General features: G+C 58.0%; 47 protein-coding genes (1 of these 47 running past the window's edge). 28 read left to right on the top strand and 19 right to left on the bottom strand.

The window, feature by feature from the left end:
• The 17 genes from QRN38_RS07545 to QRN38_RS07465 all read left to right on the top strand — a co-directional run.
• Positions 1-712, top strand: partial view of an ABC transporter ATP-binding protein gene (locus QRN38_RS07545; RefSeq protein ID WP_057418075.1) — the 3' portion only. Its footprint begins 5 nt before the window's first position; the window shows 712 of its 717 coding nt (coding positions 6-717); the start codon falls outside the window, past its left edge; its stop codon occupies positions 710-712.
• Positions 713-943: 231 nt separating this feature from the next.
• Positions 944-1,453 (top strand): sigma-70 family RNA polymerase sigma factor, encoded by a 510-nt coding sequence (locus QRN38_RS07540; RefSeq protein WP_005771531.1) that lies wholly within the window; start codon positions 944-946, stop codon positions 1,451-1,453.
• The gene (locus tag QRN38_RS07535; protein ID WP_057418076.1) at positions 1,450-2,415 is read left to right on the top strand and encodes a FecR domain-containing protein; all 966 of its coding nucleotides are present in this window, start codon (positions 1,450-1,452) and stop codon (positions 2,413-2,415) included. Before QRN38_RS07540 ends, QRN38_RS07535 begins: the two co-directional genes overlap by 4 nt.
• Before the next feature lie 69 nt (positions 2,416-2,484).
• Positions 2,485-4,887, top strand: coding sequence for a TonB-dependent receptor (locus tag QRN38_RS07530; RefSeq protein WP_057418077.1), 2,403 nt, complete (start codon positions 2,485-2,487; stop codon positions 4,885-4,887).
• Between the two features lie 325 nt (positions 4,888-5,212).
• Positions 5,213-6,589, top strand: coding sequence for a diaminobutyrate--2-oxoglutarate transaminase (locus QRN38_RS07525; RefSeq protein WP_057418078.1), 1,377 nt, complete (start codon positions 5,213-5,215; stop codon positions 6,587-6,589).
• A gap of 190 nt (positions 6,590-6,779) precedes the next feature.
• A complete protein-coding gene (locus QRN38_RS07520; RefSeq protein ID WP_005771539.1) occupies positions 6,780-8,564 on the top strand; it encodes an IucA/IucC family protein in 1,785 nt (594 codons plus the stop codon).
• Positions 8,557-9,765 carry a type III PLP-dependent enzyme gene (locus QRN38_RS07515; protein ID WP_057418079.1) on the top strand — a complete coding sequence of 403 codons (1,209 nt, stop codon included), beginning with the start codon at positions 8,557-8,559 and terminating at the stop codon, positions 9,763-9,765. Before QRN38_RS07520 ends, QRN38_RS07515 begins: the two co-directional genes overlap by 8 nt.
• Positions 9,762-11,168 carry a DHA2 family efflux MFS transporter permease subunit gene (locus QRN38_RS07510; RefSeq protein ID WP_057418080.1) on the top strand — a complete coding sequence of 469 codons (1,407 nt, stop codon included), beginning with the start codon at positions 9,762-9,764 and terminating at the stop codon, positions 11,166-11,168. The genes QRN38_RS07515 and QRN38_RS07510 overlap by 4 nt, the downstream gene beginning before the upstream one ends.
• 21 nt (positions 11,169-11,189) lie before the next feature.
• The gene (locus QRN38_RS07505) at positions 11,190-13,043 is read left to right on the top strand and encodes an IucA/IucC family protein (RefSeq protein ID WP_057418081.1); all 1,854 of its coding nucleotides are present in this window, start codon (positions 11,190-11,192) and stop codon (positions 13,041-13,043) included.
• Positions 13,043-13,816: an HpcH/HpaI aldolase family protein gene (locus QRN38_RS07500; protein ID WP_024667874.1), complete on the top strand. Its 774-nt coding sequence runs from the start codon at positions 13,043-13,045 to the stop codon at positions 13,814-13,816. The genes QRN38_RS07505 and QRN38_RS07500 overlap by 1 nt, the downstream gene beginning before the upstream one ends.
• Before the next feature lie 4 nt (positions 13,817-13,820).
• Positions 13,821-15,704, top strand: a complete 1,884-nt coding sequence (locus QRN38_RS07495) for an IucA/IucC family protein (RefSeq protein ID WP_057418082.1) — start codon at positions 13,821-13,823, stop codon at positions 15,702-15,704.
• Positions 15,694-16,614, top strand: coding sequence for an ABC transporter substrate-binding protein (locus tag QRN38_RS07490; protein WP_057418083.1), 921 nt, complete (start codon positions 15,694-15,696; stop codon positions 16,612-16,614). The genes QRN38_RS07495 and QRN38_RS07490 overlap by 11 nt, the downstream gene beginning before the upstream one ends.
• Positions 16,611-17,600, top strand: a complete 990-nt coding sequence (locus tag QRN38_RS07485) for a FecCD family ABC transporter permease (protein WP_024667877.1) — start codon at positions 16,611-16,613, stop codon at positions 17,598-17,600. Before QRN38_RS07490 ends, QRN38_RS07485 begins: the two co-directional genes overlap by 4 nt.
• The gene (locus QRN38_RS07480) at positions 17,593-18,624 is read left to right on the top strand and encodes a FecCD family ABC transporter permease (protein WP_005771552.1); all 1,032 of its coding nucleotides are present in this window, start codon (positions 17,593-17,595) and stop codon (positions 18,622-18,624) included. Before QRN38_RS07485 ends, QRN38_RS07480 begins: the two co-directional genes overlap by 8 nt.
• 10 nt (positions 18,625-18,634) lie before the next feature.
• A complete protein-coding gene (locus tag QRN38_RS07475) occupies positions 18,635-19,426 on the top strand; it encodes an ABC transporter ATP-binding protein (RefSeq protein WP_005771553.1) in 792 nt (263 codons plus the stop codon).
• Positions 19,423-20,202 (top strand): IucA/IucC family C-terminal-domain containing protein, encoded by a 780-nt coding sequence (locus QRN38_RS07470; protein ID WP_057418084.1) that lies wholly within the window; start codon positions 19,423-19,425, stop codon positions 20,200-20,202. The genes QRN38_RS07475 and QRN38_RS07470 overlap by 4 nt, the downstream gene beginning before the upstream one ends.
• A complete protein-coding gene (locus QRN38_RS07465; RefSeq protein WP_081025369.1) occupies positions 20,199-20,819 on the top strand; it encodes an RraA family protein in 621 nt (206 codons plus the stop codon). Before QRN38_RS07470 ends, QRN38_RS07465 begins: the two co-directional genes overlap by 4 nt.
• A 79-nt stretch (positions 20,820-20,898) precedes the next feature.
• Here the strand turns inward: QRN38_RS07465 and QRN38_RS07460 are convergent, their stop codons facing one another.
• Positions 20,899-21,309: a hypothetical protein gene (locus tag QRN38_RS07460; protein ID WP_057418086.1), complete on the bottom strand. Its 411-nt coding sequence runs from the start codon at positions 21,307-21,309 to the stop codon at positions 20,899-20,901.
• 219 nt (positions 21,310-21,528) lie between these two features.
• Here QRN38_RS07460 and QRN38_RS07455 point away from each other — a divergent pair, with 219 nt between their 5' ends.
• Positions 21,529-22,968, top strand: coding sequence for a hypothetical protein (locus tag QRN38_RS07455; RefSeq protein WP_057418087.1), 1,440 nt, complete (start codon positions 21,529-21,531; stop codon positions 22,966-22,968).
• A gap of 216 nt (positions 22,969-23,184) precedes the next feature.
• Positions 23,185-24,186, top strand: coding sequence for a hypothetical protein (locus tag QRN38_RS07450; RefSeq protein WP_057418096.1), 1,002 nt, complete (start codon positions 23,185-23,187; stop codon positions 24,184-24,186).
• 110 nt (positions 24,187-24,296) lie between these two features.
• Here the strand turns inward: QRN38_RS07450 and QRN38_RS07445 are convergent, their stop codons facing one another.
• Entirely contained in the window at positions 24,297-24,743 is a 447-nt protein-coding gene (locus tag QRN38_RS07445; RefSeq protein ID WP_057418088.1) for an NUDIX hydrolase, read from the bottom strand.
• Between the two features lie 242 nt (positions 24,744-24,985).
• Here QRN38_RS07445 and QRN38_RS07440 point away from each other — a divergent pair, with 242 nt between their 5' ends.
• Together QRN38_RS07440 and QRN38_RS07435 are read left to right on the top strand one after the other, a co-directional pair.
• Positions 24,986-26,347 (top strand): methyl-accepting chemotaxis protein, encoded by a 1,362-nt coding sequence (locus QRN38_RS07440; RefSeq protein WP_007243910.1) that lies wholly within the window; start codon positions 24,986-24,988, stop codon positions 26,345-26,347.
• Between the two features lie 430 nt (positions 26,348-26,777).
• Positions 26,778-28,283: a putative bifunctional diguanylate cyclase/phosphodiesterase gene (locus tag QRN38_RS07435; RefSeq protein WP_057418089.1), complete on the top strand. Its 1,506-nt coding sequence runs from the start codon at positions 26,778-26,780 to the stop codon at positions 28,281-28,283.
• A 250-nt stretch (positions 28,284-28,533) separates the two neighbouring features.
• On the opposite strand, the gene QRN38_RS07430 is transcribed toward QRN38_RS07435, so the two are convergent.
• Genes QRN38_RS07430 through QRN38_RS07380 form a run of 11 tightly spaced genes read right to left on the bottom strand, consistent with a single transcriptional unit; the run spans position 28,534 to position 44,821 of the window.
• The gene (locus QRN38_RS07430) at positions 28,534-29,805 is read right to left on the bottom strand and encodes a vWA domain-containing protein (protein ID WP_057418090.1); all 1,272 of its coding nucleotides are present in this window, start codon (positions 29,803-29,805) and stop codon (positions 28,534-28,536) included.
• A 55-nt stretch (positions 29,806-29,860) separates the two neighbouring features.
• Positions 29,861-30,361: a hypothetical protein gene (locus QRN38_RS07425; RefSeq protein WP_007243907.1), complete on the bottom strand. Its 501-nt coding sequence runs from the start codon at positions 30,359-30,361 to the stop codon at positions 29,861-29,863.
• 7 nt (positions 30,362-30,368) lie between these two features.
• Positions 30,369-31,109, bottom strand: a complete 741-nt coding sequence (locus QRN38_RS07420; RefSeq protein ID WP_005771467.1) for a lipoprotein — start codon at positions 31,107-31,109, stop codon at positions 30,369-30,371.
• A gap of 32 nt (positions 31,110-31,141) precedes the next feature.
• Positions 31,142-32,650, bottom strand: coding sequence for an SUMF1/EgtB/PvdO family nonheme iron enzyme (locus tag QRN38_RS07415; protein ID WP_005771465.1), 1,509 nt, complete (start codon positions 32,648-32,650; stop codon positions 31,142-31,144).
• 28 nt (positions 32,651-32,678) lie between these two features.
• Positions 32,679-33,902, bottom strand: coding sequence for an FtsX-like permease family protein (locus QRN38_RS07410; RefSeq protein WP_057418091.1), 1,224 nt, complete (start codon positions 33,900-33,902; stop codon positions 32,679-32,681).
• Positions 33,886-34,578 carry an ABC transporter ATP-binding protein gene (locus QRN38_RS07405; protein WP_057418092.1) on the bottom strand — a complete coding sequence of 231 codons (693 nt, stop codon included), beginning with the start codon at positions 34,576-34,578 and terminating at the stop codon, positions 33,886-33,888. Before QRN38_RS07405 ends, QRN38_RS07410 begins: the two co-directional genes overlap by 17 nt.
• Before the next feature lies 1 nt (position 34,579).
• Entirely contained in the window at positions 34,580-36,541 is a 1,962-nt protein-coding gene (locus QRN38_RS07400) for a vWA domain-containing protein (protein WP_057418097.1), read from the bottom strand.
• A gap of 26 nt (positions 36,542-36,567) precedes the next feature.
• Positions 36,568-37,605: a hypothetical protein gene (locus QRN38_RS07395; protein WP_057418093.1), complete on the bottom strand. Its 1,038-nt coding sequence runs from the start codon at positions 37,603-37,605 to the stop codon at positions 36,568-36,570.
• Positions 37,606-37,608: 3 nt separating this feature from the next.
• Entirely contained in the window at positions 37,609-40,308 is a 2,700-nt protein-coding gene (locus tag QRN38_RS07390) for a putative virulence factor (RefSeq protein ID WP_057418094.1), read from the bottom strand.
• Entirely contained in the window at positions 40,305-43,439 is a 3,135-nt protein-coding gene (locus tag QRN38_RS07385; RefSeq protein ID WP_057418095.1) for a virulence factor SrfB, read from the bottom strand. Before QRN38_RS07385 ends, QRN38_RS07390 begins: the two co-directional genes overlap by 4 nt.
• A gap of 11 nt (positions 43,440-43,450) precedes the next feature.
• Positions 43,451-44,821 carry an SrfA family protein gene (locus tag QRN38_RS07380; protein ID WP_285362390.1) on the bottom strand — a complete coding sequence of 457 codons (1,371 nt, stop codon included), beginning with the start codon at positions 44,819-44,821 and terminating at the stop codon, positions 43,451-43,453.
• A 289-nt stretch (positions 44,822-45,110) separates the two neighbouring features.
• On the opposite strand from QRN38_RS07380, the gene QRN38_RS07375 reads away from it, so the two are divergent.
• The 3 genes from QRN38_RS07375 to QRN38_RS07365 all read left to right on the top strand — a co-directional run bounded on the left by QRN38_RS07375 (position 45,111) and on the right by QRN38_RS07365 (position 48,585).
• Positions 45,111-45,983: a TIGR02391 family protein gene (locus QRN38_RS07375; RefSeq protein WP_057418721.1), complete on the top strand. Its 873-nt coding sequence runs from the start codon at positions 45,111-45,113 to the stop codon at positions 45,981-45,983.
• Positions 45,984-46,099: 116 nt separating this feature from the next.
• Entirely contained in the window at positions 46,100-47,251 is a 1,152-nt protein-coding gene (locus QRN38_RS07370; protein WP_080395385.1) for an AAA family ATPase, read from the top strand.
• Between the two features lie 155 nt (positions 47,252-47,406).
• Positions 47,407-48,585, top strand: coding sequence for a DUF2252 domain-containing protein (locus tag QRN38_RS07365; protein ID WP_024667891.1), 1,179 nt, complete (start codon positions 47,407-47,409; stop codon positions 48,583-48,585).
• 17 nt (positions 48,586-48,602) lie between these two features.
• On the opposite strand, the gene tspO is transcribed toward QRN38_RS07365, so the two are convergent.
• Positions 48,603-49,043, bottom strand: coding sequence for a tryptophan-rich sensory protein TspO (gene tspO, locus QRN38_RS07360; protein WP_005740210.1), 441 nt, complete (start codon positions 49,041-49,043; stop codon positions 48,603-48,605).
• A gap of 345 nt (positions 49,044-49,388) precedes the next feature.
• Between tspO and QRN38_RS07355 the strand changes: the two genes are divergently transcribed.
• Positions 49,389-49,880, top strand: a complete 492-nt coding sequence (locus tag QRN38_RS07355) for a (R)-mandelonitrile lyase (RefSeq protein ID WP_024667893.1) — start codon at positions 49,389-49,391, stop codon at positions 49,878-49,880.
• Entirely contained in the window at positions 49,877-50,665 is a 789-nt protein-coding gene (locus QRN38_RS07350) for a carboxymuconolactone decarboxylase family protein (RefSeq protein ID WP_007243896.1), read from the top strand. The genes QRN38_RS07355 and QRN38_RS07350 overlap by 4 nt, the downstream gene beginning before the upstream one ends.
• Positions 50,666-50,670: 5 nt before the next feature.
• Here the strand turns inward: QRN38_RS07350 and QRN38_RS07345 are convergent, their stop codons facing one another.
• From QRN38_RS07345 to paoA, 4 genes are read right to left on the bottom strand one after another with little or no spacing between them, the layout of a single operon-like run.
• Positions 50,671-51,585 carry a LysR family transcriptional regulator gene (locus QRN38_RS07345; RefSeq protein WP_057416488.1) on the bottom strand — a complete coding sequence of 305 codons (915 nt, stop codon included), beginning with the start codon at positions 51,583-51,585 and terminating at the stop codon, positions 50,671-50,673.
• Positions 51,586-51,624: 39 nt separating this feature from the next.
• Positions 51,625-53,835 (bottom strand): aldehyde oxidoreductase molybdenum-binding subunit PaoC, encoded by a 2,211-nt coding sequence (gene paoC, locus QRN38_RS07340; protein WP_057418723.1) that lies wholly within the window; start codon positions 53,833-53,835, stop codon positions 51,625-51,627.
• Positions 53,836-53,840: 5 nt separating this feature from the next.
• Positions 53,841-54,836, bottom strand: a complete 996-nt coding sequence (locus tag QRN38_RS07335) for an FAD binding domain-containing protein (protein ID WP_010218671.1) — start codon at positions 54,834-54,836, stop codon at positions 53,841-53,843.
• Positions 54,833-55,501: an aldehyde dehydrogenase iron-sulfur subunit PaoA gene (gene paoA, locus QRN38_RS07330; RefSeq protein ID WP_054090797.1), complete on the bottom strand. Its 669-nt coding sequence runs from the start codon at positions 55,499-55,501 to the stop codon at positions 54,833-54,835. Before paoA ends, QRN38_RS07335 begins: the two co-directional genes overlap by 4 nt.
• Before the next feature lie 374 nt (positions 55,502-55,875).
• On the opposite strand from paoA, the gene QRN38_RS07325 reads away from it, so the two are divergent.
• Together QRN38_RS07325 and QRN38_RS07320 are read left to right on the top strand one after the other, a co-directional pair.
• On the top strand, positions 55,876-56,265 hold the full coding sequence (locus QRN38_RS07325) for a putative quinol monooxygenase (RefSeq protein WP_057418724.1): 390 nt from the start codon (positions 55,876-55,878) through the stop codon (positions 56,263-56,265).
• Positions 56,266-56,338: 73 nt separating this feature from the next.
• The gene (locus tag QRN38_RS07320; protein ID WP_007243891.1) at positions 56,339-56,734 is read left to right on the top strand and encodes a DUF1330 domain-containing protein; all 396 of its coding nucleotides are present in this window, start codon (positions 56,339-56,341) and stop codon (positions 56,732-56,734) included.
• A 215-nt stretch (positions 56,735-56,949) separates the two neighbouring features.
• Here the strand turns inward: QRN38_RS07320 and QRN38_RS07315 are convergent, their stop codons facing one another.
• Positions 56,950-57,441, bottom strand: coding sequence for a hypothetical protein (locus QRN38_RS07315; RefSeq protein WP_225982943.1), 492 nt, complete (start codon positions 57,439-57,441; stop codon positions 56,950-56,952).
• Positions 57,442-57,671 lie beyond the last annotated feature (230 nt).

Genomic DNA, 57,671 nt, shown 5'->3' with positions numbered 1-57,671 from the left:
CGCGGTGGATATCAACCGTTTGACGGTCACGTTCAAACGCGGGCTCAGCCATTTCAATGCGCTGGAAATGGACGGATTGCAGATCAAGGCTGGCGAGTGCTTCGGCCTGATAGGCGGTTCTGGCTCGGGTAAATCAACCCTGTTGCGGGTGCTCGCCGGGCTCCAGCGTGACTGGCAGGGGGAGGTGCAGGTGTTGGGCCAGCCGCTCAACGCGCAGAAAGCGTTCACCGGGGCGTTGCGCCAGCAGGTGCAAATGGTGTTCCAGGACCCTTATGCTTCATTGCATCCACTGCACCGGATTCGTCGCAGCTTGCGTGAGCCGCGGCAAATCAACGGCCTGCCTTTCGACGAAGCCAGCCTGATGGCTTCTGTAGAGCAGGTGGGCTTGCCGAGCAGCATTCTTGACCGCTACCCGCATCAGTTGTCTGGCGGCCAGCGCCAGCGGGTCGCCATTGTCCGTGCGCTGCAATTGAATCCCAAATTGCTCCTGCTGGATGAACCCACTTCGGCGCTGGACATGACCGTTCAAGCGGAAATACTCAACCTTCTGCAAGTACTGCGCCGCGATACCGGAATGACCATGATTCTGGTCAGCCATGACATGAACACGGTTGCCCATCTGTGCGACAGGGCGCTGTTGATCAATCAGGGCAGGGTGGAACGGCATCTGGATCGTGCAGCGCTGAGCGCATTGGCTGGCGTGAACCACTGATCGACCGCCAAGGGAAATTCACGTCAGAAGTGGTACAAAAAGCAGACATACGGCGTTCATTTGTATTCCGGGTGAATCACCCGGATACAGCGCAGATCAACGCATTGCGGGCGTACGACCCCGATTTCACGCAGCGGCGTCGGGCTTTTTAAAAAAAAGAGCATGGACTCGGGATATAACACTAATTAGAATCAGTCTCATTTGGCGCACCCATCGCTCAAGGCTCTTGTCATGATTGACGCAGCGACGCTACCTCAGCAAACCCTACATGCTCTCTACCGTGACCATCACGGCTGGCTCGAAAGCTGGCTGCGTAGGCGCATGGGCAATGCCTGGGATGCTGCGGATCTGAGCCAGGATACGTTTCTGCGAGTACTGTCCAGCTCGCAGCAGATTGCCGATATGCAGGAGCCGCGCGCGTATTTGCTGACGGTGGGCAAGCGCCTGCTCAGCAACTTCTACACCCGCCGCAGTCTTGAACAGGCGTACCTTGAAGCGCTGGCGCAGTTGCCAGAAGACAGTGTGCCGTCGCCCGAACAGCGCTGGCTGCTGCTCGAAACCCTTCAGGCGCTGGACGAGTTGCTTGACGGCCTGTCGCCAGCAGTACGCCGCGCATTTCTCTGGAGTCAGCTCGAAGGGCTGGGGTATCGCGAAATCGCCGAGCGCCTGGAAGTGTCCGAACGCACCGTCAAACGCTACATGGCGCAAGCCTACGAGCATTGCCTGCTGGTGGACTGGTGATTCGCTCGGCACCTTCGAGCGAAGAACGTGAGGTCGTACGCCGGGCAGCGCAATGGCTGGCTCTGCTGGAATCCGGCGGTGCCAGCGAAGAAGATCACGCCATGCTCCAGCACTGGCGCGACAGCTGCGCCAGCAACGAGCGCGCCTGGCAAAAGGCGCAGCAACTGCAGCAGCGCTTCTTCGGCCTGCCCATTCATCTGGCCATGGCTACCCTGGACCGCCCCGACAAGGCGCGGCGCACGGCGATCAAACGTGCCTTGGGTGCGGTGACGCTGGTGCCGGCGGTCTGGTTGCTGGGGCGGCAGTTGCCGCTGGATGTCTGGCGTGCCGACCTGCATACCGCGATTGGCGAGCACACGCGTGTTTCGCTGGCCGACGGCAGCACCCTGCAGTTGAACACCGACACTGCCGTGAATGTCGACCTCGGCGCCCGGCTGATCACGCTGGTGCGCGGGGAAATTTCACTCAAGGTGCCGGGCAGGGCGCCCTTGACCATCGACGGGCCGTATGGCCGCATCCTCGTCAGTGAAAGCGAAGTCTGCGTGCGCCTCAACGAAACCGAATGCCGGGTTTCAGTGGTCAGCGGTGCGGTGCGGATTCAGCCCTCGCAAGGGCCTGAACTGACCCTCAAAGCGCTCCAGCAAATCAGCCTGCAGCAAAGCGGAGCAGGGCCTGTCAGGGCCTTCGACGCGCTATTGCCCGGTTGGCGCGACGGCGTGTTGACTGCGCAGAACCAGCCACTGGGCGACTTTCTGCGTGAACTTGGCCGCTACCGCCCGGGCCTGCTGCGCTGGGAGCCAGCGCTGGAAACCTTGCGGGTGACCGGCAGTTTCCAGATCGACAACACCGACCGAGTACTCTCGCTGCTGGCTGCCAGCCTGCCGGTCGAGTTGCAGATGCGTACCCGCTACTGGGTCACGCTGACTCCTCGAAAAAACAGCTCTGTAAAAAATAACGCGTGAAGCCTGTCCCTTTTTTTTGTCTCGCTTGTCATTTCAGGTAAGTGAACAAAATACGAGAGCTTCCTTACCATGCCCGCAGTGTCTCCCTACCGTTTGCGTCCGCTGTTGCATTTCAGCCTGTTGCTGACATTGAGTTCCAGCCCGTTTTTTGTTTCGACCAGTTGGGCCGAAACCTCGGGCAAACGTGCCTACGAAGTGCCAGCCGGTAGCTTGAGCGGCGCGCTGACCCGTTTTGCAGGTCAGGCCGGCGTCAACCTGTCGGTAGACCCCGCGTTGGTGAACGGTCGCAACAGTGCCGGCCTGACCGGCGATTTTGCGGTTGAAGAAGGCTTTGCGCGCCTGCTGCAAGGGTCCGGCCTGCAACTGGTGCCCGTCGGGGAGCAGGCCTACACACTGGTCCCGGCCCCGCAAGGCGCCGGCCTGCAACTTGCGCCCACCTCCATTGTGGGTGACAGCGGTTCAACTGATGGCCAGGAGTATGCCGGCGGTCAGGTGGCACGCAAGGGTTCGCAGGGCATGCTGGGCTCGCGGGACTTCATGGAAACGCCGTTCAGCATGACCACCTACACCAAGGACGCGGTGAAGAACCAGCAGGCCCGCACCTTGGGTGACCTGATTGCCAGCGACCCGTCCGTGCGGGCCACCAACCCGGCAGGCGGGCGGTACGAGCAGTTCACCATTCGCGGTTTCAGCCTGTTCAACAGTGACGTTTCCTACAACGGCCTGTATGGCATCCTGCCTACCTACACGATCGACATGGAAATGGCCGAACGGGTCGACATCCTCAAAGGGCCGAGCCAGTTGATCAACGGCATTTCGCCACGCGGCAGTGTCGGCGGAGGCATCAACGTGGTGCCCAAGCGCGCAACCGACAAACCCATTACCGAACTCACCACCAGCTATGCCTCCAAGGGGCAGGCGGGTGCCGCCGTTGATATCGGCCGGCGCTTCGGTGAAGACGACAAGTTCGGCATTCGTTTCAACGGCGTGAAGCAGTCTGGCGACACCGAATGGGATCACCAGAGCGTAGATCGTGACATGGCTGTGCTGGGTCTGGATTTCCGTGGTGAGCGCTTGCGTCTGTCTACCGACATCGGTCACACCGAACGCGACACTGACGCCCCGCAGGAGCGCGTGCAGATTGGTGCAAACGCGATAGTGCCCAACGCCAACAAGGTGCGCGACAACTACGCGCAGTCGTGGAGCGAAGCCCGCACCCGAGACACCTTCGGCGCGGTCAACGCCGAGTACGACGTCAGCGACTCGGTGATGCTGTACGGCGGCGTCGGCGTGCGCAAAAGTAACCACGAGTTTCTGCGCCATGCGGTATCAGTGACCAACAATGCAGGGGACTTCAGCGTCCTGCCGCGTGACTTCACCCGTGACGAAAATGTCCGCACGGCCACCTTCGGGGTGCGCAACTGGTTCAATACCGGGCCGGTAAGCCACGAAGTCAATCTGGCCGCCAGCTCGTTCTACATGGACTTCGAGAACGGCGGCGCACGTTATGCGGCAGCGCCGAGCAACCTGTTCAACCCGGTCGATACGCCGACACCCAGCAACCCGACTCGTCAGGACGCCAAGGTCTACACCGAGAACCGCTTCACCGGCCTGGCGCTGTCTGACACCCTGGGATTCTTCGATGACCGCCTGCTGCTGACCCTCGGCGCACGCTGGCAGCGGGTAAAGGTCGATGACTGGACCGATGATGTCAAAGGCGACACCGCTTACGACGAGGAAAAGATCTCGCCATCCGGGGGCATTTTGTACAAGGTGACCGACGATTTCTCGGTGTATGCCAACTACATGGAAGGCCTGAGCCAGGGCAAGATCGCTCCGTCGACCTCGATTAACGAAGACCAGATATTCCCGCCGTTCGTCAGCCGTCAGGTCGAGGTCGGTGCCAAGTATGACCTGGGGTCGTTCGCCTTCACCGCTGCGGTGTTCCGTATCAAGCAGCCTGCTTACGAGACCAATACCGCATCGCGGGTCTTTGGCCCGAATGGCAAGCGCCGCAACGACGGTGTCGAGCTCACCATGTTCGGCGAACCTGTTCAGGGCTTCCGGCTGCTGGGCGGGGTTATGTACATCGACAGCGAGCTGACCAACACCGTCAACGGTACGTTCGATGGCAACCGTGCACCGGCCACTCCCGAGTACAACGTCAACCTGGGCGCTGAATGGGACGTGCCAGGCGTCAACGGCCTGACCCTGACCGGGCGGGGCATCTACACCAGTTCGCAGTACCTGGACCAGGCCAACAGCAAAAGCATCGATTCCTCCGAACGGTTCGACCTGGGCGCGCGCTATGCGTTCAAGGTCGATCAAAAGGACATTACGCTGCGGGCCAACGTCGAAAACGTGATGAACAAGTACTACTGGAGTTCGGCCGGAGCCTCAGATGACAGCGAGCCAGGTCTGACCCTGTCAACGCCGAGAACCTACCTGCTTTCGGCAACCATCGGTTTCTGAGTCAAACCAGCGGCCCAGGGAAGGGCCTGTATTGATGAGCGATAATCAAATTGCGTTATAAGCTGATCAATTAACTCACTGTTGCAAAGCGGCCAGTTATTCCAATGGCTTCTTTCAATAGTTTGAATATTTATAAAAGGCATCCACGCCGATGCTGTCAAGTTAAACAATACCGACCTGAGCATCGGCATATTCGCGTGCCTGGTTATTTATAAAAAAGGAGGGCATTACTTTCATTTAAATTTCATCTTTTTTTCGAAACAACGGGTTGCACTTTTCAGGAAATGATAATAATTTGCATCCAGAATTTAGCGAGGGTTAACAGATGTTGAATGATGGCTTATTGCACTCTACTACGTCCCACAAAACCAATGCCAATTATCTGGACAGGCAAAGCAAGTTTGAATCCAATGTAAGAAGTTACCCGCGCAAGTTGCCATTGGCTATTGCCAAGGCACACGGCGTATGGGTGACCGATGTAGAAGGCACCACCTACCTCGATTGCCTGGCCGGGGCGGGAACATTGGCACTGGGGCACAACCATGAAGCGATCATGGCCAGCCTCGACAGCTTCCTGACCTCGGGAATGCCGATGCATACGCTGGACCTGACCACCGCGGTCAAGGACGCCTTCAGTGAAACCCTGCTCGGCCTGTTGCCAGGGCAAGGGCGTGATTACTGCCTGCAGTTCTGCGGCCCGTCCGGTGCCGATGCGGTCGAAGCCGCAATCAAGCTGGCCAAGACTGCCACCGGTCGCCATAACATCATCAGCTTTTCTGGCGCGTACCACGGCATGACCCACGGAGCCCTGGCGCTGACCGGCAACACCGCGCCTAAAAATGCCGTCGCCAACCTGATGCCTGGCGTGCAGTTCCTGCCGTATCCGCATGAATACCGTTGCCCACTGGGCATTGGCGGCGAGGCAGGGGCCGAGGCGCTGAGTTACTACTTTACGCAGTTCATCGAAGACGTCGAAAGCGGCGTGTCGCTGCCAGCAGCGGTTATCCTTGAGGCCGTGCAGGGCGAGGGCGGTGTCAATCCTGCGCCGGCTGCGTGGTTGCAGCAGATTCGCGAAGTGACCCGCAAGCACGGCATCCTGCTGATTCTCGATGAAGTGCAGGCCGGTTTTGGCCGCACCGGCAAGATGTTTGCCTTCGAGCACGCCGGCATCGAACCCGACGTCATTGTGATGTCCAAGGCGGTCGGTGGTGGCCTGCCGCTGGCGGTGCTCGGCTTCAAACGCGAGTTCGACGCCTGGTCGCCGGGCAATCATGCGGGCACCTTCCGTGGCAATCAGATGGCGATGGCAACAGGTCTTGCCACCCTTGAAGTGCTGCAACGCCAGAACCTGCCCGCCCAGGCTGCCAAGCGCGGGCAATGGCTCAGGGAACAGCTCGGTCTCTTGCAGCAGCGTTACCCGGCCATGGGCCAGGTACGTGGGCGCGGGTTGATGCTGGGCATAGAGATTGTCGATGAGCGCCAACCGGCGGACCGTCTTGGCAGCTTCCCGATGGACCCGGAACTGGCGGTGGCCATTCAACAGCACTGTTTCAAACAGGGCCTGTTGCTTGAGCGCGGCGGCCGAAATGGCAATGTGATCCGACTGTTGCCGCCGCTGATCATTACCGAAGAACAATGCCAACTGGTTATTCAACGCTTTGAAGAAGCGCTCAAGGGTGCGCTGTCTCAAGTGCGTAAATAACACTGCGCATTCATCGCGCTTATTCAATTGACCGTCAACGGCATCTTGCCGATGTGTAAGCCCGTACCGGCAGTCGCGTTATCGTGCGGCAATCGAGGCCTCATCCGTTGTTGCAGCGTCACCCAAGTTGCGATGCCCTTCAAGTACGGCGTCACTTAAACAGTCAGCATAAAGCGACTGTGGAGCAGACATGACTAATACCGACCGCACCGTTTTATCAAACATGGTGAGCGAGCTGGCAACCACTCGTGCGTTACTCAACTGCCTGATCAAAGAGTTCGCACTGCCCGAGAACTGCCTGCATTACACCTGGCCCGAAGGCATGCAGGGTATTGCCCCTGGCAGTTTCGTGGACGGCGGCCAATGGAAGGGCATCCCGCTGACCATCAGCCTGCCCAACCAGCAGCAGTTTTTCGTGCTGGTGGACCGCCGCGACCGCCTGGGCAGCCATCGCTACCTGTCCGATGTCTACGCACGCAACGGCAACAGCACTTGGCGCTGCCTGGCTTTTCCGGAGTTTGCCCAGCAGTTGCTGACGGCGTGTGAGCACATGACCCGCGCCAGCAATGACGAACTGCTGGATCAGGTTCTGCAAAGCCAGCACCTGACCGCTGCCATCGTGGCGCACAACATGACCGGCCAGCACCCGGCACCGCTGAGCGGCTATCTGGCCAGCGAACAGGGTTTGTGGTTCGGCCACCCCAATCATCCGGCCCCCAAGGCGCGTCTGTGGCCTGCGCATCTGGCTCAGGAAACCTATGCGCCGGAGTTTCAGGCGCAGACCGCGCTGCACCTGTTTGAAGTGCCGCTGGACGGGCTGCGCATCACCGCCAATGGCTTGAGCGAAGCGCAGGTCATGGCGGGCTTCGCCGACCAGTCACGGGCTCGCCCGGACCATGCGTTGATCTGCATGCACCCGGTGCAGGCGCAACTCTTCATGCAGGATCGTCGCGTGCAGCGGCTGATCGAACTGGGCGAGATCGCAGACCTGGGCACCAGTGGCCCGCTGGCCAGCCCGACAGCCTCGATGCGCACCTGGTACATCGAGGGCCACGACTATTTCATCAAGGGCTCGCTGAATGTGCGCATCACCAACTGCGTCAGGAAAAACGCCTGGTACGAGCTGGAGAGCACGTTGATCATCGACGAGTTGTTTCAACGCTTGCAGCAGACACGGCCACAAACCCTGGGCGGGCTGTCCACCGTGGCCGAACCCGGCTCCATGAGCTGGGCACCCAAAGGCGTCAGCGAGAGCGACGGCCACTGGTTCCGCGAGCAGACCGGCGCCATTCTGCGCGAGAACTTCTGCCGTCGTTCCGGCGCGGATTCCAGTGTGATGGCAGGCACGCTGTTTGCGCGCGATTTGCGTTCACGGCCGCTGGTGCATGACTTCCTCGAGCGCTTCAACGGCGGCGAGCTTGAAGACGAGCACCTGCTGAGCTGGTTCGATGCGTATCAGGCCCTGCTGCTGCGTCCGGTCATGGCATTGTTCTTCAATCATGGCGTGGTGATGGAGCCACACCTGCAGAACGCCGTGCTGATTCACGATAACGGCCAGCCGCAGCAGTTGCTGTTGCGTGACTTCGAAGGTGTCAAGCTGACCGAAGAACTGGGCATCAAGGCGATTCAGGTCGGCCTGCACCCGCGCATTCGCCAGTCGTTGCTCTACACCCGCGAGCAAGGCTGGAACCGCATCACCTATTGCCTGCTGATCAACAACCTGTCCGAAGCCGTGCTGGCCCTGAGCTGGGAGCGGCCGCATCTGGCACCGTTGATGTGGCAAAAGGTCGAGCAGCAGTTGCAGCGTATCCGCGACGAACTGGTGCTGCCTGCGCCGGAGCTGGACGCATTGATTGCCGGCCAGTCGATTGCCTGCAAGACCAACCTCAAGGTGCGTCTGGCCGCCAAGGCCGACCGTGAGGCCAATTATGTACGCCTGGCGTCACCGTGGAGCACGGAGGCTCGTTATGCATAAGCTGCCTGAAACCGTACTGGGCGCCATCCACGAGGCCCGCGCGCTCGAAAGCGACCCGCTGGCAGCGTTCATCTACGACCTGGACGCACTGCAGCAGCATGTCAGCGAAGTCATGGCGGCGCTGCCGGCTGGCGTGGAGCTGTATTACGCAATCAAGGCCAACAGCGAAGCGCTGATGCTGGAAACCCTGGCGCCACTGGTCAGCGGTTTCGAGATTTCCTCAGGTGGCGAGATCGAGCGGGTCATGGCCTGCCAGACGCGCAAGCCCTACGTGTTTTCCGGCCCCGGCAAACTCGACTCGGACCTGCGCTCGGCGCTGCTCAACAAGGTCGAAGCCGTTCACCTGGAAAGCCTCAACGAGATCCAGCGTCTGCAGCATCTGGCTGAACAAACAGGGCGTGTGCAGCCGGTGTTCATCCGCATCAATCCACAGCTACCGGCAGCACAATCGAGCAAGCTGGCGATGGCCGGGACCGCGACCCCGTTCGGCATCGACGAAGCGGATCTGGCCGAAGCCGTGCGCCTGGTGGACAGCGCCACGCACCTGACGCTCAAAGGGTTCCATGTACACGCCATGTCACACCAGATGTCGGTGGAGCGCCACGAGCAACTGCTGGATTTCTACCTGCAACGCTGGCAGGCATGGAAAGCCCTGGCCTGTCACCCCGAGCAACTGACCCATTTCAACGTCGGTGGCGGCATTGGCGTCGATTACCTGAACAGCCAACAATTCGACTGGCAGCGCCTGTTTCGCTATCTGGAAAAACGCTTGGGCGAGCAGCCTGACGCGCCGATCCTGCGTTTCGAGCCGGGACGCTTCATCAGTGCGTATTGCGGCTATTACGTGATCGAGGTGCTGGACCGCAAAACCAGTCACGGTGAGCATTTTCTGGTCTGCCGGGGCGGTACGCACCAGTTCCGCCTGCCGGTTGCGCAGAGCCATGATCATCCGGTTATCCACTTGCCGAGCGTGCCACCGACTGCTGCGTCGCCTGAACAGGCGTACACCGTTGTCGGCCAGTTGTGTACACCCAAAGATGTGCTGAGCCGCCGTCAGCCCTTCAAAGACGTGAACATTGGCGACCTTCTGGTCCTGCCGATGGCAGGTGCTTATGGTTACAACATCTCGCACGCCGACTTTCTGTGCCATCCCAGACCGCCACAGCACTTTGTGCGCAACGGCGAACGGGTCAGCCAATGAGTGTGAACGTTCCACGCAGTTGGGTGGTGATCAACGTGCTGCTCGGCACGCTGACGGTCAGCCTGAGCAACAGTTCGCTCAACCCGGCGCTGCCGACGTTCATGGACGCGTTCCAGATCGGCCCGTTGCTGGCCACCTGGATCGTGGCCGGCTTCATGACCAGCATGGGCATGACCATGCCGCTGACCAGCTTTCTCAGTCAGCGGATCGGCCGCAAACGTCTGTACCTGTGGGGGGTGGCGCTGTTCGTCGGCGGCTCGTTGCTGGGCGCGATGGCCAATTCCATCGCTCTGGTCATCACTGCGCGGGTGGTACAGGGTGTGGCCAGCGGGCTGATGATTCCGCTGTCGCTGGCGATCATCTTCTCGGTCTACGAAAAGCACGAACGGGGCAGGGTGACCGGGTTGTGGAGCGCAGCGGTAATGCTCGCTCCGGCGCTGGGCCCGCTGTGTGGCAGCCTGTTGCTGGAATGGTTCAGCTGGCGCTCGCTGTTCCTCATGAACGTGCCCATCGGCTTGCTGGCCTTGCTGCTGGGCATCGGCGTACTGCCGGACTCGGAGCCTGCCGAGCGCAAGCCGTTCGACCTGATCGGCTACCTGCTGATTGCGTCGGGCATTGGCCTGTTGATGATCGCTATCAGCCGCATGCATCACGCTCAAGCGCTACTCGATCCGTTCAATCAGGGCATGGTGCTGGTCGCCGTGGCCTGCCTGATCGCTTTTGTGCGGGTGGAACTGCGTCGTGAAGCACCGCTGCTCAATCTGCGCTTGTTCAATCTGCGCGGTTACCGGTTGAGTGTAATCATTGCCGTGGTGCAATCGGTGGGCATGTTCGAGTGCCTGGTGCTGCTGCCGCTGCTGGTTCAGACCGTGCTCGGTTACAACCCTGTCTGGACTGGCCTGGCACTGCTGTGCACCGCCGCGTTCGCCAGCCTGTTCGGGCAGTGGGGCGGCAAGGCGCTGGACCGTCACGGCCCACGCGCCGTGGTCGCCATCGGTCTGTTGCTGACCGGTTTTTCGACCCTGGCACTGGGCATGCTCAGCGCCAATGCGTCGATTGGCGTGGTGTTCGTGCTGATGATGGTGCGTGGCGCGGGCCTTGGGCTTTCCTACATGCCGGTCACCACCGCGGGGCTCAATGCCTTGCCCGAACCGATGGTCACGCAGGGCGCCGCGATGAACAACATCTCCCGCCGTCTGGTCGCGTCGCTGGCCATTGTCATCGCCTCACTCTGGCTGGAATTTCGCCTCAATAGCGCAGGGCCGCTCGCCACGCCGTCGGCCATCAGCGAAGTCTTTATCGTCACCGGCGTGCTGATCCTGCTGGCGCTGCCCTGTGCGTGGCGCTTCCCCCTTAACGACGAGCGCGCCGAGGCCCAGCCCGACGCGGTCCAATCCCGATAATTTTTCGTTCGAGGTATGAACATGGCGACCCCTTTACCGCTGCACCGTCACGCTGCTTCACCCACAACAGCCACCGGTGACTGGCTGGCTGATATCGACACCACAGGTTACGAAAAAGTACAGCGCCGGGTGATCGGACAGTTGCTGCAAACCCTGCTGTACGAAGCTGCGCTGCCTTACCGTTGTGAGCCGCTGGGCGAGCATCAGCACCGTTTCAGCGTGCCGCTGGGTGATGGCGTGGAGTACCGCTGCAACGGCCTGCTCAGCACCAGTTTCGAGCTGATTCGCCTGGACCACGCCAGCCTTGAGCGCTTTGACAGCGAGGGCCAGCGCTCGACGCCGGACCTGCACCTGGCGCTGACCGAACTGCTCGCGCCGTTCAAGGACAGCCCGCATCTGGCGCGCTTCATTCAGGAAATCGAACAGACCCAGCTCAAGGACCTGCAAGCGCGCAATCAGGGTTATCAAGCTGGCAAACCCGCACACCAACTGGACGTGGATGCGCTGGAGCAGCATTTCATGGACGCCCACAGCTACCACCCGTGCTACAAGTCGCGAATCGGCTTTTCTCTGGCCGACAACCGCCATTACGGGCCGGAGTTTGCCACGCCTTTCGCGGTTGTATGGCTGGCGGTCGCCAAATCGAGTGCTTCGGTGGGGCATTCGCGCAGCATGGATGTGCAGGCGTTCATTCGCGAGGAACTGGGGGCACAGCGCTGGCAGGAGTTCGCCGGCACCCTGGCCGCACGAGGCAAATCCATCGACGACTATCAGTTGATGCCGGTGCACCCATGGCAGTGGGACAACGTCACGGTGTCGACCTTCTACCCGGAACTGGCCAGCGGCGAGCTGGTGTATCTGGGCACCTCGGCCGATCAGTACAAGGCTCAGCAATCGATCCGCACGCTGGCCAACGCCAGCCAGCCAAAGCGTCCTTACGTCAAGCTGGCGATGAGCATGACCAACACCTCCAGCACGCGGATTCTGGCGCGGCATACGGTGCTCAACGGCCCGATCATCACTGACTGGTTGCACCAGTTGATCGCCACCGACAGCACGGCGCGGGCACTCGACTTCGTGATTCTCGGCGAAGTGGCGGGGGTCAGTTACGATTACCGCCACCTGCCCGAATCCCGTTCGGCACAGACCTACGGCACGCTGGGCGCGATCTGGCGTGAAAGCCTGCATCAGTACCTCAAGGACGATGAGCAAGCGGTGCCGTTCAATGGCCTGAGCCATGTGGAAAACCGCTACGGCGAAGGCGAGCAGGCACCGTTCATAGACGCCTGGATCAGCCAGTACGGCCTCAAGGAGTGGACCCGTCAGCTATTGCGCGTCACCGTGCCGCCGATCATTCACATGCTCTACGCCGAAGGCATCGGCATGGAGTCCCACGGCCAGAACATCGTGCTGATCGTCAAACAGGGCTGGCCGCAGCGCATCGCCCTCAAGGACTTCCATGACGGCGTGCGTTATTCGCCCGCGCACCTTGGGCGTCCCGAGCTGTGTCCGGCGCTGGTGCCGTTGCCTGAAAGCCACGCGAAACTCAACCGCAACTCGTTCATCATCACCGATGACGTGAACGCAGTGCGTGATTTCTCCTGCGATTGTTTCTTCTTCATCTGCCTGGCCGAAATGGCAATTTTCCTGCGTCAGCAGTACCAACTGGACGAAGCACTGTTCTGGCAGATGACCGCTGAGGTGATCCTCGACTACCAGCAGGCCCATCCGCAGCACCGCGACCGTTTCGGGCTGTTCGACGTGTTCGCGCCAACGTACGAAGTGGAAGAGCTGACCAAACGCCGCCTGCTCGGTGACGGCGAGCGGCGCTTCCGTTCGGTGCCCAACCCGCTGCATGCCTACAGGCCGCAATGATGCTGAGGACAAATACGCTCAAGGGCAAACTCGGCAGCGGCCAGCCGGTGTACGGGCTGATCAGCTCAATTCCGGCCCCGGCCGCCATCGAACTGATCGCCGAGGCCGGGTTCGATTTTGTGATCATCGACATGGAACATGTGCTGATCAACCCGGAAACGGTGGAAAACATGATCCGCGTGGCGGAGAGCTATGGCCTGACGCCGCTGGTGCGGGTCGCCGATCTCAACCCGAAAACCCTGCTGCGCCTGCTTGATGGCGGCGCTCAGGGCATCGTTTTGCCGATGATCGAGCGCCCCGAACAGCTGGCAGACGCCATTGCCGCCTGCAAGTACCACCCGCTGGGCCGTCGCAGCCTGAATGCCGGTCGTCCCGGCTCGTTCGGCAAACACAGCCTGGCGCAGTACGTCGAGGCTGCCAATCAGCAAATCATGGTCGTGGCAATGATCGAAAGCGCCGAAGGCGTGCGCCGCGCCGCCGAGATTGCGGCGGTAGCGGGGCTGGACATGATCCTTGAAGGTGCGGCCGATCTGTCGCAGTCGCTGGGCATGCCCTGGCAGATCGATCAGCCCGAAGTGCAACAAGCCTTATACGACACCTGGCAGGCCGCACAGGCCGCAGGCGTTGCTTATTGCACCATTCCCCGGCAACCCGGCGATGCTGCCCGTTGGCAGGCTCGCGGGGTCAACGCCTTTGTTCTGGGGGATGAGCGCGGAATCGCTTTTCGTGCGCTACAGGCCCGTTTGAACCACATTTCAGCAGAAGGAAAATAACCCGATGAACTTCACTTCACTCGCCGCTGACCTGGTCATGCAGGATCTGGTCGATTGCCTGCTGGCTGAAGACTTTTTTGGCCGCGAGCCATTGAGCCTGCAGGACACCGCTCACTGGCAATCGCGCCACCCGCTGGCGCCACAACTGGCGGAGCAAAGCCCCGCGCAGCAGGTCTGGGAATGGTGCTGCGATGCCTCTGAGCAGCGTTTCATCAGCATCGCGTTGCGCCCCGGCATCACCCAGCAATGGGAGAAGGTTCCCGGCAGCCCGGTGCTGGGCCGTCAGGACGAGCGCTGGACGCAGTTATCCCCGGAAGACTTCATGAAATGGGTGTTTGCCGGCAAGGCAACCCAGCTTCAGGACAGCGAGCGCCAGGAAAACGAAAAAGGTATCGCGCTGTTTCTCGAGGTCCTGCGCATCAGTGTCTGGCAGACCGCGCTGTCGCTGGACCACAGGGTTGACCATCAACACCTGATGGCCCAGGACGGTGCAACGTTCTTCCGCACCATGGAACAGTGGGCGTCGCTGCGTGATCGACCTTATCATCCGTTGGCCAAGGCCAAGCAGGGTCTGAACGAGCAGGAATATTTGCAGTATCAGGCCGAGTTTGCCCAGCCGGTGGCGCTGAACTGGGTCGCCGTCGACAAGACCCTGCTGCAATGCGGAGGCGGCGTAGGGGATGTGAATGCGTCTTTCCCGGCGCGTTACCTGCTGCCGCACACCCTGCAAGCCGAGCTCGATCAGGAGCTGCAACAGCGCGGCATTGCCGACAGCCACGTGGCGCTGCCGGTCCATCCCTGGCAGTTCGAGCACGTGCTGGACGTGCAGCTGGGTGACGTTTTCGCCAAAGGCGAGTGCCAGCGCCTGACGTTCAGCGCAGCCACGGTGTATGCCACCTCGTCGTTGCGTTCGATGACGCCGTGCTTCAACAGCGCCGACTACCTCAAGCTGCCAATGGCGATCCATTCCCTCGGTGCATCCCGTTACCTGCCTGCGGTCAAGATGATCAACGGCGAGCTGAGCGAGAAACTGCTGCGCGAGGTAGTAAGCAAAGACCCAACCCTGAGCTGTTCGCTGCACCTGTGCGACGAGGGCAAATGGTGGGCGTTCATGCCGCCGCAAGCCACGCTGTTTGACGAAGCGCCACGGCACCTGTCGGCGATGGTACGCCAGTACCCCTCGGCCTTGCTGGATGACCCGGACTGCCGTCTGCTGCCGATGGCCGCACTGGGCACGCCGTTGCCGGGCAGCAATCGGCATTTCTTCGATGAATGGATGGCGTACCGCGACCTGCCGCGCAATCAGGCTTCGGTGCTGACCCTGTTCCGTGAGCTGAGCCACAGTTTCTTCGACATCAACCTGCGTATGTTCCGCCTGGGCATGCTAGGCGAGGTACACGGTCAGAATGCGGTCATGGTCTGGAAAGCCGGTCAGGCGCAAGGGCTGCTGCTGCGTGACCACGACTCGCTGCGTATCTTCGTTCCGTGGCTGGAACGCAATGGCATGAGCGATCCGGAATATCGAATCAAGAAAGGTCATGCCAATACCCTTTATCATGACCGCCCCGAGGACCTGCTGTTCTGGCTGCAGACCCTGGGGATTCAGGTCAACGTGCGGGCAATCATGGATACGCTGGCCCAGGTTTACGAGGTACCGGTCACAGCGTTGTGGACTGTGCTGCGCGATGTTCTGGATAATCTCATCACTACCATCGAATTCGACGACGAGGCACGTGCCATGATCAGGCATCAATTGTTCGACGCACCGAACTGGCCACAAAAACTGCTGCTCACGCCGATGATCGAGCGCGCTGGCGGGCCGGGCAGCATGCCGTTCGGCAAAGGCCAGGTGGTCAACCCGTTCCACAGGTTGCGCCGTGACACCTGACCAAACCCTGCATCCTTCGCGGCGCACACTATTGCGCCTGTCGCTGGGGTTACTGGCGCTGCCCGGCATTGGCCGGGCAGCGTCGTTGCGCTCAGAGCCTTTGAGAATCGTCACCCTGTTTCAGGGCGCATCCGACAGCGCCGTGGCACTGGGGGTGACGCCGTGCGGTGTGGTGGACTCCTGGAGCGAAAAACCGATGTACCGCTACCTGCGCCCGGCGCTGGCAGCGGTGCCGCACGTGGGCCTGGAAACTCAGCCGAGTCTTGAAGACATCGTGCTGCTCAAACCGGACCTGATTGTCGCATCGCGCTTTCGCCATCAGCGCATCGCGCCGCTGCTTGAACAGATCAGTAGCGTACTGATGCTCGAAGAGGTATTCGAATTCAAGCGCACGCTGGCAATGATGGGCACGGCAATCAATCGTCAGCAACAGGCCATGGAACTGCTCGGCCAATGGCAGCGCCGTGTGACAGCGTTGCGCGGTCAGTTACAGACGAAATTCGCCGGGCGCTGGCCGATAACCGTGTCAGTGCTCGACATTCGCGAGGACCATATACGCAGCTATCTGCCTGCCAGCTTCGCCGGCTCGGTACTTAGCGAGCTGGGCTTTGCCTGGACACCCGCTGCCCGCGAAGCAACCGGCGTTTCCCTTAAACTCAGCAGCAAAGAGAGTTTGCCTGTGGTCGATGCCGACCTGTTTTTCATCTTCCAGCGTGCGGACAGCAAAGCCGCACAGCAAAACTACGACAAACTGGTCCAGCACCCGTTCTGGCAACAGTTGCGCGCCCCTCAGGACAAACAGGTGTGGCGCGTCGATGCGGTTGCCTGGAGCCTGTCGGGTGGCATTCTGGGTGCCAACCGCATGCTCGATGAAATCACCCAAGTGGCGATGGCGGACAGCGCCTCATGACGGCAACCATGAAACTGGGCCTGGGACTGTTGATGCTGGTGGCGTGTATGGGGTTGAGCCTGGCCACCGGTGCCAGCTGGATCTCGCCGTCGGCAATCGTTGCAAGCCTGTGGCAGCCAGACGTGTTGAATCCTGTTCAGCACGTATTGCTCGATACCCGGCTGACACGCACCTTGATGGCCGTCGCCGTGGGCTCCAGCCTGGCGGTTGCCGGTGCGCTGATGCAGGCCCTGACACGTAACCCGCTGGCCTCGCCGGGGCTGTTTGGCATCAATGCCGGGGCGACGTTTGCCATCATTGCCTGTTCGTCGCTGTTCGCCCTGACCTCAATGAGCCAATGGCTGTGGTGCGCCTTCATCGGTGCGGCAGTGGCGGGGACGATTGTCTGGGTGATCGGCAACCGCGGGCAAGGCAGCCTCAATCCGTTACGTATCGTGTTGGCGGGCGCGGCGATCACTGCGCTGTTTACCGCTTTCAGTCAGGCGTTGCTGGTGGTCAATCAGGACGGTCTGGACACCGTGCTGTTCTGGCTGGCCGGTTCGTTGTCGGAGCGTGATCTGCTTACCGCAGCGCCTTTGCTGATGTGCGTGGTACTCGCGTTGGGCGGTTCGCTGGTGCTGGCCGGACAGGTCAACGTGCTCAATACCGGCGAAGCCATCGCCACGGCGCTGGGCCAACGGACCGGGCTGATTCGCCTGCTGATGAGCCTGGTGATCATCGTTCTGGCCGGCAGCGCCGTGGCGTTGGCGGGCAGCATCGGTTTCATCGGGTTGCTGGTGCCGCATATGGTGCGCAAGACGCTGTCCATCGATCATCGCTGGCTGCTGCCTGGCTGCGCGGTGCTGGGCGCTACGCTATTGCTGCTCGCCGATACGCTGGCGCGCGTGGTGATCCTGCCTCAGGAAGTCCCGGTGGGCGTCATGACTGCGCTGTTCGGCGCGCCATTCTTCATCGCACTGGTTCGTCGGGGGGCTCGTTATGGGTAAGCACCTGACGCTGCGTTATCGCGGCTTCTCCCGTCAGTTCAGTCTGGCGGTGCTGGTGCGTCTGAGCGTCGCAGTGGCGCTCACAGTGCTGGTGGCACTGGGCTCGCTGGCCGTGGGCAAGGTCAATCTGTCGCCTGCGACATTGATGAGCGTGTTGGCCGGGCACGCAGACGCCAGCCTGGTGTTCATCGTCGAGCAACTGCGCATGCCGCGTCTGGCGCTGGCGGCACTGGTGGGCGCGGCCTTGGCGGTGTCCGGGCTGATTCTGCAAAGCATCATTCGTAACCCTTTGGCCTCGCCGGACCTGCTGGGCATCACCAGCGGTGCCAGCGCGGCGGCGGTGTTCTATCTGTCATTTTTCTCGACCGCACTGGGCGCGCAATTTCTGCCGCTGGCAGCTGTTTCCGGGGCCGGGCTCGCCGCGCTGGTTATCTACCTGCTGGCCTGGAATCAGGGCGCTTCGCCCTTGCGCATGGTGTTGATCGGGGTAGGGGTGTCGGCGCTGCTGGCGGCGGTGACCACCTTCATTCTGGTGTTCAGCCCGTTGACCACCACCTTGTCGGCCTACGTCTGGCTGACCGGGAGCGTGTATGGTGCCAGTTGGCCGGAACCTCGCGCCCTGGCTGGCTGGCTGTTGCTGACCTTGCCGCTGCTGGTGCTGCTCGCCCGCCAGGTGCGCATGCAACAACTGGATGACGACCTGGCCCAGGGCATTGGCGTGAGCGTGCAATGGTTGCGCGCCGGCCTGTTGTTGGTGAGCGTCGCGCTGGCCGGTCTTGCGGTCGCCTGGGGCGGGGCAATTGCCTTTGTCGGGCTGATCGCGCCGCACATTGCCAAGCGCTTGATGCCACCGGGGTTTACCGGTCAGGCACTGATGGCCGCCCTGATCGGCGCCAATCTGGTGATGCTCGCCGATCTGGCCGGACGTACGCTATTCCTGCCGCTGGACCTGCCCGCAGGAATTTTTGTTGCGGTGCTGGGCACACCGTTTTTTCTGTATCTATTGATTAACCAGCGGCATTAAGGAATTACCGATGGCGCCCATCGCAACCCATGACCTGACCCTGAGTTACCAGCGCCAGGTGATTATCGACAGCCTCGACCTGCAATTGCCCGAAGGCCAGGTGACCGTGCTGATCGGCAGCAACGGCTGCGGCAAAAGCACCTTGCTCAAGTCGCTGGCGCGGCTGCTCAAGCCACAGCAGGGCACCGTGGTGCTCAATGGTGCAGACATCCATCAGAAATCCACGGCCACGGTCGCCCGTGAACTGGCGATTTTGCCGCAGATGCCCAGCGCTCCTGAAGGCATCAGCGTGCGCCAGCTGGTGGCGCTGGGGCGTTACCCCTATCAGAACTGGATGCAGCAGTGGTCCGCGCAGGATGAAGCGATGGTCGAACGGGCCTTGGCGCAGACCGGCATGCAGGACCTGGCCGAGCGTCCGGTGGATGCCTTGTCCGGTGGTCAGCGTCAACGTGCGTGGATCGCTATGACCCTGGCGCAGGACACCGACATCGTGTTGCTGGACGAACCGACGACCTTTCTCGACCTGGCTCATCAGATTGAAGTGCTGGACCTGCTGCGCGACCTCAATCGTCAGGAAGGCAAAACCATCGTCATGGTTCTGCACGACCTCAACCTGGCCTGCCGCTACGCCGACCACATGGTCGCCGTGCACGAGCGCACCGCATTTGCTCAGGGGCGACCTGTCGACATCCTCAGCGAAGCGCTGGTCAAGCAGGTGTTCGGCCTCAACTGCCGGATCATCGCCGATCCGTTCTTTGGCACGCCGTTGTGCATTCCCTTTGGCCGGGAACTGCCACAATGAGTGCCGCGCAGGCCTTCAGCGAGCCCGAATGGGCGTTGTTGTCGGGGGTGCTGCAGCTCAGGCGCTCGGATGCGCGCGACCCGCGCTCATTGCTCGCAAGGGGATTGTTGGACGATCAGGCGTGCGAACAGCTGCTGACAGCCCTGGGACCGATCATTGGTTCTCCGACCTTGGCGATCACTGCGTCACTGCTGGCCAAGCGCTTTTCCTTTCTGAGCACGGGCGCTTGCCTGTACGCCATGTCGGTCTACGACAAGGGCCTGATCCTGTCGCTGGACAACAGCGTGATCGAGTACGCACACGATGATGGCCTGTGGACCTCTTCCATGCCCTTGGTAGACGTGAAACCTGTAGGCTATGAGCCGGGTGCCCGCGAGGCGTGGCGTGACATGATCGTCGGCACCCTGTTTCGCGACATGCTTCAGCCACTGTGGGAAACCTTCAATCGTGTGACCGGTATTTCCAGGCGCATTCTCTGGGAAAACACCGCCGTACGCGTCTATTCGCTGTACGACAAGCGCATGGAAAAGGTCGAAGACCCGCTGATTCGCCAACGCTATCAAGCCGATTTCGACTGGCTGCTGAATCAGGCAGACCCGGCTCTGTTCGGGCTGAGCTACAACCCGCTGAAACACTTCCGCCGTCCGCAAACTGTGCTGGAAACCGAGGGCAAAAGTGTCCGCTTTCGTCGCACCTGCTGCTTTTATTACGACGCCAGCAACCCCGTCGAATATTGCTCCAACTGCCCGCTGCTGAGACCCAAAAAATGTCGATGAACAAACAGATTGCACACCGCCAGCAACAGCTCAGCGACGCCGTCATCGAGCAATTCCGTGGCATCGCTGCGTCCACCCTCGGCCACCTGACCGACAGCGGCTACCTGCGCGGCATCAGGCCTTTGTTCGACGGCGCCCGATTGGTCGGCAATGTCGTCACCGTCAAAGTCAACCTGCCAGACGGCAGCATCCTGCGCGACGCACTGCTTAACAGCTTGCCCGGCGACGTGCTGGTGATCGAATGCGTCGGCGACGAGCACTGCGCCTGCTGGGGCGAACTGCGCACCCTGGCCGGCCTCATCAAAGGCCTGGCCGGCGTGGTAGTGTCCGGCGCAGTCACCGACGTCGCCGCCTTGCGCGAACATCGTCTGCCGGTCTTCAGCCAAGGCATCAGCGCCGTCACGACGCGAAGCCTGGGGGAAAGCGGCGAACTCAACGGGCCGGTCAATATCGGCGGGGTGGCTGTCAACCCGGGCGATATCGCGATTGGCGACGACGACGGTGTGTTTATCCTGAGCCCGCAGCAGGCGAATGAGTTGTTGCCTGGGTTGTTGATGAAGGAGGGCGCTGACAGAGCGCGGCGGGATGAGTTTTTGGGGCGGTTGAATTCGCGATAGCGATGGGACCTGTCGGCGTCTATATACTATAGTTACGCCGCAGAGTCCCGTACGTTGCATCACCCTAAAAAATAATGACTCAGATAGACTCAAGAATTTCTTTACGGCGTGAAATGTATTCAACCTCATCAATTAAATTACGGTTTTTAAGCGAGAGAAGCTTTTCCAAGCGTGCTTCGACGTTGTCAGGAGGCGTGCTCACAGCTGGCTTGATAACCGGTGACTCTGAGGCTCCAGCGCAAGCGGCGCTGATGTCGTTCATGAGCGCTATCTCGTCAAAAACAGTCTGCCCTTTCTTATCGCGCATCAGGTTTGAATAAGCACGGCCCAACGCCAAGGTTTGGTGACGCAAACCTGCATTTCTGGGGTCGGCTTTGAGATTATCCAAAGATTTTTGGTACTTTTGACGCGCTTCAGTTTTTGCTTTCTCGCTAGCCCAAGCAACGAGCATGCCTAAAACAACTACAACAATTACGATGAACCAAAACATACTCATAGTTTTTTATTTTCGCAGCAGTGTCTGCGGCGCATATAGTACTTCAATGCCAGCTGTTTCATCCACTCCAAATTGATTCTGGACGGTTGTTGCAGAAGCCGAGTGCTCGACGTACGCCATTCACAACGATGCCAAAGCGAACATGCGAGCTTTTAGCGTTGATTTACGCCTAGAAGCGGTAGATAGTAGGCGTTTATGAGATCTGGAGTTTTTATGGACGAATTGGCCAGTTTCAACACGACGTTAAGCCATCGCCATTATGGAGAGGGCGCTTATGCTCATAGAAAACAGTATTCGTCGCTCACTGACTTGAGGATTATCACCTACGGCGCGGCGACTGGTCTGAAATCATTGTTCAGGTATGTGAACCAGGAATACTTGAGTCGCGCATCAGGATCGCCCGCCAAAATCCTGCTTGGTCTTGCTGGAGTAGCTGAGTTCAATGATACTCAAGCAGACGAGATAACCAAAGTGATTGTGGCGATTGCCGATCAATTGTCCAGTGCTACAGAATTTTATTTACATGCTGCGTGCCATATTAAATTGCTGAGCCACGATAGCGTCGCATACCTAGGGTCGCAAAATGTATCCAATGGTGCAGAGCCCTATTTTGAAGGCGCAAACTCGTCAAAAAAATACTTCAATCGTTTTCATGAAGTCATCCTCAAGGTCGAAGACACAGATTTGGCGTGGATCGATACTTTGCTAGAGAAGGTCATCTCTGACCACCAACTTTGCATCCGGATAACTAGAGAGCATCGAAATCTAAGAGTGGCGCAGGAACTAGTCCGAGATTTTGTGCATAATTCAAAACTTGAACGCATCATTGAAAATATTACGACGGGCAACCTGCTGGAGGAATTTCTCACTAAAAAGAAGACACTTATGGAGATAGAACTAAATGACACATCTTCTGCTGAGCTTTGCAAGCTAGTGAATGCCATCACGCAGGAACAACACCCTGAGGTATATCTAATCCAACTGAAAGAGCTTTTACTGCCTGATACTGACTTTTCGTGGTTCAAGTTGGAAAGCGCTCTGTCGGAACTAAAAAATATCATATCAAAACTAGGAGATAATTTTCCTGGAAAAATTGAGTTACAATGTAAACTGGATGATGAGCAGCCATTGATTCTGGCCGACGAGAGCGACGACCGCCTTATTTACTCTATTCAAAAAGTCGCTCACGCCCATGACCTGGAGTCTTTGGATGAGTACATAGAGAATCAAAAAAACAACATTATTCATTCAATTATACAGTCACCTGACTACTCGCAGGATTATATGTATGGCGCAATTGACAACGACGGCAATGTAAATGAAGAGCTTTTAAACAATCGTTTCTCTGCCAAAGACACTGAGCGGGATGAAGATGAGAATGGAAACTTCTACAGCTATAAGCGCTACGCCATGTCTTTAGATGAGAAGCTAGATCAAGTGGATGTCACTGCGCTACGTCTGGATTTAAAGGCTGTGTTCAGCAAAGAAATCAATAAGCTATGGGCTGACGATGTACTAAAACTGGTGGGTGCTCTGTCAAAGCAAATAATGCAGCTATATAAACGAGAATTAGACAGCAAGGACTTTTCCAAATTTTTTAGTTTGGCGGGGACTGGTCAGCCCGGCAAATGGTCTCCCAAATGGACTGGCTAGACTATATATACAAACGCATCACCTTGTGAATAAAGCCTGAAACACAACTCCCCATCAATATACTTATACTCCTACTGCAAATACACAACGCGCGACATTAACCATTTTCGCTGGTCCGATACAACCGTTCGAAAATGACGATATGTCAAAGCCGAAATGCTACTATCACGACCGCCAGGCATTCACGGCAGCACTCAAAGAATCGAGGGATTGAAAATGAGCTGGAAAGGAACGCTACGTTCTCTGGAAGCGTCGGCCAGAAGATCTGAACGTAATTCACAGCGGCGTCAGCGGGAGCTGCAAAAACGCCAAGCGCAATACGCCAAAATGGAAGCACTGGAGCAAGCCACGTATGAGGTGGATGTCTACAACAACCAAGTCGACGTCCTGCTCTCGGTTCACAAAGAATGCGGAGAGGACATAGACTGGTCGTCGTTCATAAGCCGTGCTGAGCCCGTCCAGCCTCGCCTGAGCAATATCGCCGAGATTGAAGCGCTCACGCGTGAGCAAACATTCGTCCCTGGTCTTTTCGTAAGGCTTTTCGGGCTTGAGAACAGGCAACGTAAAAAGCTCAAGGCCATGGTCGAATTGGCAAGGCAAGCCGATAACGACCGCTTTACTCAAGAAACTCAGAATTGGCGAACTGAGCACAGTGATTGGCAACAGGAATTCAGTCTGGCAACCAGAATCATCACGGGCGAGGCGCAAGCAAAACTTGATGCCATCGAAAGACTCGACCCGTTTAGTGACATTGCTCACTTGGGCACATCAATAAAATTCTCTGTCGGGACGTCTGGCGTTATCGAAGCAACGCTGAATGTACATGGCTCGCGTGTTGTCCCGTCCGAGATAAAGTCACTGCTACAAAGCGGCAAGCTGTCTACCAAACAGATGCCCATCAGCAAATATAATGAGCTTCTCCAGGACTACGTCTGCAGTTGTGTGATGCGGGTAGGGCGAGAGCTACTCGCATTGCTGCCGGATGACATTGTGATTGTCACAGCGGTAGACGCGCTTCTGAATTCGGCTACAGGCCATGTCGAAGACCTGCCGGTTCTGAGCGTTGTGTTTTCGGGTCAAACGCTGAGTAGGCTCAATGTAGAGGCTGTAGACCCGTCGGAGGCTATGAAGAACTTCACTCACAACATGGTGTTCAAAAAAGCCTCCGGTTTCGCACCGGTTCAGCGGGTCGAACCGCCTTCACCGCATCGCGTATAAGCGTCAGCACCAACGTCAAATAGTGCACAGACTATTGTCCAGAGCATCTACCCGGCACCATTATTTACGATCAAAGGCCAGCCAGAAAACCCTGCCCCCCGCCTGAGCACTCAGTCGAGCAGGCAAGCTTTCCTGAGTAGTTCGGACAGGCCTTCAGGCACCAGCGCAGATGCAGCAGTGAAGCTGGAAGCTGAATGCCATGCCGCCTTGAACGGTGAGCCATCGCTTTCAACGCCCTCCAGCCAAGGTCTCTCGTAGACTGCTGCATCCTCAAACCTGGCGTCGTAGACCTGGACGATCTCGTGCCCTCGCTTGCCCGCATAGGTGAAAATGCTTTCTAACGTGCCAATCAATCGAACGGTGCTGATCGAGAGCCCCAACTCTTCATGCACCTCGCGAACGATGGCATCGATGCTCCGTTCGCCAAACTCGATACCACCACCAACAGGGCGAAAAAAGCTTCGCTTTTCGACGGCGTCGTAGAATGGGTTGACCAGTATTTTTCCGTGATGGTGGAAAATGCAAAGCGCGAGAGGACGAATGCGGGGTTCTGACACGAGTAAAACTCCTTTTAGCGCTCTGCCGGTTAACTGGCCGTAGCAGCGGGTCTTTTATTCAGCTAGATCTGAATGACAGCAAATCCAAAACTTAATTCATCTCAAATTTACAATTGCCCAACATGCAGTAAAACTCGTACATACGAATAAATTTGCAGTTTGGATCCTAAATAAAATTTCATAATGTATACCCGTCTTTTTTTGACGTTTAGTTTGGCAAGTGCGCTAAAGGTTTCGAGTTAATGACCGATGAAGAGTGCAAGCCCAAACTGTCCCGGATAGCCGCAATGTTCAACTCTCATTTGAAAAAAACCAACCAGGCATTGGAGCGCCGCCTCGCCATGCTCGAGCAAGCAGGGCACATTCTGAATCTGGAGACCGTTGCCGTCGTTCTGGACAGGCAGGGCAAGGTGCAGACCGTCAACGGCCTGTTCGAGACGGAGCTGAGCTACTCACAAAGCGAGATCGCCGGGCGTAGCCTTTCTGAAATGAGCCCGCCCGAGTTGAGCGGCGACACTCACCAGAAGCGCGCTTTGGCTGCGATTCGGGACGGCAAGCATTTCAGCGGTACGTTGCGGCTGGTCAGCAAGACAGGTGCAAGGGTCTGGTTGAGGACTGTGGTGGTGCCGTTCAAGAATGAGACTGGCGGCATCGAGCAGATCACGTTGTACTCAAGCGTTTTGACCCGAACTATTGAGGCCTCGCGTGAGAATGAGGCGCTGGTCAATGCGTTACAGCGGTCCACCGCCGTCATCGAATTCACCCTTGACGGAATGGTCATTACCGCCAATGACAACTTCCTGAAAGCGATGGGTTATGAGCTGAATCAGATAAAGGGCAAGCATCACAAGATGTTCTGCGTGCCTGAAGAATCCAACGCTGACGCGTATAGCCACTTCTGGGAAAGATTGCGTCGAGGCGAGTTTATCGTCGATCGTTTTCGCCGGGTCGACAAGTCTGGCCGCGACGTGTGGCTGGAGGCGTCCTATAACCCTATTACCGACGCAAACGGCAAGCTCTATAAAATTGCAAAGTTCGCGACGGTTATTACTGAGCAGGTTGAGCGTGAAAAGGCCGTTGCCGAAGCGTCGGACATGGCCTATCAAACGTCCATCGATACCGATGCCAGTGCACAGCAAGGACGAAAGGTCATCAAGGACACGCTGCAGATGCTGGGTCAGTTGACGATTTCCATGGAAGACGCCACGCGAGGCATCGAGGCACTGGACTCTCAGAGCCAGGTGATTGGCACGATCATAAAAACCATCAGCGGGATCGCCGAGCAAACCAATCTGCTCGCGTTGAACGCCGCCATCGAAGCTGCCCGGGCCGGTGAACAGGGCAGGGGGTTCGCGGTAGTGGCCGACGAGGTCCGCCAGTTGGCGTCGCGCACGACAAAAGCGGCAGAAGAAGTGGTCAACGTCGTCAAGAAGAACCAGAGCCTGGCGTCCGAGGCAGTCAATGTAATCGTACGCAGTACCGAACAGGCTTCCGGCGCACTGGAACTGGCTAACGATGCAGATCGTGTCATCCAGGAAATCCAGCAAGGCGCGAACACGGTAGTGCGCGCCGTCAGCCGTTTTGTTAATCAGCGTTCGAGTTAGTGTCGAGCCGTTAAGGCGTGATACATGAACCTTGAAGAGCCCGTAACGGGCTGCGGTGTGGGAGTGGCCGGGGCGGCGGTCCGCGTTGCTCACGAAGGCGATGGCTCAAACGCTCATTTCAAGGGCTCACCAAGGATTTAACGTTATATAAGTTTCAATGAGACGATTAATAGACGTTCATGAAACAGCGGCACACGGGTGTAACGGACAACGCCTGGTAATACGGGGCCAGCGGTCTTCAAGGCTGGCGCCGCATTACCGATAACCTGCCCATCGCCGTAGCACCCGTCGTCATTCGAGCGTAACCCTTATGCCAGTTATCCGCAGCCCGCGAACGGTCCGTAAATACCTTTACACCGTATTATGGTTTTACTTGTTTTCAATTTTTCTGTTGGCGGTGGTGTGGGAATTCAAGCTTGAATCCCTCGCTATGTACGCGATGGACTTGCCGTATGACCCGGACTTCGAAGATGCTGAACGGTGGCGTTTTGTATTGACGTCAACTGCGTTTGCGCTGCTGTCGATGGTGGTGCCTTTTATTCTTCTAAAGCGCCTGATGCAACGGTTGCAAAGCAGCTACAACGACTCGCTGGTGGCGCAAGCGCTCAGCGATTCGCTGGCCCGGCATGATCCGTTGTCCGGCCTGCTTAATCGTCGGGTGTTTCACGAGCAGCTGGTTGCGCGCCTGCAGCAAGAATCTACCCGGACTGCAGTTTTCCTGATCGACCTGGATAAATTCAAACTGATCAACGACACCCACGGTCATGCGGTGGGAGACGCGGCTATTTGCGCCGTTGCAGAAAGCCTGCGAGACGCGACAGCAGGGTGGCAAGCGTCAGTGGCGCGACTGGGGGGAGACGAGTTCGGTCTGGCGGTCAGTGGTGATTTCAATCAGTTTGAGTTGGCAACGCTGGCTGAAAATGTATTGGCTAAAATCGCACTGTCCAGCGCCGTTTTGCCACGTGTGATCCTCAGTGCAACGTTGGGCGTTGCCATTTCACCACTGGACGGTTCGGATGCCGAAGTCCTGCTGCAACGTGCTGACAGCGCCATGTACCGCGGTAAACACAGCGGGCGTGCCACGTTTCATTTCTATGAGGTGAGCTTTGAGCGCGAACAGCGCCTGCAGGAAGTGTTCGCGCAGGAACTCAGGCACGCTATCGAAGAGAAACATATCCAGCCGTTCTATCAGCCGATTGTCAGTCTTCCTGAGCAACGCCTTGCGGGGTTTGAACTGCTGGCGCGATGGCTGCACCCAGAGCGGGGGATCATCCTGCCGATGGACTTCATACCCGTGGCGGAACAGTTGGGTCTGATCAAACAACTGACTGAAAGTCTGTTGCTGCAGGCCTTTGATCATGCACGTGACTGGCCGAGCGACTTTACGCTTTCCATCAACGTCACTTCATTGATGATCGAAAGCCTCGACTTCCCCGAATGGCTGGAGCAACTGGCATGCGAAGGCAGATTCCCATTGAATCGACTGGAAGTGGAAGTGACGGAAAATACCCTGGTGGCCAATGTCGACAGTGCACGTTTGAACCTGGAGTGCCTGCGCGCCATGGGGGTGAGTGTTGCTCTGGACGATTTCGGTACTGGCTATTCAGGGCTTTACCACCTGACCAAGCTGGCCATCGACAAAATCAAGATCGACCGGTCTTTCTTTGACACCTCGCTGGATAACCAGAATGAGATGGTCAAGGCTATCCTCGCCCTGGGCAAGAGTTTGCGCATGAAGATCACCGCAGAAGGTGTAGAGCACGAAGACCTGGCGCACTGGCTGGCCGCTCATGAGTGTGATTTTGCTCAAGGTTACCTGTTTGGACGGCCATTACCCTTGGCTCAGGTGACAGCGCTGCTGGCAATGAGTGAACTGGCCGGGCCGGTCAGGGCGCAGCCAATGTCGTGTAGTTCTTCGGTGACCAAAGGCGTATAGCGAAAGGCTTACGCGAGGAGGAGTGGATCCACTCTGTACGCCGCCTTGGGAAAGTCGCAATCTACCCCCATCAACTGCAGCGCAGGAAGCGTTGCAGAGGTCACGGATGATCACCATTGCCGGGATGGCTACTGACAGGACGTCGGGATGGTATTGATAGAAAAACGACCCGCTTCGGCGGGTTTTTTTATGGCCGTGTAGTTGAGTGCACGGCCGGCGCTGAGGCCGGCGTGACCGAGAATAGCCGCGTTTAATGGCCAGTTGCCTGTGCGCCCGCGCACGCAGGTGTTGCTGCCACTTCTTCCATGGCCTCGCGCAGCATTTTTTGTACCTCGCCGACTTCGCGGGCAGCATATACACGCCCCCCGGTATTGTCCGCGATGCAGTTGGAAAGCTTGCTCTCGCTGATGTTGACGACGTTAACACGCAACCTTGGCTGCTCACGGGCGATGCGGGCTGACACCTCGCACGCGTTTTGCCCGCAACCGTCCTCGCCATCGACAAACATCACCACCAGGGCATCCTTGAGACGCCCGTCCACAAGGCTGGCTGCTTTGGCAAGGCTGGCCGCCAGAGGCGTGCCGCGGTCTGCGCTGAGTTGTCCAACCCCGGCCAGCAGTTGTTGCCGAGCGTCACGGCGGAACACGCCTTGATCAACCGTGCCCTCGCAGCCCTGGAATGTGATCAAGCGTGTATCGATGTCGGGATGCAGTTGGCCGATCATCGCTGCAAAGGCTTGCTTGGCGACCGTCAGGCGGGTGGGTTCAGTCAGCACACGAGCTTTTCTCGGGTTGTCATCAGGCAGCGCGCCGCCGACCTGAGCCATCCAGGCTTCGTCTTCGGAAGAGGTGTTGATGTTCAGGTTCATCGAGCCTGAGGTGTCCAGCACCACAGCAAAATCAGGTACCGGCGCACCCGCTGTGCAGGAGTAGTTACCCATCGGGGCCGGTTTGAACACGATCCACACGCCGCCGCGCCATGCCCAGAGCAGCCACAGCAGGATCAACAGCAACGGCAGTAACAGCAGCAAAAACGGAATGCGCAGCCACCAGCGCCTCGATGGCGGGCTGGCGCGTGTTGCCGCAGGTGGCGTCGCCGTTGCAGCGACCGGAGTTACGGGGGGCGCTGGCGGCGCCAGGCCCCAGCGGATGACCACAGGTTCTTGATTGAGGCTGTAAAGATTGTCCAGTGCCGGGGCGCCGACCAGTGTACGAAGGCTGTTGGCCTCGTCAGCTTTATTGCGCGCCTGCAACTCATCCGCCAACTGCACGATGGCCTGCTGGCGTTGTGTGTAGCGTGCGAGCAACGCCTGTTGTGCGACAGGGTCGAGGCTGTTATAGGGCAGGGGCTGACCGCCAAGTTCAGACCACCATTGCAGTGCGCCATCGGCACCCGCACGCGGGATGGCAAACAGGCTGGATACGCTGGGCGGAAAGTGGCGACGCAGCAAGGCTACCTTGCTCTCCAGCGTGTTCAGCAGCTCGGCAGGATGGGACGTGGTGTCGATAGTGATGCGTTGCATGGGGACGGTCCGCAATCAGAAAAGGCCCCTTGGGGCCTTTGGAGAAATTTACGCTTTACTCGTAGCCCAGACTGAGCTGCAGCCTGGAAACCTTTTGTTGCAGGGCTTTGAGTTCCTGCTTGCGCGCCTCGATTACTGCCGGGTCGGTACTGGCGGTGACCTGCTTCTTGGCAGCCATCTGTTTTTCCAGATCCGCGATCTGCTGCTGCGCCTGCGCCTTGTTGGCATGCCTGGCCTTGAGCTGGCTCAACAGCTTGCTCATGGAGCCGTCCAGCGCTGCCTGCTGCCTTTGCTGCTCGGCAAGACTCTTGCTGGTCGACTGTTGCTGGGCTTGCAAGGCGTCGTACACGTCACGAAAGGAGGCGTTTTCGGCGCGTGCAGCGGTGAGTGCCTGTTCGCGTTGGCGGACCTGATCACTGTAACCACCGGAGTGATCGCAGTTCATCTTGGTGATCAGGCTCGCCTCGACGTTGTTTGAATCACAGCTGCCGGGCTGAGTGGCGCAGCCGGCCATCAGCAACAGGGCCGAGCTGGCAATCAGTGCTCGAATATTCATGTTCATCTCAACCTAAGGTGATGGCTTGGCGCTGGCTGTAGAGGCCATCCACTTCTTTTTGCAAGGACGCGACCTTGCTGTTCATTTTGCTGATCTCGCCGTCGATCGCAGTGACCTGCGTGCCGCCGTCGCTGGCGCGCTCAAGATCAGCGGTCTTCTTGTACTCAGCCACTTTGGAGCGCATGCCGGTCAGGTCCTTGTTCATCTGCGCCAGGTTGCTGTCGACACTGGCGATCTCTTGCTGTGCCTTGGCTTTGTCCAGCGTCTTGGTTTTGATCGACTTCTGGATACCGGCGATGCGCTCTTTGTCGTCGTTGATCACCTGTTGCAGCGTGTAGGTGCGCTGGGCCACTTTTTCGGTGTCGGCTTTTACGTCGTCATTCATCAACTGCAGGCGCTGTGCGGTATTGGAGTACTTGCTGCGACGGTAGTCGTAGTAATAGTTCGCCCCCATGGCCACGCCGCACGCTGCAATACCGGCCACGACCATGCATTTAACCTTGTCGCTGGGGCTCGCCACGGCACAGGCCAGAATGCCAACCCCGGCAGCGGCCGCGCAGGCGGTGAGGCCCGAAGTGGAGAAAAATGACGAATCGGTACTTTTGGTCAGGCGCGGATCGGGGTCGGTGCCGGAACCACCGAGCATGCTGCTGCCGGTGCCGTTGTTGGCACAGCCGGCCAGCACCAGGCTGACAGAGATCATCAGGCCCAACAGGACCCTCGGCAGATGGCTACGTACGTGTTTCATGCTGTTGCTCCTTGAGTAAGCTTGACGTCGAGTCACTGGACTGCCTTGCAGCGGTTTAGCCACGCGTCGGTGTCGATCTTCTGGGTTTTCAGAAATGCCTGCTGATTGACCCAGTGGGTCTGCAAGTACGGCTTGAGTTCTTTGAGTTGTTCGTTGCGGCTGATGATTTCGCCCATGACCGGTATTTGCCGGGCCAGCAGCGGCTCGCCGTAGAGCGTGGCGGAGTCCACCAGGCTGCTTGCGTAATAACGGCTGAGCTTGTGCAGTCGGTCTTTCTGTTCGTCGAGCTTGCCTTTGCGCATCGGGCAACTGGCGTCCTGCTCTGCGGCCGAGCAATTGAGCGCGTAGTTCTTCTGCAGGAAGTCCAGGTATTTGCCATCGTCAAGCATTTTTGTGCAGAGAAAGGCCCCAAGGTTGAGGCTGGCGCGGATCGCCTGGTCGCGGGTTTCTTCCTGTTGCTGGTTGCTGGCGCGCAGTTGGTTTTCCAGGGCCTTGAGTTTCTCTTTCAAGGCTTCGTCGGCGACGCCGGAGGCCAGTGTACCCAGCGCCTGCACGGCACTCTTGTCTTCGCCCTGGCTGGTGTCACCGCTGCCGGTGCCGAGCTTTTTCCAACTGGTTTCGATGCTGCTGACGCGCTCGCGAGAGGTCAGAGTGCTGGACGCCAACGCCAGACGCACGCCGGTGGTTTTACTGGTGGCTGCGGCCTTGGCGTCGTAGTAGTTGCGCTCTTTGCGCAGCGAGCTTCGCAGCTCGCCCTGTGCTGTACGGAAATCACCGCCGCGCACGACATAACCGCCAGCCTGGCCATGCTGGCGGTCGAGCTTGTTCAGTCGGAACGGCTCGAACATCATCTCGTCGACGTTGCCCAGCATGTCGTGCAGACCGAGCGGGTTGGGTTTGAGCAAGCCGGACAGTTGTAACTGGCCATTGGCCGATTGCGTTCCGGCAAACCATTCGTAGGCGTTTACGCCTTCCGGCATCGGATAACGCAGGTCACGAAACTCCGCCGTGCTGACGTTCAGCCCTCCGCGCGCGGCAAACTCCCATTCCACCTCGGTAGGCAGGCGTAAGAACCCTGCCACGCCATCTTCTTTCGGCAGTTTGTCGGCGGCGTTTTCACGCAGCCAGATGTTGTATTTATCGGCGGCCTCCATCGCCTGCATCCAGCTCAGCGACACCACGGGCAGGCGCTGCTTGTTCGACGGCGCGGGGCATTCAGCCTGAGTCAGTGCGCTGTATTGCAGTACCGTCATTTCGTACTTCGCCAAGAGGTAGTAACGCGATTTGGCATTTTTTTCGGTGGTAAAGCTTCCTGCGATAAACGCCGGATGAGTTTGCTCTACGTAACCGTATTCAGCGTTGTCGCCGCCGATATTGACGGGGTAGTCATCCAGAGGGCCAGCCAGCGGGATGTACACCTTGCGAAAGACCATCGCGCCGTCACAGGGCATCGGCAGCACGACGTCTTCAGCGTCAGGCATCGGGTTGTAGAGTTTCTCTTCCCAGGCAGCGGCAAACGTCTGAAGGCTGATCAGGGTCAAGGGTACAAAGAGCAAATGGCCCCAGTGTCTAGAGTTCACGCAGACTCTCCGCAGGTTGAATTCGGATGGCTCGGGTGGCACCTGCCAGCGCAACCAGCGCTGATACCACCAGCGCAAGCGCCAGTGCGGCAAGGCCGTGCAACGGGGTGATCTGACATATGAAACCGCCGGTGATGCGCTGGCCGCCCAGCAGGTGATTGAACGCCTCGCTGCCGGCAAAGTAGAACCCCAGGCCGCCGACATAGCCGACTACGGCCAGCAGTAATGCCTGCAGGACCAGATAGCCCGCCACTGCGGGCGCGGTGAAGCCCATGAGCCGCAACAAGGCGAGGCTGCGGCGTTTGCGATCGATGTTCGCGAGGAAGGCGCCTATCAGCGAAGCGATGCAGCCCAGCAAAGCAGCCCCGGCGATCACGCCGAAGATTACGCTCAGCACGTGATTGATGGCTTTGACATTGTCGATATCGGCCAGCCGGCTGCCTGTTTCGATATGTTGCTCGTTCAACCAGCGCTCCAGTGGCGCGACGCTGTCGATGTCACGGGCGTACAGACGAGCGCGGGCGTAGCGGGGCGCAAGCTGGTATTCTGCCTGACCGCGGGTGGCACCGAGGGCAGAAATGGCAAAACCGTCTCGAAAATGCTCCAGTTGCAGCAACAGATCGGGATGGGCAAATGCGGCGGGCCTGGAAAAGCGGGCTGCCGGCAACACAGCGACCAGCGTCAGCGTGGTTTCGCCTCGTTCGGGCGCGCCGTCCAGACGACGCTGCACGGCTAGACGCAGCGTATCGCCGGGGACCAGCGCCAAACGCTCGGCAGCGGCGTTGCTGAGAATCACCTGGCCCGGCAGGATGGCCATGGCCTGTGCAGCCAGTAAAGGGTCACCCGGCCCGGTGGGCAGGATTTCGGCATTGTCGACAAAGCGACCGCGACTGCCGATCAGGTCGGCCTGGGTGTTGAGCGAGCGGGTCATGCCAAGGGCAAAGCCGGTTTCGGGCCGCTGTTGCAGCCTGTTCAGCCACTGCTCGTCGTAGTTGCCACTGCTGAGCAACTTGATTTCAAGGTTACGTGGGTCGCGCAGCAGTTCTGCCTGCAGTTGGCCGACCACGCCATGTTTGAGGCCGAACAGCAGCAGCAACGGCGCGATCACGGCGACCAGCGAAGCGGCAATGCAAAGCGACACTTTGCGGTCGTGCCACAGGTCTGCAATGGCCAGGCGTGCCAGCAGGCCAAGACGCTTAAAAGGCCGGTTCAAAACGCGTCTCCCCAGCCACACTGACGGCGTTCAAGCGGGGCAGGCCAAAGCTGTCCACCAGTTGCCAGTCGTGCGAGACGATCAGCGCACTCAGGCCTAGTTCGTCGACCAGGCTCAACAGCAGTTCAAACAACTGCCGGGCGTTATGCGGGTCCAGCGCTGCGGTAGGCTCGTCGGCCAGAATAAGGCGTGGCAGATGGGCAATGGCGCGCACGCAGGCGACGCGTTGACGTTCGCCGATCGACAGCGCCTGCGGCAACTGGTCCAGCAAAGGCTCAAGACGCAGCGCGGTAATGGCCCGGTCGACATGATCGCTTTTGCTGTCCAGCCCCGATAACCGGCGGGGCAGATTGATGTTGTCGCGGATGTTCAGAAACGGCAGCAGCCCGCCACTTTGCAGGACGAAACCCAGCGAGCGCGCCCGTACATCCGCCAGTGCCGGCTGATCATCGGCTGCCAGCAGGGCAGCGATGTCCACGCCATCAAGGTTGTATTGCGCGATGCTCTGAGTGGCCAGCAGCAAACCAAGGGCTTCAAGCAGGGTGCTTTTGCCGCAGCCGCTTTCGCCGGTAATCGCCACCACCTGCCCACGCGCCAGGTTCAGCTCGGGCAGGTGCACCCGGTGTGCCTGTGTGCCGCTCCCTCGCTGCACGTTCAGTCCTTTGATTTGGAGCATGTCAGGGCATCATTTCCAGGGGCACCGGATACACGTTGTCACGCGCATCACTGCCTTCGGCCAATGGAACCCAGCGATCCACATCGGCGTTGTAGACCTGGTAGTGACGCAGCTTGGTCGACAACGTACGGATGAATTTCTCTTGCGCAAGACCGTCCCAGCTTTTCCAGGTGTCCTCATCCAGGTTGAGCACTTCGCTGTGGTAGGGCAAATCGTCCAGATACTCGCCCAACACACCCAGTTCCGACAGCTTGGCGGTGCCGTTCTGCTTGAGCTGGTTGGGGTCCGTGCCCATTGTCGCGGCGACCGAGCGTAGCCGCTCGAACATTTCGCTTGGGGAGATCATGCCTTCGTTGGCGGCATCAAGGATTTTCTTGAGCACATCACTCAGGTCGCTGAGTTGTGACTTGGTCAGCAATACCCGCACATCGGTGGTCGGGACGTTCTGCTTGATCGGGTCGCGGTCGGCGATCCACGCCTGAAACACCGGTGGTGCCTGGCTGCCGGTCTTTTCGCCAAGGTAGGCCAGGCGCATGGCATGGCCGATAAGCGCGGCGTCATCGAGCATCTTCTGTTCGGCGGGCGCAGGCTTGGAGTTCATGGCGCTGCCAATCGCGTCGTCACCCATATAAGCGGCTTTGACTTGACCGGTGATAGCGCTGGCCAGCGCATCGACCTTGCTGCCAAAGGCATTCAGATCACCCGCGTCAACCGGGTAGTAAAGCGAAGTGTTGGTGCCCGTGTAAGTGGACAGCGCCTGATACTGCGCCTCTGCCTTAGCGTGGTCCTTGGCACCTGCAGCTGTTTTCAGGTGCAGAGTGTAAATGGCCACACCCGGGTTGCTGGCTTCGATCCGGACCTGCTCGGCGTTCAGCCCGGTCCCGGACAGCTTGTCATCGCCATCCAGCGCGCCCGCATCGGTAATCAAGACCACATAACGCGCGCCGAACGGGCTCCAGTCCACCTTGTCGATGGCCTGCATGACACCTGCGTAGGAGTCTTCATTGAAGCTCTTGCTCGACACCTTGGCCTGCTTCAGGTCTGCGGCTTTGGCCAGGAAGTCTGCACCGTCTTTTACGGTGTTGGGGTCGGCATACATTTTGGTCACGTACTCAAGCCCCGGCACCGCCTGGGTACTGGAGCGAAACGCGACCAGGCCGAACTTCACCTGACGCCCGAGGTTTTCCTTGGCAATCTGCGCGTAGACCTTGGCGATTGCCTCCCGAGTGCGCTCGATGTACGGGTCCATGGAAATGGTCGAGTCGATCACGAACACCACGGCGGCACTGAACTCTTTGAGCTGGCTGGTGGCGTTTGCCGCTGTCTGGGCCGGGTTCTGGCCCTGACTCGCCCCGGACTGGGCCTGCTGAGCGGCTGCGACTGCGTCGGCCTTGCTCACCGACGCCACATTGAGAATGCGAGTGCGAAACCCCGCTTCGGTCATGACTTCTTCGCCGCTCAGTACAGGCAGCAGATAAAACTGCTTTTGCATGTCGATGAAGTATTCCGGCTCCTGGGCCAGCACGCCAGGTGCCACCGTGCTCTGCTTGAGCTTGGCACGTAGCGGGGCGACGAGGCTTACCGGGTCGGGTGCGTCCAGAATGCTTTCAAGCGTTTTGCGCTCCTTGAAAAACATCAGCCGGTCGCGGTTGGCCGGGTTAGTGAATGCCAGGGTGAGCTGCATTTTCCAGTCAACGGTGCACGATGCTGGCAGCCACCCGGAGGTTTTACCGAAGCTGTCCGGCCCCACTTTGATCCATTCGGCATTGCCTGCATTGGCATGCTCGTAAACGTAGAAACGGCTGAACGGAGGCTGCTCGGCGCCGGCAGGACCGCCGGCGGCAGGGCTCAGGTGGCAACCCGGCGTGGTCAGCACGCGCTGAAACAGGGTCTTTTTGCCTTCCTGCAGCAACGGTTTGTCGGCCGCCGAGGCCAGGCCGGCACCTACGCACAAAAAGGCCATGAGGGTCAGTGAAAAAGGGCGCACGGTCACGGCTTGAGCTCCTTCAGGCGTTGCGCGGCTTCTGCGTTGTCTGCCTGATAGCCCAGAATGGTTTCGTACCAGTAAGCGGCAGTGGCATTGTCCGGCGCAGTGAAACAGGCGCTGGGTTGCAGGTATTTGGGGTCGTACTCACGCGCGTAGGCCTGAGCCACTTCGACGTTGCCGGCCTGGGCGCGATTGGCGTAGAGCCGCTGGGCGACACCGCATTGCTTGTTGCTTTTGGCCAGGCCGATGACGTTCAACAGTGTTGCGCTGTCAGGGGCCTGCTTGATGCAGCCTTGTACGAAGCTCAACTCGTTTTCGGTGTTCAACGCTTCAACGCTGCAAGGCGCGGCGGGCGCTGCCGGAGGAGACGCGACATCGGCAGGAGTCGTTGCAGCGGCAGCAGCAGTTGGCTCGGGGGCAGGCGGCTTCTTGAGCCAGAACCACAGCCCTGCGGCGATGATGGCGAGCAATGCCAGACCGATAATCAGCAGCAGCACCGTACGGTTTTTGGCTTGGGGCAGCGGTGCCGGAGGTACGGGCTCGACAATCGGCTCCGGCAATGGCGGCTCGATGGTTTCAGGCTGCGCAATCGGGGCAGGTTCTGGCATCGGCTGCACGGTCGGTTGTGCCGGGGCGATGCTGACGGTGGTTTGCGCGGCACCGGGACCGGTGGCACTGCCCGCGCCGGAGAGGGCCAGGCCCTCCATCAATTTCATTGGGTTATCGTCTTCGCCACTGCCGTCCGGGTTGCGCAGGCGAAAATTGAATACCCCGGTGGCCGAGTTCTGCAGAAGCGGGTCGACGATGTCCGGGCCTACTTCATGGCTGATCGAATCGCCATGGGCGTCTTCCACAAAATGCTGGGCGAACCAGCAGGGCGCATTGGCCCATTGCTGGTTGTGTTGCAGGTAGTAATCGTCCTGGTTGCGCTGAATGGCAAATTCCAGATTACCTGCGTCATGCTCCCAGCCACGTACCTGGAGAAAGCCACTGCCGGGAGCCGGGCTCGCCAGCGGTGAGAGTTTGATGGTGATGGACATGAATTATCTCGCTTTGAACGCCTGGATGACGCGGCCCATGGCCTCGTTCTGCTCAGGAGTGATTTCTTTGCCCTTGCGGTGGCCGACGTTTTTCTGGGTATGAATGGCAATGCCAGAAATCCAGTCATCGGCGAAAATCACGCTCTGGTCGTCGGCTTGCGCTGCGAGGTGCGGGAAGCGCCCTGGCATTTCCTTTTGATAAAAAGCAAACAGCGGTTGTTTGGCACCCAGCAGGCCCGTTGGCCGCTGACCCGCCGGCTGGGCGGTGTGCCCGAACCAGGCGGCGAAGTCGTTGAGCAGCAGTTGCGCGGTCAGCACTTGGCGCTGCACCAGGTTTTCTTTGCGCACACCGCTCTGGGCGCGCTTGAGCAGCGCGTTGCTGAGCTGCAATGGCAAGTCCAGGCGCTCGGCGCAGACCACCAGTTCCTTGACCAGCAGGGCGATGGCCTCGGCAGGCAGCTCCAACAGGTCCAGCAGGTGCTGGCGACGGCTGAGGTTGCGCAGGTGTGTTGCCCACAGGTCGAAGGCCGCTCGGGCGAAACGGTGTTCGTGGCTCTGGTATTGCGGCGCTACGGCCGGTGCCGCGGGTGTTTCCACCGTGGCAGTGACTGCGATGGCCTCGCCGAATATGTCGTATTCCACTTCAGGCTTGCCGACGGCCTGCACCGGTGCAGTGGCGTCGCTGGCAGGGCTGGCGAAATCACCGTTCAGGTAAAGGTCGCGCAACTGCTGTTCCGGCAACGACATGTAACCGAGCAGTTCGCCAAGCACGTGTTTGCCGTGCGGCGTGGTCGCGAACGGGCGGGCAATCAGGTTGGCGATAACCTTCTTCCTGGCCCGTTCGTCTTCGCCACCGGCTTCGTAGTACTGCTCCAGGCGCGGCAGTAATTGCACCATCAACTCGTCCAGTTGCTCGGCAATACGCTGTAACTTGAAGTCGATATTGGCAATCGGGCTGAACGCCGAGCTGAAACGGGTCATGCCGCCGTCGTTCAGCGTCAGCATTGCCTGCCAGGCGTCCTGCGGTTCTGCCACATGGCGCTTGACCAGTTCACTGTTGCTGAACGCTTGTTGCAATGCCTGTAACGCAGAGTGCGATGAGTCGTTGTAAGCGCGTTCTTCACCGTCCGCCGCCAACTCGATGAAGCTGGTCTTGAAGCGCGGCTTGCGCACCAGATAGGTGTTCTTGAAAGGCGTGCTGCCCCATTGTTTCATCCAGTCTTCGTTGCCGAATCGCTCGATCATGGTCAGTTTGAGCATGTTGTCGCAGCCTTCGGGAAACTGCACAACCTCGCCGTTGAGCGCGCCGCCGATAAAGCCGTCACACATGGTCAACGCCCAGATCAGCCCGCTGGCCCGACCATCGCGCTGCTGGGGGCTGGTGCCTTGGGTCTTGTCGATCCAGCTCTTGAGCACCGGACCGACGCTCACCACTTCGCTCTGCTTGAAGGTGCTGGTGCACATCACCAGCGCGTTCATTTCCTGCTCGTTGGTGTAACGTTCAAACAAGTAAGCGACCTTGCCGCGCAGCAACAGCCTGGCGACCGGATTGTTGGCGGTGCCATTGCTGTCGACTTCGCTGGCCTCGTTGATGCTCATCAGCTTCTGCCGGCTGCGGTAGCCCGGGAAGTCGAGCAGATCGACGCTATTGACGATGGCGTTGGCCGGTTCGTTATCCAGGCGAAAAATCAACTCGTTGGTGAGCGCCGCCAGTTCGGCCCGATTCACCGACACGGCAGGGCGCAAAGTGCCTTCACTGGCCGGACGTACCTCGATGGCCGAGTCCGCGCTGCCGCCAAGACGGCTGAGAATGTCGACGTTGATGATGCTGTTGCTTTGTACCAGTTGCCCATCGCGCTCGGTGACCAGCGCGCTGATGGGCGCAAAAACTGTCTCTGCCAGCCCCAGGCGGTGCAGGGCCGAGGCCAGTTGCTCATAGGTTTCGGTCATTTTGCCGATGCCGCCCCACAGCGGCTCGAACAATTGAGCGCGCTCGCGTGCCGACAAGCGCGGCGCCAGTTTGACCACGCAAGGCCAATAACGGGCGTTCAGCGGGCGCATGGCGTTAGCGTAATGGTGCTCCAGGTAATCCCATAGCAGCACCACGTCGTCACTGCTGACGCCAGGTGTCGGAGCGGCTGCCAATTGCCCCTCGAAACGCTGCAGAAGGGCATCGATCTGCGCATCGGTGACTTGGCTGTTCAGGCGCTGATGATCGAAATCCTCAAACCAGGCGTTGGCCAAAATGATGGCGATCTCGACCTCGCGAAACAGACGCAGCTCCACCGGAAAGTGCGGGTCCAGGCTTGGCGCGGCCGTGCGGGTGAACCGCGTGACCAGACCGGTGGCCTCCTTACCGCCGCCCACCGGGTTCACGTGCTTGATGAAGTCCAGTTGCTGAGTACCCAGCCGGGTCAGCAACTGGCCTTTCTCGTCCGCCGCCAGAGCGGAAATCAGGTAGCTCTTGCCTGCCTGAGACAAGCCGAAGAAACCGATACCCATGGGCGTCGTCGAGACCCGCCCAAGGCTGCGGGACAGGTTGCGCGCGCGGTGCAAGTCACGGCTGAGGGCGTCGGCCTTGGTGGCGATTTCCTCGACCTTTTCGGCCACATCGGCGACCCAGTCAAGGGCCAGACCAGCGCCTGTATGAACGGATGTCCAGGCGTGGGCGAGTTGTATCTGTCTGGTGGTCAGAGTAGTCATTTCGGACTCACGCTCCCGCTGTCGAGCCAATAGTTGGAGGCACCACCTTCGGCGCTCAACATGGTGTAGAGCTGTAGTTTCACGTCCTTGCGATCGAAGGACTCACCGGTGTTGCTCTCGATGTTGTCGTCGATCACCAGGGTTTCAGCGATGATCTCCGCATCGCCACGGTCGGCATCTGCGCCATCGACACGAAAACGCAGCAGCAGGCAGGCTTCCTTGCCGTCCTTGGTCGGTTTGCCGACCAGTTTTCGCGTGCCGCGCTCGGTGAGCTCGATCAGATACAAGGGCGCCGCAACCCAGCGCTCGGCGTTGAGCTGTCGATAACCCAGGCGTGTTTTACCCAGCACCCGCAGCTGCGGACCATCGAGCTGCGGCTCGTGCAATTGAAGGAATTCGTTGCCTTGTGCGTCACTTTTGATCACATCGCGATACAGCATGTCGTGGTCGATGACCAGGTTGTTTTCGTCCAGCTTGCCAATATGACGCATGGTCGAATACGGCTTGAGCCGGCCAACGCTGAAATAGAAGTTCGACACCTTGCGCTGCTCGCTGAGCAGGCACAGCATCGCGCCAACCGCTGCGGTGCTCTTGGGGTCGTCAATCTGCCCATTGCGGTGGAAGGGGTACCACCCGCCAGTGCGATAACCGTTCATGGGAACGATGCGCCCCGGTGGCAGGGGCACTTTGCGGCGTATGTAAGCCTGCACGCCCGGCAGGCGCGAAGGGCGACCGGTCAGCAGCAATGCGTCGCACGGATACTGGAAGACCACTTCACACAGCGCGTCGAGGATCTTGCTCAGGTTGATCTGGCCTTTGAGGAAGGCTTGGTGAATAGCTGGCAGATCGATACGCAGTACCACCTGACCCAGCTCGAAACCATCGCGACCGCCATCAATGCGTCGCACGCCACCGGCCACGTATTCGCGAATACGGTCACTGATCGCCTCTTTTTCCAACAGATCAGCAAAACAGTAGTCATGAACCGGGCTTGGCAATTCAGGGTCGTAGGTTTCGTAGTCCTTGAGCAGGCGCAGGCCCAGCGGCACAAACACTTGCAGGTTCAGCTGTTGGCGCAGGATGGCTTCCTGGGCGCTGGTGCTTTCGTCGCCGCACAGTCGCGACAGCAGCGAGCGCGGCGAAACCACACCAAAGTCACTGAGCGCTTGCTCCAGAGCGGGTAGTACAAAACGCTGGATAATGTCCAGCAGGATGTCATCGCCGGCCACCTTGAAGCTGTCCCGGAAGCGCTGTTCGGGAATGATCGAAACGTTGCTGCCGCTCGCCTGTTCAGCGCCGCGTTCCAGCGAGTAATCAGTGATGACCAGGTCGGTAGTGCCGCCGCCGATATCGATGCTTGCCAGAGTGATATGTTCGCGATTGGCCTTGTCCGGGCGTGCCAGCGTGTCGAAGAATTCTTGTGCGTGGCCGGCAAAGTTCTCGCGAATTTCGGTGTACAGGTAGACAAGCTGACCACACGTGGCTTCATCCCACTCCACTTTTATGCGCGGCAATGGCACACGAGGCGCAGGCACGGGCGAATTCAGCCCCTTGGCCTTGCTCGGGTCGAGGTCGCCTTCGTGCCAGCCCATGCATTTCCAGACCAGCGCCAGCGCCTGAAGCAGCCGGTCGTTAAGCAAGCTGCGCTCTACCTGCGGCATCCCCGGCGGTACGGTCAGGATGATGCTGGACAACTGGCGAGGCCGCTGAGTGTGTCCCATGCGGGTGCGTTGCGCCGGGCTGTTGATTTGCAACAGCGCTTGCGTCAGCACCTCGGCGAGCATGAATGTCATCAGCGAGCTGCGCGAGTATTGCGGCGAGAACGCAGGCAGGCGGTCGTCTTCATTCTTGAGCTTGTAGAACGCCTGACCGAGCTTGGTGATCTTGTGCGAGAACGGCGCGGCGGTCGCTTTGGGCTCGCTGTCGGTCTGCACGTACGAATTGTTGAAGCGCCAGCCGTGGGTGTAGGCGTTTTCGTCCCACAGGTAGCGTTTGGGGCTCGACAGGCCTGTAGAGCCCTCAGTCCCACGCCGACGGCCAGACAAACGCCCGGCTTCGACACCGACCCGGGCAATGGTTGGCCACTGAAACGCATCATGCCGGCCACTCTGGACCGAGAAGTTTTCCTTGCCGAACGAGGCCTGGGCGAACTCCACACGGCTCTCGAACGGCTGGCTGTAGACCCGCTCAGGGTTGACCAGATCGCGAATCTGCAGGATGTAGTTGTGCTTCATCCCGTCGCCTGACTGCCCGTGGTTCTCGATCAGAATGCCGCAGGTGCGCGAGTTGCCCACATCCAGCACCAGGTCCACCTGAATAGGCGGGTCTATCGAGTCTGCGCCATTGGCGGCAAGCTTTATTTCCGGTACGACAACACGTGCAGGTTCGCTGCTGCGCTGCTCGGGAACAGGCTTGGCCATGAGGCTCAGCAGGTTGAGGTAGTGACCAATGTGGCGCTGCTCGACCAGCTCTTCTTCAACGTCTTCGCTGGGACGATGCCGGTTGCCTTCACGGTAGATTTCCGCCAGCCAGTCCTGCACCCATTTCTGGTCCAGAAACCAGCGGCTCTGGCGCGCGTGGCACGCCAGGCGAAAGGACGAACCGGCATTGATGTCGTCCCGGGTCGGTGCCAGGTATTGCATGCCGGTTGCCGACGCCATAGAGCGCGTGTCGAATGCCAGTGTCAGACGGTGAGTGTTGCCATCAACATCAGGCTGTTCAAGCTCGATCAGACGAACCCGTGCCCAGTTGGTCGGGCCTTCGTCGTAACGCTGTGGCGGCAGAAAACGAAACACCGGCGCGGGCAGCCACAAGCCGTCCAGCAGCTTGAAACTGGACTGCATACCCAGCGTGAGGTCTTCGTCGTCGACTTCGCTGACCAGACGCTCCTGAGACTGTGATTGAGCCAGCCGCTCACCGGACTGGTTGGCTGTGCCCACCGGCCCGAAGTGGAAATACTGCTTGGTTTCCTGGTTCTGCAGCAGACGCGAAATGAGCGTATTGCCCATTTTCGCAAAACGTCCGGCAGGCTCGTTACGCAGATCAAGTTTGACGGCGAAGTCCAGGAACTGGATTCCGCTGTCATTGATCAGGTGAACGGTGTCTTCAAATTGCGTCAGTTCTGGCAGCATGGGTACAGCCTTTATTCGCGCCGCATGGACATGGGGAATTGGGTATTGCCATAGTTACCGTTGCAGTCGGCGATGCTCTGGGCACCCGGCTTGCAGGACACCTGAGGCATGTCGTAGCCACTACCGTCAGTGCAGTCGGCCTGTGCCTGACTGTTCAACGCCAGGTTGCCGCCGTTCATGGCCGCGTTGATCGCGCCGGAACAAGACACGCCATCCGGGCGTCGGATGGTGACTTTGCCCTGGCCTTTTTCGAACGCGTACTCAAGCCGTAACGGCCTGGAAGTCTTGGCATCCATGATCCCGGCACCGGCGCGGTAATTACCGTTCAGAAACTCGGCAGGCCCTTCGGCAGCGCCAGGCGGAATGCTCAACGGCGCGCCTGGGGCGCTGGCCTGGGCGGGTTCGGCGCTGGGCGCTGGTGGCTGTGGCGGCACTTGCTTCTCAGGCTGCTCGGCAGGAGCAGGCTCGCTGACTTGCGGCTCAGGCTCGGGCATCGGCGCTGCCGCAGGGGCTTCGACGGGCGCTCCGGAAGAAGGCTCGCCGGTGGACACGTTCGCGATAGAAGGCAATGGCGCAGCGCTGACCACACTGCTTTCTATCGCCGGGTCTTTCAGCTGAATGCTCTCTGTGGTGACCGGCACAGTGGGTAACGTCACATCCACAACAGGCAAGGTGGCTGTTGGCAAACAGCCTCTCAGCAGACCAAACAGCAGCAGCGCCAGGATCAGCAGCAACGGCAAAAGCCACCAGAAACGCCGCCACCAGGGCCGAGCCGGCTCGGCAACAAACGGCAGCACGGCCGGAGCTTCCGGCACGGGCGTGGTTGGCAGGGGGGAGGGTGCGGGGGTTGCTGCTCGGGGCGTCAGAAAATAAAGCGGATCACGGTGTCGATCACCTTCATTCTGTACAAAGCCCCAAAACGTCAGAATCGGCTGGCTGTAACGCTCGACTGCGCCTTCTGCGTTGGTGCGTGTGGCTTCGACCAGATAAACGTAACTGTCAGCGGGAGCATGCGGAACCAGCCCCAACAGCTTGCCGAAAATAATTTGATCGCTCTGGCCGCCTTTGCTGCCGGCCTGCACCAGCGACGCGCTCATCTCGGCGATAGCCGTCTTGAAATGGTTCAGCTGGGTTCTGGCGACGTCACGCTCGGCCTCAGTCGCCGAGCTCCAAGGCACTACATCACCTTGAATCGGGCTGTACCAATCGATGACACTGCCTTGCTCGTTGCTTTTCGGCACGGCAAGGAAATTCACCAGGGATGGCGATTTGCGGGTGAGGGCGGCAATCAGTTGCAACGCGGCCTTGTAGACAGGTTGCCCGGTTTCGCCTACAGCGATGAATTCATCGCTTTTGCCAGTACGAAGGAGCGCACCGTGCATACTAAACATTCCCTTGCAATTCAATCCGTTGGCTGACGGTTATACGTCGGCAGGCCGCCACATTAGTGGCAAATTGCCGTTTGTGTCAATTTTTATATGGTGGGTGGGTTGACGGTTTTGGGAGGAGGGGCTGGGGTTTTTATGTGAAGGGCAGACAGAAAATCGCGGTGCGTTCGCGCAAAAGCTATCCTGGATTCCATACGCAGTTAAAAGAGCCTTCATGTCTTGGGATGGCCTAGCGGATTAACAGAAGCCTACAAAGCCGCGCATTTTTGACAGGAATAAAAAAATGGGTAAAAAATTTGATAAGGATAAACTCGCTGGCATCGAGTATCACGGGACTGAGGGATTGACGCAGCGTTGCCTGGACGCGCTTGTAAATGTTATTGGCACGAACAAGAAAATTCAGTCAGCTTGGCTCCTGTCCTGGTTCGACGGCAAAATGGGAGAGCACAGCTTGCTTTTGAACATTTCGCCCATGCAGCAGGTACTGATCAAGCCAGGATTTACATCCGGCTATTTGGGAGAAGGGCCGACAGGCCTGTCCAAAGCTTTACAAACTCTGGAGCTATTCCAGATTGAGATCGACGAGTATGTCGTTGATCGAGAGTTTCATGAGCACTGCATCAAGGGATGTCTTTTGCATTCTGATCTGGAAAAGCTTAAGAAGTCGCGACCGGTTCGTCCGACCGGATATCGAGACTACATCAGTCGCTCACAAAACTGGGAACGTGCCGTTCTGGACTCGATACTACTACAGGAATTTCCAGTCTCACTAAATCTGAGGCTGCTTGATATTCGGCTAATTGATCTGGCAGTCAGATTTTTCGACAGCCCCGACTTGGCAATCAGCACTGCTTTTCGCAGGCTGGAAGACATTGTTCGTGATCGAATCGGCGTACACGACAAGTCTGGAAGCAATCTCTTCAAGCGAGCATTTGAGGGAGACCAATCGGTGCTTCACTGGGATGACCTTGATCGCGGAGAGCAGGCAGGAAAATCCGGCTTATTCGTTGCCGTTTTCTTGGCCTACCGCAATCCGCGAGCGCACAGGGAAATGATCACAGATCCGAGTGAAGCTGTGCGCGAATTCATGCTTATAAATCAGCTCTATATTCTGGAGGCTCTCTCGATACGACGCATGGATCAAGCATCCTCCTGAGGCATAGGTTTTTGCGCGCAGATACTTGCCGGTTCCGGGTCTACCGGAAGAAAATACCGTCTATCCACCTCCAAAGCGCTTGGCTATGCTAGCCAAAATTGGAGGTAGCGCGCGTTATGTCAGATATCCATCCTCAACAGCTCAAAGAGCTTCGTAAAGCATGCGGGTTAACGGTAAAAAAAGCTGCGGCATCTGTTCATGTTCATGAGCGAACATGGAGAACCTATGAAACAGACGTTAACAGTGCCTCCTTTACACGGATCCCGAAAGAGAGGCTGATAGCATTTTGTGGGCGACATGATGTACCTTATCCTCCAATCTCCAATGACGGCAGAGTTTTAAAAAGCGCCTGCAAGGTCATTAGCATAACGACTTACAAAGGCGGCGTAGGTAAGTCACCTATTACTGTCGCCGTTGCAGCGTATCTAGGATCAATCGGCAAGAAAGTCGCAATCATTACTAACGATTCAGTTTTTTATTGTCGTGCGGATAAAGATTCCTGGGTCAGTCATCGGCTCAAGGGAAAAGCTAGTATGGTAGATTTTTACGGTGAAGAAGATGTCATAATGTACCCATCGGAAATTGAAGAACTTGAGCAAGCGTTAAAAAGAGAGAGACAAGGTTGTGATGGGCTAGACCGAAACATACTTAATCCTTCGCTGAGTGGTGATCTTCAAACCCTACAAGCAAAGAAATCTGCGCCTCACACGTTTATGGATTTAACAAAGCGCTACGACTACCTTTTTCTAGATCTCAATCGTGACTTGACAAAAGTGAAGCTGCTATCAAACTTAGTTGCCGTGATTCTGGATAACGATTGTCTCTCATCGATTTGGAGCGCTCGAAATTTCTGCGAAGATGTTCAGAGCATCAAACCTGGCCTGCCCACACCGATCTTATATGGGCTTATCACAAATCACGCACCGTACTCTGGGAGAGAAGACACGTTTGAGTATATAGAAACTCCGCAAAACCTTAAAGACGCGAAACAGGACGTTATTGAAGCCTACCAACACCAGGCGATGGTTTTTCAGGCCGCCAGGGAGGTAGGAATACCCTTTTTGAACACATTCATGACAAAAGCCCATGCAATGGAAATAGATATCTTCAACAGCTCCCGCCCATTTAAAGATGGCTTTTGTTATTTTAATTCGCTGGTTGAAATCGCACCTTTATCGCCCGCAGCCGATGAGATTCGAAGGCTTGCCAATGAGCTATGTGGAATATTTTCAGACATGAATGCAAGCCTCGCAAGACACCGCGCCTAAAACCTACAATTTGTCAGCAAGCGCCAGAGACCATCTGCTAACGCTGCTGTTATCAGCTAGCGAGGGGTAACAGGCAACCAATCAAAATTTGAAATATCCTGAAACATTCACGCAACCTCACGAGTCAATGGAGTAACTCTCTTCAAGGTTTTCCAATGAAAACGCCTCGACCCAACGCACGCCTCAAAACCCTGACTAACCTTCGCAATCTGAAGATGGCGCGCTCAGCGCATGCGTTCGTTCGCGGCAATACCGCGCAGTTCTACGAGTGGCTTCACAGTCAGTCAGGCAGACGTCTGCCCAGCGGCCCGCCGGTCTGGATTTGCGGGGACTGTCATGCCGGCAATCTGGGGCCAACAGGCGATTCAAAAGGGCGCATAGACATGCACATACGCGACCTTGATCAAGCCGTGATAGGCAATCCTGCTCACGACCTGGTGAGGCTGGGGTTGTCGCTGGCAACGGCTGCTCGCGGCTCGGACCTGCCCGGTGTCACAACGGCACGCATGCTGGAAGAGATGATGCAAGGCTACGAGGAGGCTTTCATGGGCGATGGCGATGAAGAGCCTGAACGCCCGCTACAAGTAAAAATCGGGATGCGTAGCGCTGTACAACGCACATGGAAGCATCTCGCCAAGGAGCGCTTCGAGGACACTCAACCCAGCATTCCACTGGGCAAGCATTTCTGGGCACTCTCGCGTGCGGAGCGCGAAGCCATCAAAACGCTCTGCACGACGCCGGAGATTCATGCACTGGTGACATCGATCAAAGGCAGGTCCCATGATGACCATGTGCAGTTACTCGACTCTGCGTATTGGGTAAAGGGATGCAGCTCGCTGGGGCTGCTTCGCTACGCAGTGCTAATGGGCGTCGGTGATGAAGATGATCAAGAGTTTTGCCTGCTGGACATCAAGGAAGCGGTGGCCGCTGCGGCGCCGCGTACTGCCAGAGCGCGTATGCCCAGAGACAATGGCAAACGAGTAATGGAGGGCGCACGGCATCTTTCACCAGGGCTGGGAAGCCGGATGGTGGCCGTACGCATGCTGGATCACTCGTTCTTCATACGCGAGTTGCTCCCTCAGGATATGAAGCTGGAACTTGATGAACTCACCCAGCAGGAGGCCATGCAAGCGGCCGCATACCTCGCGAAAGTCGTCGGTATTGCCCACGCCAGGCAGATGGACCTGGCAACACGCGCGGCGTGGATCCGGGATCTGCAAACGAATCGATCCCAGACCCTGGACGCTCCATCCTGGTTATGGTCGAGCGTCGTTCAACTGGTGGGCAGCCACGAGCAAGGCTATCTGGAACATTGCCGGCGCTATGCGCTGTAGTGCACTCGAGCAGGCGATTATCGGTTGTGGCGCAGAATAGAAAAGTTCAGCGCCGCAGCCACCGAGAGCCACACCAGATAGGGAAACAAAATCAGACCTGTAATGATGTCCAGCTGCAATGCCATCACGATCATTGTGGCGACAACGATCCACAGCAGGGCAAGAATCACCATCGCGGCGGCGATGCGGTTTGCGCCAAAGAATACCGGGGTCCATAAGGTGTTCAGTGCAATTTGAGCGGCCCATAGCGCCAGCACGGTCTGGCTGCCGGGGAGGAGGGTGAGACGATATCCTGCCCAGGCCAAGAGCAGATAGATCGTGGTCCACGCCACCGGAAATGCCCAGTTTGGTGGGGTGAAGGCAGGTTTTTGAAGGGATTCGTACCATGCGCCCGGTTTGAAGATGATGCCGGTTGCGGCGGCGGCGGAGCAGGCTAGAAGGAAGATGAAGAAGGTCATGGGGTTTCCTGGGTTGAAACGCTACAGGGCGTTGGATGAGTGGCGATCTCAAGATTGGACGTCTACGCGCTGGAAAGATCCGATTTTTTGACTGGCGAGCGAGGCCATCGCAGTTGGCTGAAACCGTTGATCCCCTGCCAAACGGTCAGGCGCTTGTCTGGCGTCTTCCTGAAGCAAATGGTGCATGGTATGAATAAGCTCCAGGCTACGGCCCGGCATGGCTGAACGCGCACGTGCGCATTACTGAGTGCTGCTCATCGGTGCATGAATCAATAAGCCGGTAGTTGAATGCAGAGGCATGAATTAGGTTGGTTGCAACTCTATTCACTCAGCAAGGAGCTACCGATGCGTCAAAGATCAGCCATGCCTGCAATAGGCCTATTGGCCACCATCGTATTCAACGCCCACGCTGACGATGCCCCCTCTGCGCAATCCATGACGATCGTTAGAAATGGCGAGCAGGCATCCATAATCGGGGCACCCACTCATTTCGTGGGCAACGCACGAATAGACCCTCTGTTTGCCGCACAAGCACCATCGAAGGTCTCGGCAGGCTATGTCACCTTCCAGCCAGGGGCGCGATCCAATTGGCATACCCACCCGCTGGGACAAACGTTGGTGGTCACGACGGGTACCGGATGGGTTCAACAACAGGGCGCCGACAAACAGGTCATCAAGCCTGGGGATGTGATATGGACGCCCCCCGGCATCAAGCATTGGCATGGCGCAACGAGCACCACTGGCGTGACCCATATGGCTATTCAAGAGGTGCTTGAGGGCAAAAGTGTCGAGTGGCTTGAGCCTGTCACCGAAGCCCAGTACGGCGCTTCATTATGATTATTCGCACATTTTCAGCAGCAAGCTTAGCGATATGTTTGTCTGCATTCGCCACAGCCAGCGTGGCGATGACCAAGGAAAATTCTCACATGCCAAACTCCGCCGATGTGCGCTCCATTTCACCAGTAATGGCTCACAACACCGACACACTACTCTTTGATGAAGTATGGAAACGCTCAGAGTTGTCTCCCCGCGATCGAAGCTTGGCTACCGTGGCTGTGCTGGTTGCTCGAGGTCAATCAGCAGAGCTGGCCGCTCATGCAGATCTGGCGCTAAAGAATGGTGTGACGCCTTTAGAGTTGTCGGAATTAATCAACCACCTCGCGTTTTACTCGGGTTGGGGGAATGCCACTCAGGCAGCTCCGATCGTCAAGGAAGTCTTTAGCAGGAACGGTATATCACCTGATCAACTGGCTCCGGTATCGCCCGTCCTTCTGCCTGTTGATCAGGCTGCCGAAGATGCCCGCGTAGCGAGTGTCGACAAATCGGTTGGCCCGGTTTCACCTGGGTTAGTGCAGTACACCACCAGCGCGCTGTTCAATGATTTATGGCTGCGACCTGGTCTTGCACCCAGAGACCGTAGCTTGATCACCGTCACGACGTTAGTAGCCAATGGTCAGGTTGCCCAGATCGGCTACCACCTCAATCGTGCGATGGACAATGGTCTGACGCAGACCGAGGCCTCCGAACTGCTGTCACACCTCGCGTTCTACGCTGGCTGGCCTAACGCATTTTCGGCAGTGCCGGTCTTTAGCGATGTTTTCACCAAGCGGCAGGCGAGCTGAATGCGTTATGGAAGTGGCCCTAGAGGTTCAAGTTCGCGGATGAGGTCAATGAGCAGGCGCAGGCCTACAGGAACCTGTCTGAAGCTTGAATAATAGATGTGAAACCCCGGGTCGTAGTGAGTCCAGTCTTCAAGCACTCGCTGCAGTGAGCCTTCCGTAATCTGTCGCTCAACTACAGAGGCGAGAACGTACATCAATCCAGCGCCGCGCATCGCCATCGCGACACCAACGCGTGCTTCATCGATCGTGATGGCTCCGGGAGCGTCAATCTCCATCCGTTGACCGTCTTTCGAGAATTGCCAATGGTAGATGTGCGCATTACCCAGGCGCACGCGTAAACAACGATGTTGGTGCAGATCTTCTGGATGTTTAGGCGTGCCGAATCGCTGAAGGTAAGCTGGCGCGCCAACGACTGCCCAGGCTACATCGGGAGAAAGTCGTTGAGCTATCATGTCTTCGGGAACCGTCCCACCAAAGCGAATGCCTGCATCATGACCGTCGCCGATAATATCGACCATTTTATTGGTCACGGTGAGGTCAACCTCGATGTCCGGATAGCGATCAATAAAAACCGGGAGAACGGGGCCCAGCAGTAGTTTTGCGCCGTCGCTCAAGACGTTCAGGCGGATACGCCCGGCGGGCTCATCGCGTAGCCGGTTGAGGGTCTCCAGCGCTTGGCCTATGTCATTGACCGGAGCGCTGATGAGGCCCTGCAACTCCTCGCCAGCGGCTGTCAGGGTCACGCTTCGGGTGGTGCGATTGAGCAGCCGAACGCCAAGCCGCGTCTCAAGTCCTTTCATGGCATGACTGAGCGCTGAGGCACTGATTCCCACCTCCAGACCTGCTTTTCTGAAGCTTTGATGCCGAGCGATGGCTAGGAAATAAACAATGTCTGCCAAATTCGTGCGGCTTAGCTGCATTTGTTACTCCGAAGCGAAAACAGTTAGTCATGGGGAAAGTCAGCCCAGAGCGGGCAAATGATCAATGAGTTTATCGAGTGTGATCGGGTAATCGCGCACCCTTATGCCGGTGGCGTTATAGACAGCGTTGGCGATTGCTGCGGCTGCTCCGGAAATACCGAGCTCGCCTACGCCTTTAGCTTTAAGAGGCGTCGCATAGGGGTCTACTTCATCCAGAAAAATGACCTCCTGATGAGGAATGTCGGCATGCACCGGCACTTCGTAACTGGCCAGATCGTGATTAACAAAAAAACCTAACCGATGATCCACAATCATTTCTTCCATAAGCGCTGCACCCGCGCCCATCGTCATTCCCCCAATGATCTGACTACGAGCTGTTTTGGGGTTGAGTATTCTGCCTGCTGCGCAGACCGCCAACTGACGGCGAATGCGAATTTCCCCTGTGGCGGCGTTTACGCCAACCTCCACAAAGTGAGCGCCAAAGGTTTGCTGGGCGTACTGCTTTGCCAGGTCGCCGAACTCCATGACGTCCTCGGCCAATAGGTCGCCATCCTTTGTCGCCTCTTCCAATGGCAGGTTTTTCAAGCCTTCACGAACGTGCCCACCGATAAATTCCGCTTTTGTTGGATCCAGGCCCAACTTGTCAGCGATGACTTCCCTGAGTTTTACGCAGGCGGCATAGACGCCCGCCGTTGATGAGGCAGCTCCCCATTGGCCACCAGACCCTGAAGACTCCGGAAATCTTGAATCGCCCAAATAGACGTTCACCTTGTCCATTTCAACGCCCAACATTTCAGCAGCAGTCTGGGCAATGATCGTGTAAGAGCCTGTTCCGATGTCTGTCATATCTGTTTCGACGGTGATCAAGCCTTTGCGGTCAAGCCGAACGCGAGCAGCGGATTTCGTTGTAGGTGCGCCCCGAATCGCGGAAGCCATTCCGACTCCGATCCACCAGCCGTCATGCAGTTTCTTGCCGGGAAGGGGATTGCGTTGAGCCCAGCCGAAACGATCAGCTCCCGTGTTCAGACATTCGACCAACTGGCGCTTGGAAAAGGTGCGATCAGGCTGCTCCGGGTCTACCTGGGTGTCGTTGATGACGCGAAACTTCACAGGATCCATACCCAGTTTTTCAGCCATTTCGTCCATGGCAATTTCCAGCGCCATCATGCCTGGCGCTTCACCAGGCGCACGCATTGCGCTGCCTTCGGCAAGGTCGAGTTCGGCAAGGTACAAACGGGTCATACGGTTAGCGCCCGCATACAACGTTCGGGTCGAGGCCGTTGCGGCCTCAGTACGACCACCGCGCAGATTGCCTGACCAACTCTCGTGGCCGATGGCTGTTAGTGTGCCGTCCGGATTGGCGCCGAGTCGTATTCTTTGAATCGTCGCAGGCCTGTGCGTCAGGTTGTTAAACATGAGTGGGCGGGGAAGTGCAACTTTGACGGGCCGCCCGGCTGCTCTAGCTGCAAGCGAGGCCAACACGGCGTCACACAGAATCGTGCCTTTGCCGCCAAAGCCGCCACCAATGTAAGGCGAGATCAGATGAATGTTGTCTTTGGGGATGCCCAGTGTCTTGGCAAGATCCCTGACGCCCCAGTTCATTTGCTGAATAGACGTCCATAACGTTAGTTTCTCTCCCTGCCACTGAGCGATGGTCGCGTGGGGCTCCATCATCGCGTGCGCATGATCCGGGGTGGTGTAGTGGCCTTCGAGCGAGAACGCTGCCTTCTTGAACGCGCCGTCGAAATCTCCGATGGCAGTGTGCGGAGGAGGGCCAAATGCCCCCGGCGGCGGGGTTATGGCAGACGCTCGCTGTGCTGCCAGGTCATAAGCGCCAGGCTCTCTGACGTAATAGATGCGAAGCAAAGCCGAGGCGGCTCTGGCTTGTTCGAACGTCTGCGCGACGACGATTGCTACTGCCTGGTGGTAGTGGTCCACCTGAGGGCCGGCAAGTGCGCGATCAACGTAAAATTCCCCCCTGTCCAGTTGACCTGCATTCTCATGGGTGACGATTGCGATAACGCCGCTGGCGTGGCGCGCCTCGCTAGAATCGATTGAAGTGATGCGTCCCTTGCTGATTGAAGAACCTACTACATAGCCGTAAGCAGGGGGGCTAACAGTGGCCTGTTGTTCGTAAGCATAGGTTGCAGCGCCGGTTGTTTTCAGTTGGCCTTCAACGCGGTCTTTCGGCTGCCCAATGACCTTCATTTGATCGATGGGATTTGTGCTCGCAGGCGAATCAAACTTCATGAGGCTTACTCCTGGTCAGTTGACCGCAGCCGTGCACTACCGGTAATTTCTTGAGAAGACGCGCTGGAAAGAACAAGACCAATCGTCCGTTCTGCAAGTTTGATTTTGAAAGCGTTCTGCGCGGTAGGATTGGCGCCAGCCAGCAAACGTGTCGTTACGGCCGTCGCGCCGTCAGGGAAGTACACTTCGGCATCTTCGCTTCGCCAAGGCTTGTAGGCCACGCCCCCCAAGGCCAACTGCCCCGTTTGGTCGGGCAGCACGATCGCCGCGACAGACAACAGCGCAAATGCGTAGGACGCACGGTCACGAACCTTGTAGTAGATATGCTTGCCGCCTATGGGTTTAGGCAGGGTCACAGCAGTAATCAGTTCCGCGTGACCCAAGGTATTTTCTATGTTTGGAGTGTCGCCGGGAGCCAGGTATAGATCGGCGATTGCAATCGTCCTGACTTGACCGTCTGAGTTGAGTGTTTCTACCTTCGCGTCCAATGCCCGCATTGCCACGGCCATATCGCTCGGATGGCTGGCAATGCAGGCATTGCTGATCCCGATAATCGCTTGTTGCCGGCTGGCGCCACCCATCGCAGAGCAGCCGGCACCTGGGCGCCGCTTGTTGCACGGCTGATGGGTATCGTAAAAGTAGGCGCAGCGTGTGCGTTGCAATAGGTTGCCTGCCGTTGTGGCTTTATTGCGCAGTTGCCCTGACGCTCCGGCAAGCAGTGCTTTGGACAGTACGGCGTAGTCTCGACGAACCTGGGGCGCAGCGGCCAGGTCGGTGTTGCGCACCAAGGCGCCGATTCTTAATCCGCCGTCCTCGGTCGGGGTAATTTTGTCGAGCGCCAGTCCGTTTACATCAATCAGGTGCTGAGGGGTCTCTATTTCCAGCTTCATCAGATCGAGCAAATTGGTACCGCCGGCGATGAATCGGAAGCCCGGATTATTGGCGGCAGCGTTCACCGCTTGCAGTACAGATGTCGCCCGTTCGTAAGTGAAGGGTTTCATGCCTCACCTCCGGCCACTTCATGAATGGCATCGACGATGTTGGAGTACGCGCCGCATCGGCAGATATTGCCACTCATGCGTTCGCGGATTTCAGCGGCGGTGACGGGGCTCTTGGCGAGCAAGTCGCTACTTATGTGGCTGGGTATGCCGGCCTTTATTTCTTCAAGCATCGCGACTGCCGAGCAAATCTGCCCAGGTGTGCAGTAACCGCATTGATAGCCGTCATGTTTGATGAACGCCGATTGCAGCGGATGCAGATTGTCCGGCGTACCGAGCCCTTCAATGGTGGTGATGCTGTCGCCTTCGTGCATGACTGCAAGCGTAAGGCATGAGTTGATTCGTCTACCTTCTACGATCACCGTACAGGCACCGCACTGGCCGTGGTCGCAGCCCTTCTTGGTACCGGTCAAATGCAGCCTTTCTCGAAGGACGTCCAGAAGAGTGGTGCGGTTGTCTACATCCATAGCAAATCGTCGGCCGTTGAGGGTGAACGTTACATGGCTGCCCGGCGGGCTCTGGGGTGAGGACTTCAGCTTGGCAACCGCTTGCGCATCATCGACCTTCGCGAATACTGCTGTGACCGCAGTACCCGCAGTACCTATCAGAACTTGTCGCCGGGATAGTTCAATCCCCGCGTCGGCTGTAGTGGGTTTTCCAGGGTTCATCAACGTCTCTCCATTAACTCACGGCTCGGATGGCTGAAGCCGGATACTCTTACATGATTCCTTCCTGGCGCATTGCGCCAATTGCCAATGCACTGTGTGAGCCTCTTTTGTTGGACCATCCAGGATTAGAGCCTATGGCACTGGACTTCGGCTGATAACCGGGATTTTCAGAATGAAGCCATGAGCAGCGCTCAGCAGTGCTCCCTGAGTTTCGCCCGCGAGCTGAACTGATGTACCTTTACAACCCCGATATCAATAACGATAACCTTGCCCACCCCGTGCTGATGGTCCATAACGGTTATCTGATCTGCTCATGAGTTCTCTTCGAGGATGCGCTGTAGCATGACTCGTCAATAACTATCAAAGGTAGACGAATGCGAGTTCCAGTCCTGTGCGCTGCTGTTGCTGTGGTTTGTTTTTGGGGGGGATCGGTGCTCGCAGGTGAGCCGATGGAAAAGGTTGTGCGTATCGCTCAGCTTGTGATTGATCCTGCTCAATTGGCGGCCTATCACACTGCAGTCAAAGAGGAAATGACCGATTCCGTTCGCCTTGAGCCAGGTGTACTGTCCATTTATTCGGTTGCGGAAAAAGATCATCCGAATCGGCTGCACTTCTTCGAAATCTATGCAGATGAAGCCGCGTATCGAAGCCATATTGCGTCCGCGCATTTTCAGAAATACGTGAAAGCCACCCAGTCGATGATCATGTCCAGAGTGTTGATTGAAACCGAACCGGTTCAACTCAGCACTCAAACCGGGAGATGATTAACTTTCTGTTGGAGGCTGGTTGGCAGGATATTAACCGACTGAGCAGCCCGATTTTTAATGGAGAAAAGTGATGAGAAACTTGAAGGGTGTGGCACTTGCAGTGGCGGGCCTGGTGTTTTTTGCGGCAACCAGTGGCTTAGTGATCGCATCAGAAGCAAAGGAGGAAACGCGCCCGGCCTATTATGTTGCTGAATTTGAGATTACCGATGCTGAGGGAATGAAGCCTTACAGTGCTCAGGTCGAGTCAACCTTCAAACCTTATGGAGGTCATTTCATCGTACGTGGCGGCAAAACTATTTCACTCGAAGGTACCGCGCCAAAACGTCGACGCGTTGTCATTGAGTTTGCGAGCGTAGAAAAAGCCCAAGCCTGGTACAACTCTGCCGAGTACACCGAATTGAGAAAAGTCCGCCAACGTTCAGCCAAAACAGACGTTTATCTGATCGAGGGGGTATCGGCGCAGTAGCCATCTGAAAAAAATGCGGACACGTGCATCAGTGCAGGCCATCGAAGCTTCGGTTCCGCATTATTCATCTGCTGTAAAGGGAGGAGGGCAGGCCTGCGTTGACGCGCAGGGTTTCTGGGGTTAAGGCTTCATCCCATCGTCCCTCAACTCTGCGCACGTTTGCCTCGTATCAATCTGCCCTGGTCATGGTGCTCAGCTATGAGGACTTCGCGGCATCACTTCGCCGCGAGTTGTTGGGCTTGTTGCAACTGATCGGGTGAAATCTTATTGCTGCGGGCCTGTTTTACCAAGGCATTGTTGGCAGTCGCCAAGCCAGCTGTAAGGGTTGAGATCTCCGTGACCAATGCGCCGATTTTGGATTTTTTGATTTCAGGGTCCATGCTCTGATCAGCCATCAGTGACTGTAACTCCTGTTGTTTCTCCTCAATTTGTCGCTTCAGCTCGCGGATCATCTTGAGGGTTTTTTGCGTCTGTTCTGGTAAGCCGCTTGATTCGATATCGGCATTCGACTTTGGTTTATTGTCGTCGGCAGACTTCTGAATGCCCGCACCAGACAATGAAACTTTTACCCCTTCGACCGCAACTGCGGCTGGAGCTGCAGAAGACGACTCAAGCGATTCATCAGTGACCTTGCCACTGTCAGGCCTGGATGCAGGGAGGACCGTTGGCGTGAAGCTGAAATTGGAGAGCTGAGTGGAGATATTCAACGTATATGCCTCATGAGATGCCCGCAGTAGGCCATTGGTACGGAAATGTAGCAAAACGTATCATCTATTCTATATCGGCCAGCCCCACAAAATCCTTAGGTCCTGATTTCTTGATTATCGAAGACGATGATCACGTTCTCCCACAGTTACAAACAGATACAATTTAACATAATATACATTATGCGTACCTACGGATACGCCTATGGAGACTTAGCGGCATGGTCTGCCTC

It is taken from the genome of Pseudomonas sp. CFBP2511 (assembly GCF_030209255.1).
GTDB lineage: Bacteria > Pseudomonadota > Gammaproteobacteria > Pseudomonadales > Pseudomonadaceae > Aquipseudomonas > Aquipseudomonas avellanae.
This window is presented reverse-complemented; position numbering and strand designations above follow the sequence as displayed.

What these genes read in the sequence shown, in the direction of transcription:
- QRN38_RS07520 (WP_005771539.1), top strand. Translation starts at nt 6,780, where the DNA reads ATGACTAATACCGACCGCACCGTTTTATCAAACATGGTGAGCGAGCTG.
- QRN38_RS07500 (WP_024667874.1), top strand. Translation starts at nt 13,043, where the DNA reads ATGCTGAGGACAAATACGCTCAAGGGCAAACTCGGCAGCGGCCAGCCG.
- QRN38_RS07470 (WP_057418084.1), top strand. Translation starts at nt 19,423, where the DNA reads ATGAGTGCCGCGCAGGCCTTCAGCGAGCCCGAATGGGCGTTGTTGTCG.
- QRN38_RS07355 (WP_024667893.1), top strand. Translation starts at nt 49,389, where the DNA reads ATGCGTCAAAGATCAGCCATGCCTGCAATAGGCCTATTGGCCACCATC.
- QRN38_RS07465 (WP_081025369.1), top strand. Translation starts at nt 20,199, where the DNA reads ATGAACAAACAGATTGCACACCGCCAGCAACAGCTCAGCGACGCCGTC.
- QRN38_RS07435 (WP_057418089.1), top strand. Translation starts at nt 26,778, where the DNA reads ATGTACGCGATGGACTTGCCGTATGACCCGGACTTCGAAGATGCTGAA.
- QRN38_RS07335 (WP_010218671.1), bottom strand. Translation starts at nt 54,836, where the DNA reads ATGAAACCCTTCACTTACGAACGGGCGACATCTGTACTGCAAGCGGTG.
- QRN38_RS07325 (WP_057418724.1), top strand. Translation starts at nt 55,876, where the DNA reads ATGCGAGTTCCAGTCCTGTGCGCTGCTGTTGCTGTGGTTTGTTTTTGG.
- QRN38_RS07430 (WP_057418090.1), bottom strand. Translation starts at nt 29,805, where the DNA reads ATGCAACGCATCACTATCGACACCACGTCCCATCCTGCCGAGCTGCTG.
- paoC (WP_057418723.1), bottom strand. Translation starts at nt 53,835, where the DNA reads ATGAAGTTTGATTCGCCTGCGAGCACAAATCCCATCGATCAAATGAAG.
- QRN38_RS07395 (WP_057418093.1), bottom strand. Translation starts at nt 37,605, where the DNA reads ATGTCCATCACCATCAAACTCTCACCGCTGGCGAGCCCGGCTCCCGGC.
- QRN38_RS07385 (WP_057418095.1), bottom strand. Translation starts at nt 43,439, where the DNA reads ATGCTGCCAGAACTGACGCAATTTGAAGACACCGTTCACCTGATCAAT.
- paoA (WP_054090797.1), bottom strand. Translation starts at nt 55,501, where the DNA reads ATGAACCCTGGAAAACCCACTACAGCCGACGCGGGGATTGAACTATCC.
- QRN38_RS07365 (WP_024667891.1), top strand. Translation starts at nt 47,407, where the DNA reads ATGAAAACGCCTCGACCCAACGCACGCCTCAAAACCCTGACTAACCTT.
- QRN38_RS07405 (WP_057418092.1), bottom strand. Translation starts at nt 34,578, where the DNA reads ATGCTCCAAATCAAAGGACTGAACGTGCAGCGAGGGAGCGGCACACAG.
- QRN38_RS07390 (WP_057418094.1), bottom strand. Translation starts at nt 40,308, where the DNA reads ATGACTACTCTGACCACCAGACAGATACAACTCGCCCACGCCTGGACA.
- QRN38_RS07400 (WP_057418097.1), bottom strand. Translation starts at nt 36,541, where the DNA reads ATGGCCTTTTTGTGCGTAGGTGCCGGCCTGGCCTCGGCGGCCGACAAA.
- QRN38_RS07370 (WP_080395385.1), top strand. Translation starts at nt 46,100, where the DNA reads ATGTCAGATATCCATCCTCAACAGCTCAAAGAGCTTCGTAAAGCATGC.
- QRN38_RS07505 (WP_057418081.1), top strand. Translation starts at nt 11,190, where the DNA reads ATGGCGACCCCTTTACCGCTGCACCGTCACGCTGCTTCACCCACAACA.
- QRN38_RS07530 (WP_057418077.1), top strand. Translation starts at nt 2,485, where the DNA reads ATGCCCGCAGTGTCTCCCTACCGTTTGCGTCCGCTGTTGCATTTCAGC.
- QRN38_RS07540 (WP_005771531.1), top strand. Translation starts at nt 944, where the DNA reads ATGATTGACGCAGCGACGCTACCTCAGCAAACCCTACATGCTCTCTAC.
- QRN38_RS07350 (WP_007243896.1), top strand. Translation starts at nt 49,877, where the DNA reads ATGATTATTCGCACATTTTCAGCAGCAAGCTTAGCGATATGTTTGTCT.
- QRN38_RS07455 (WP_057418087.1), top strand. Translation starts at nt 21,529, where the DNA reads ATGGACGAATTGGCCAGTTTCAACACGACGTTAAGCCATCGCCATTAT.
- QRN38_RS07485 (WP_024667877.1), top strand. Translation starts at nt 16,611, where the DNA reads ATGACGGCAACCATGAAACTGGGCCTGGGACTGTTGATGCTGGTGGCG.
- QRN38_RS07480 (WP_005771552.1), top strand. Translation starts at nt 17,593, where the DNA reads ATGGGTAAGCACCTGACGCTGCGTTATCGCGGCTTCTCCCGTCAGTTC.
- QRN38_RS07425 (WP_007243907.1), bottom strand. Translation starts at nt 30,361, where the DNA reads ATGAATATTCGAGCACTGATTGCCAGCTCGGCCCTGTTGCTGATGGCC.
- QRN38_RS07495 (WP_057418082.1), top strand. Translation starts at nt 13,821, where the DNA reads ATGAACTTCACTTCACTCGCCGCTGACCTGGTCATGCAGGATCTGGTC.
- QRN38_RS07375 (WP_057418721.1), top strand. Translation starts at nt 45,111, where the DNA reads ATGGGTAAAAAATTTGATAAGGATAAACTCGCTGGCATCGAGTATCAC.
- QRN38_RS07320 (WP_007243891.1), top strand. Translation starts at nt 56,339, where the DNA reads ATGAGAAACTTGAAGGGTGTGGCACTTGCAGTGGCGGGCCTGGTGTTT.
- tspO (WP_005740210.1), bottom strand. Translation starts at nt 49,043, where the DNA reads ATGACCTTCTTCATCTTCCTTCTAGCCTGCTCCGCCGCCGCCGCAACC.
- QRN38_RS07460 (WP_057418086.1), bottom strand. Translation starts at nt 21,309, where the DNA reads ATGTTTTGGTTCATCGTAATTGTTGTAGTTGTTTTAGGCATGCTCGTT.
- QRN38_RS07510 (WP_057418080.1), top strand. Translation starts at nt 9,762, where the DNA reads ATGAGTGTGAACGTTCCACGCAGTTGGGTGGTGATCAACGTGCTGCTC.
- QRN38_RS07525 (WP_057418078.1), top strand. Translation starts at nt 5,213, where the DNA reads ATGTTGAATGATGGCTTATTGCACTCTACTACGTCCCACAAAACCAAT.
- QRN38_RS07420 (WP_005771467.1), bottom strand. Translation starts at nt 31,109, where the DNA reads ATGAAACACGTACGTAGCCATCTGCCGAGGGTCCTGTTGGGCCTGATG.
- QRN38_RS07440 (WP_007243910.1), top strand. Translation starts at nt 24,986, where the DNA reads ATGACCGATGAAGAGTGCAAGCCCAAACTGTCCCGGATAGCCGCAATG.
- QRN38_RS07475 (WP_005771553.1), top strand. Translation starts at nt 18,635, where the DNA reads ATGGCGCCCATCGCAACCCATGACCTGACCCTGAGTTACCAGCGCCAG.
- QRN38_RS07380 (WP_285362390.1), bottom strand. Translation starts at nt 44,821, where the DNA reads ATGCACGGTGCGCTCCTTCGTACTGGCAAAAGCGATGAATTCATCGCT.
- QRN38_RS07450 (WP_057418096.1), top strand. Translation starts at nt 23,185, where the DNA reads ATGAGCTGGAAAGGAACGCTACGTTCTCTGGAAGCGTCGGCCAGAAGA.
- QRN38_RS07515 (WP_057418079.1), top strand. Translation starts at nt 8,557, where the DNA reads ATGCATAAGCTGCCTGAAACCGTACTGGGCGCCATCCACGAGGCCCGC.
- QRN38_RS07345 (WP_057416488.1), bottom strand. Translation starts at nt 51,585, where the DNA reads ATGCAGCTAAGCCGCACGAATTTGGCAGACATTGTTTATTTCCTAGCC.